The organism is Roseateles sp. P4_D2, assembly GCF_056401875.1.
Genome location: NZ_JBFUIM010000012.1, coordinates 171,049 through 228,719, shown reverse-complemented (window position 1 = coordinate 228,719; position 57,671 = coordinate 171,049). Strand labels below are relative to the sequence as shown.

The following is a 57,671-nucleotide window of genomic DNA, read 5'->3' as shown; positions in this document are numbered from 1 at the left end:
CAGGTCATTGAGCGCCTGGCGCACCGTGATGCGGCTGACGTCGAACGCGGCCATCATCTCGCTCTCCGATGGCATCTGCTGATGCGGCTGGTAGCTGCCGTCGAGGATGCGGGCGCGCAGGATCTCCTTGATCTGCGTGTACAGCGGCAGCGGTGACGACAGCTTGATGCGATGAGCGCCGTCCGCCTCGGGGGCGGGGACCAGCGTCAAGGATTTCCTAGCTGCAAGAGCGCCTTTGCTCATGGCCGTCCAACTCGTTATGACAAGTCATCATGAGCAGGAGCCGTGCCAGCTTTTCCAGGCTGGGTTTGCACGCGGCTGTTGCCGCTGGGCGGCTGGTGCTGCAGGGGCTGTTTCCAGTGCCTGACGCCCGGGACGGCGGCGTCAGGAAGGTCTCATCGAGACCGCTCGCTGCCCCTCACGCCACGTGTTCTGGCAATGCACCGAAGCGGGTCCATGCCCCAATTTGAATGCGCCAAATGTGTGAATGACCCGCCGCTGGCGGAGCCCTGAAAACCGGACATCGATCCGCCGTCAATGCTCCAGAGGCTGGCGTCGCATGGGCAGCGCGATCCTTTCGCCGGCCGCCCCCGTGCCAGGGGCGGCCGCGGTCATTGCCAACTGCCGGCCCTCCAGCAGCATGCGGGCGTATTCCTCGGCCGGCACCGGGCGGCTGAAGTGGTAGCCCTGGATCTGGTCGCAGCCGCTGGCCCGCAGGAACTCCAGCTGCGCGGGGGTCTCGACGCCTTCCGCAATGACGTGCATGCGCATGCTGTGAGCCATGGCGATGATGGCCAGCGAGATGGCGGCGTCTTCTGGGCTGCGTGTGATATCGGTGATGAAGGACCGGTCGATCTTCACCGAGTTGAAAGGAAAGAGCTTCAGGTAAGCGAGCGAGGAGTAGCCGGTGCCAAAGTCGTCCAGAGACAGGTGCAGGCCGAACTGGCGGAGGTCATGCATGGTGCGCTCGGCCGCGATGGGGTCCTGCATGACCAGGGTTTCGGTCAGCTCGAGTTCGATGGCGTCGGCGCCCAGCCCGTTGTCGCGCAGGGCCTGCTCGACGCACTGGCGTACCCGGCCCTCGCGGAACTGCAGGGTCGACAGGTTCACCGCGACCGGCCGCGTCGCGATGCCTCGCGACCGCCAGACCGCCTGCTGGGCGCAGACGGCCTGGATGACCCATTCGCCGATGGGCACGATGAGGCCAGTCTCTTCGGCGATTGGAATGAAATCGCCCGGCGGCACCAGGCCGCGCTTGGGATGCTGCCAGCGGATCAGGGCTTCGGCCGCGGTGATCTGGCCATCGGCCAGATTGACCTTGGGCTGGAAATGCAACACGAACTGCTGCTGGGCCAATGCTTCGCGCAGCTGCCCCTCCATCTCCAGCTTCTCGGCCATGCGGGCATTCATCTCTGGCGAATAGGTGGCATGCTTCTCGCCAGCCAAACGGGCCTGCTTGAGGGCGGACTCGGCATTGCGGAACAGCGATTCGGCACTGGCGCCGTCCTCCGGATACACGGACACGCCCAGGTGGGCGGACAGGCTGACGTCGCTGCCATCGACTGACGTGGGTCGGCCGATGACTTCGTCCAGCACGCGCAGCAGCGTCGCGACGTCCTCGTCGCCCTTGTAGCTGCCGGCGACGGCGAAGTTGTCGCCCGCCAGCCGGGCCACGTTGTGGCTGCGCGCGAATTCGGTGGCCAGGCGCTGCCCCAGTTGTCTCAGCAACTGGTCCCCCACGTGCCGGCCCAGGGTGTCGTTCAGCCGTTTGAACCGGTGGAGGTTGGCAATGACGGCCACCACGCCGGTGCCGGCCGCAGCCGCGGACTGGATTGCGAGGTCAAGGCGGTCCAGGAAGACAAGGTTGTTGGGCAGGCCGGTCAGTGCGTCATAGCGGGACAGGTAATGGACCTTTTCCTCCTGCTCGATGTGCCTGAGCGCAAACGAGATATCGCCAGCCAGCTCGCCGAGCAGCTTGAGCTCGTCCTCGTCGAAGAGATGGGCCTCCGTGGCGTACAGCGCGATGACGCCGACGAGCCGGTCACCGGAAGTCAACGGCAGCGCAATCGCGGAGCCGACCCCCTTCGCCGGCGCAACGGCGTGGACAGCCGCACCCATGTCCTCCTGCGAGAGGTCGTTGCAGTACACGACGCCGCCGCCATCGAGCGCCCGGTAGGGAAGTGAGCGGCGGCCTGGCCCACCGGTGGCGCCCAGAGCGCCGCGCAACTCGTCGAGCTGCCCGGCATCCAGGCCTCGCGCGGCAATGGGGTCGAGCCTCTTCAAAGGGCCGTGGGCGAGGCCGATCCAGGCACTCGCGAAGCCGCCATCCTCGGCGGCGATGCGGCAGGTTTCATCGAACAGCGCCTGCCGGTCGCGCAGCCTGACGATGGCCGAGTTGATGCCGCTCAGGACGCTCTTGATGCGGCTGAGCCGGCTGATCTTCAGCTGCTGGGCCTCGAGCTCCTTGACGTAGCGCTCCAGCATGGAGGTATGCACCAGCGACAGGTGGGTGCGCACCCGTGCCAGCACCAGGGCCGGCGACACGGGCTTGACGATGTAGTCGACCGCGCCGCAGTCGAATCCCGCGGCCTCGTCGCCGACGTCGGCCAGCGCCGTCACGAAGATGACGGCGATGTGCTGGGTCTGGGGGGCGGCCTTGAGCCGGCGGCAGACCTCATAGCCGTCCAGGTCGGGCATCTGGACGTCCAGCAGGATCAACGAAGGCTGGTGCTTCTGCGCGGCGGCGAGGCATTCACCGCCACTGCGCGCGAACGCCAGCGGATAGTGCGGCGCGAGGATCTGCTTCAAGGTTGCGAGGTTGATCGGCTCGTCGTCGACGATGAGGATGGGTCCGTTCGGCATGCCTACTTCCTTTGCTCTTCCAGTTCGGCGACGAGGTCCCGCGCCATCTGTTCCGCACGCCGGAAATCGAACTCCTCGACGCTGGCCAGCAAGGCGGCCAGCGTGGCCTGCGGCAGCAGCCCGTCCAGACGCTGGAGCACGGGTGCGGCCAGGTCCGGGTTGTCGCTGTCCAGCGCGTCCAGCAGCTCATGAAGCAGGGCCGCCACCCGTGCCCTGTCGACGGACGGGCTGGCCGGCGCCGGCCGCGGTTCATTCGCGGCGGCGTCAGCCGTGAACGCCGCAATCGATCGGAGGGCCTGGGCGAAGGCGGCCTCGAACGGTGCCCATTCGTCGAAGGGGTCCCTGCCTTCGATCAGCCGATGCTCCAGGCGGCCGGCAGCGCGTGCCAGCTGGGGAAGAGCCAGGTTGCCCGCAGAGCCCTTGAGCTTGTGCAGCAGGGCGGTGGCTTCCTTTTCTTGCCCCTGGTTGAGCAGCTTGCGCAGCTGCGCCGCGCTGTCGCCGTTGTCGCGGGCAAACTTGGCCAGGAACTTCCGGTAGACGGCGAGGTCCTGCCAGACCTTGCGCGCGTCGGCCACCGAGATGCCTTCAAAGGGCACGCCGTCCTCGGCCTGCGGGCCGACCGGCGCCACGGCCTCGACGGATGCGATGTCGGCCGGCTCGCGCTGCGCGGTCAGGCGCTGAATGGCCGCGATCAGCTCATCGACGGCAAAGGGCTTGGCCACGAAGGCATTCATGCCGGCTTCCCGAGCCTCTTCCTGCTGGACCTTGAACGCGCCGGCCGTCAGCGCGATGACCGGAAGGTCTGCCAGGCCTGGCGTGCCGCGCAGCACGCGCGTTGCCTGGTAGCCGTCCATCACCGGCATCTGGACGTCCATCAGCACGATGTCGACCTCGCCGACATGGGCCGTCAGCCAATCCAGGGCCTGCAGGCCGTTCTCGGCCAGCTGCACGGTGGCGCCCTCGGACTCGAGGATGCGCAGCGCGACCTCGCGGTTGATGTCGCTGTCGTCAACGACGAGGGCGCGCAGGCCTACAAGGCGCTGCGTCGCCTCGGTTTGCGGGCTGTCGGACAGGGCCGCCACCCCCCGGCGGCGCATGGCCTGGGCCACGCTGTTGTACAGCGAAGAGCTGGTCACGGGCTTGTTGAGCACGCCGTCGATCAGCTCACTGCCCTCGCTCTTGAGGAGCTCGTCCCGGGAATAGGCCGTCACCATCAGCACGATGGGCGCTTGCTGTCCCTCCATCGTGCTGCGGATGGCCCGCGCGGTCGCCAGCCCGTCCAGGCCGGGCATCTTCCAGTCCAGCAGGAGCACGTCATAGGCCTCGGTGCCCTGGAGTCGATTGCGCACCTTGCCGAGGGCGGCTTCGCCGGAATCGGTCAGCGTGGGTGCCCAGCCCATGGCCCGAGCGGTCAGCGCAAGGTTTTCGCGCGCCACGTCGCTGTCGTCCGCGACCAGGACTTCCAGCTTTGACAGTGCCGCGGGCTGGTAGTTCTGGATCGGGACCCATTTGAAAGGCAGGCTGAACCAGAACTCGCTGCCTTTGCCTGGTGTGCTGATGACGCCGATCTCTCCGCCCATCTTGGTGACGAGCTGGCGGCAGATCGCCAGTCCTAGCCCGGTGCCTCCGAAGCGGCGAGTCGTTGACATGTCCGCCTGGGCAAAGGCCGAGAAGATGTGGCTCTGCTTCTCCAGCGGAATGCCGATGCCCGTGTCGCTGACCGAAAAACGAAGGCGAGCCGAGCCGTCGGTGCGCTCCAGCAGCGCGATGCCGACCTTGACGACACCGCTGGAGGTGAACTTGATGGCGTTGCTGGTCAGGTTGATCAGGATCTGTTCGAGCCGCAGCGCATCGCCGTGCAGTTCGCCACCAACATCGGGCGCCGGCGAGATGACAAGCTCCAGATCCTTGTCGCCCGCATTGGCGCTCATGATGTTGGCCAGGTTGTCCAGCACGCCGTCCAGGTGCAGGGGGGCCTCTTCGATCTCCAACTGGCCGGCCTCGATCTTGGAGAAGTCCAGGATGTCGTTGATGATGGTCTGCAGCGACCGGCCGGCATTGCGGATCTTCTTGACCAGGTCCAGCGCATCGGGCTCCAGCGGCTTGTTCGCGAGCAGGTAGGCCAGCCCGAGCACGGCATTCATCGGCGTGCGGATCTCGTGGCTCATGTTGGCGAGGAAGTCGGCCTTGGCGCGGCTCGCCGCCTCGGCCTCCTGGGTGCGAACGACCAGCTCCGCGGTGCGCCGCTCGACGCGCTGCTCCAGCTCCGCGTTCAGCGTGCGTACGGCCACCTCGGCTGTGCTGCGCTCGGCGATCTCATGCTCGAGCGTCTGCAGCATGCCGTTGAAGGATTCGGCCAGCTCTCCGATCTCGTCCTCGGTCGTCTTGCGGGCACGCAGGCTGAAGTCGCGCTGCTGCATGACCTGCTGCGCCACTTCGCTGACAGCCAGCATGGGCCGGGTGATGCGGCGCTGCAGCCGAAAGGACACCAGCAGGCCCAGGGCGAGGCTGCCACCGAGCACGACGCCGAAGATCAGGAGATAGTCCCGCAGCCATTGGGCGACGTCGTAGCGGCCATCGATGTAGACCGCTCCCAGTCGGCCATTGGCGCCATTGACCGGCAGCATCACGATCAGATTGCTGCGCAGGACCTGCACCCCCGCGGATGGCGGCTCGGCAGGCAGGGCCGCGCCGGGAGTGGCTGCGTTCACATAGCGCGCAAACAGCTTGCCGCCTGCCGTATAGATTGCCGCGGCATTGATGTTGGGGTCACCGCGCAACTGGCCGAGGGTGTCGGTGGCAACCTTGGAATCATCGAACTCCAGGGCTGTCGCGCTGCCCTGGCCGAGGATGTCGGCAAGCGTTGTCAGTTCGCGCGCCGAGCGGTCGCGGTTCTCCACCATGTCGTGATAGAAGAAGGCGGCGCTGGCCCCAAGCAGTGTGCAAGCGTTGACGGCAAGCACCATCAGCAGCAGCTTGGTGCTTATCGAACGCAGCCGGATCCTCATTCAGAGGCCCCTGGGTTCCCGCGCTGTGCGACAGCCAACAGGCGCGAGCTGATCTTGAGCCCATGCCGCTCCGCGTTGCGGACCGAGATCTCGAAGCGCACCCGGTTGTCCACCAGCATGAAGTTGATGACGCAGCCTGCGTCGATGCCGCCTGGGATGTCCGAGACCGTCAGTGTCGGCAGGGCCTTGTAGGGCTCGAGCGTGCGCCTGAGTTGCGGGGTGTCGGCGCCGCTCACAAAGATGAGCTGGACACTACGGGGCAGTTCTCCGGCCTTGAGAAGGCGCACCTCGACGGGGTGGTCGCTCAGTGAACGGCCCGACGTGAGCTTGTTGAGCTCGGTGGCGATGTCCCCGGCGCCGACGATGCCGATGGTGAAAGGCATCGTGGCATCCACGAAGGCATTCGGCGGCCACTCCACATAGCCGGCGAACTTGTACAGATAGGCGGCCTTGATCTGGGCTTCCAGCGCACGGCTGTCGTTGTCGGCGGCGCCGCTTTGCGCGGCGGCGAAGAAGAGAAGACCTGCGATCGCCATGCGCCGCAGCACTGGCACATTGCCGCGCCATTGCAGGAGGCACCCGAGAAATAGGCTCAGGCGCGGCATCAGAATCTCGCCGTGGCGGTGATCTGGGCGGTGCGCCCGACCATGATCGGGTCGGCCCCGGTAGCGCCGCCCTGCGCGAACTCGCGGTGATTTGCATGCAGGAGATTGCGCGCCGAGACGGCGAAGGCCAGCCTGTCGGAGTACCGCCAGCCGACACGCGCATCGGCCTCGTTGTAGCCGGGCACGGTGGTGAAGCGCAGCTTGGCGACCCGCCGTAGCGTGACATCGATATCCACGCCCGCCGCCAGCGACCAAGAGGACTGCAGCCGAACCTGGTAGCGGGGATCGTTTCCGGGCGCGATGGCGGCCACGTTGGCGCCGCTGAAGCGCTCGTACATCGAGGTCAGTCCGGCATGAACAGCCCAGCTCCTGCTGACCTGGTAGCGGCCCCAGGCCTCGACGCCATAGACCTCCGCTTTGGATGCATTGATCAGTACGAAAGTGCGGTCGCTCAGGCGCCGGTAATTGCGCAGGCTCGAGTAGCGGCTGCCGAATACCGTGACCGAGTAGGACAGGTTCTCGCTGGGTTGAGCTCGCGCGCCAACCTCCAGCGTGTTGGCAATCTCCGAGCGGAAGTTGGGGCCGCCCGCCAGCTGGTAAGGTGGCTGCGCTGGCACGAAGAACTCGACATCGATGCGGGAGGGCGTGCGCACTGCACGGGACGCTGCGCTCCACAGCAGCAGTTGGGGCGACAGTTTCCAGCCCAGCCGCGCACTTGGCATCCATTCCGTGCCCGTGTAACTGTTGTGCTCGGCCTTGGTGCCCAGCGTCAGCGTCGCGGTCGGCGAAAGCTGGCGCTCATGCTGGACGAAGGCATTCGTCCAGTGCAGGCGCCGGGATGCGGGCAGAAAGGCCAGGCTGCCGTAGTTGCCGACTTCGTCCTCGGCCATGCGGTGGCCGCCGCCAAAGATCCACTGGCTGCCCTCGCTGGCAGCCAGCAGGTACTGCAGGTCGACATCGACGACCTGCAGGTTCTCGTTGTAGGAGCCAGGGACATCGCGCCAGGAGCGGTCGACGTAGGTCTGCAGATTCAGCGTGGCGCCGTCGTCCATCGGTCGTACCCAACGCGCCAGCAGGTTGCCACCATGGTGGCGCTGGTCGGCGGCATTGGGCTGGCTGATCGACTCCTTGTAGGCATCGCCCTGCAGCGTCAGCGCGCCGCCGCCGGCGTCGATACCCGCCCGAAAACCCAGCTGGAGCTTCTCGAAGCCATCGTCGGCATCGACGCCGCTGGCTCGCTCGCTGTCCTGGCGGCGGTTGTACTTGGCATAGGCGCGCACGGCGCCGCCGCCATCGAAGCGCCAGCCATGGCGCAGCGACAGGCCCTGGCTGAGATTGCCGGCCGCCGCCGACGCGAGCGTTCCCAGGCTGCCCTCGGCGGGCGTCGTGATGACATTGATGACGCCGTTGACGGCATTGGCGCCCCACAGCGTGCCGCCCGGGCCGCTGACGACCTCGATGCGCTCCACGTCACCCAAAGGCACGTCCTGGGATTCCCAGAACACGCCGGAATACAGCGGCGTGTAGACGCTGCGGCCATCGATCAGCACCAGCAGCTTGTTCGCCGTGGCCGAATTGAAGCCGCGCGCGCTGATGGCGTACTGGCTGGCATTGATGCGTGCAACCTGCAGGTTGGGTGCCAGGCGCAGAGCCTCGGCCAGCGTATTGACGCCGGCGCGCTGGATGGCCTCCTTGGTGATGACGTAGATTGAGGCCGGCGCGTCGGCCAGGCGCTGCTCCCGTTTCGACACCGAAGTGATCTCGATGTCGCCGAGCTGTTCCAGCGACAGGTCTGCCAGGTTCGTGTTGCCAGCCGCGCTGGCCACGCCCTGTGCCATCACCAGAAGCGAAAAGAGCAGGCCCAGGCCATGAACGCAGCGCGGCGCGCGCGGCCACCGTTCAACTCTCCCACCTGTCTCCTGTCTCGGCCGGCTGCGCAGCGTCTCAGACATGGCCGCCTCGTTCATTTGATTTGTAGGTCAGCTCATTCTGTGAGTCATGTGCTACAGAGGCAACGCAAACACAATGGCCGCACCGTCGTTATGGTTTTTCAGAAGTTGGCCGGGAGCCTGAAGTGGGGGTCCCGATGGCTGTCGCGCCGCAAGTTTGTCAGTTGATATGGTAAGTTAGCTTTAGCATCGGCCGGACGACTTCAGGCCGCTCTGTGGCGGATGGCGTCGTCGATCGCAGACAGCAGATCACCCTGGTCAAACGGTTTGGCAACCCGGCGGAACCAGAGGATCGGCTCGCCGTCACCCTCGGGCATGGCGTCGGCCCCCGCGCTGATGGCGATCACCGGAATGCTGGCGGTGCGCGGATCCTGCGACAGCAGTTGAAAGGCCTGGCGCCCGGTGAGTTCCGGCATCCGGTTGTCCATCAGGATGACGGCGGGCGCATGGGCAAGGGCCAGCGCCACACCCTCGCGGCCGTTGCTTGCCGTGATGAGGCGCAGGTCCGGCCGATGCAACAGCTGCGCGCGCACGAGGTCGTGGCTGGGCAGGTCGTCTTCAACCAGCAGTACGGTGAGCTGCGGCTGGATGTCGCTCACGCCGCCGGGGCGCTCCTGTGGGCCGACGCCGATCTCCGGCTTTCGCGACACGGCTTCACCGCCAGCCAGCTCGAACCAGAAGCAGCTGCCCGTTCCGGGCGTGCTGTCCACGCCGATTCGGCCGCCCATCAATTCGACCAGGTGCCGGGTCACGACCAAGCCGAGGCCCGTGCCTTCCACGGCGCCCGGGCCTTCGCCGGAATGCCCCAGCCGATTGAAGGCCTCGAAGAGCTGGGCCAGCTCCTGCGGGCGCAGTCCGGAGCCGCCGTCTTGTACTTCGATGCGCACACGCTCGGCGCCGGAGGGTCGCACCCGCAGTTCAAGCGCACCGCCCGGCCGGTTGTACTTGATGGCGTTGGACAGCAGGTTCAGCAGCACCTGCTTGAGTCGCGTTCGGTCCGCCACAACGGCCAGCGCGTCTGGCGGCGCCTCGAAATTCGTTTGCAGGCCGCGGGCCTGGGCTTGCGGCATGACCATGGCCTCGCACTCGGCCAGCAACCGGCGCAGCGGCAGTACCTGCATGTCGAGCTTCAGCTTGCCGGCTTCGATCTGCGACAAGTTGAGCAGTTCACCGATCAGCGTCAGCAGGTGCTCGCCGGCCTTCTGGATATGGGCGTTGAAGGCAGCTTGCCTTTCCGCGGGCAAGCCGTGGCCCGGGGAGGCAAGCATTTGCGAGAAGCCGATGATGGCGTTCAGCGGCGTCCGCAGTTCATGGCTCATGCGGCTCAGGAACTCGCTCTTGGCCTGGTTGGCATGCTCGGCGGCGCGGGTGGCAGCGACGAGCTCGCGGTTGGATGCTTCCAGCTGTTCGGTCCGCAGGGCCACCCGGTGCTCGAGCTGCTCGTTGAGGTCGCGCATGGTGGCTTCCACCGCCTTCTGGACCGTCACATCCTGCAGGGTGCTGAACCATCGCAGGCCGCCGACCTCGGCCACCTCCTCGAGGGGCTCGATCACCTGGGCCACCTGCACGACTTCGCCATCGGCGCGCACCAGGCGGTATTCGACCTCGACCTTGGCCCGCGTGCGCGCCGCTTCGAGGCTCGCACTGCGGTAGCTGGCCCGATCGTCGGCATGCACCCGTTGATTCATCCAGTCACGTGTCGTGCGCGGCATGTCCTGCGGCGCGCAGCCGACGAGCTGGGGCAGGGTGTCGGACCAGCGCTCGAAGGAGCCGTCCGGGCGGGTCACGACGTGGCTGAGCTTGGCCACCCCCTGGGCGCGCCGCAAGCCGGCCTCGCGCTCTCGCAGTGCCGCTTCCGCCTGCATGCGCAGGGTCACGTCAAGCGGTGCGACGAAGCGGGCAGGCCGGCCTTCATAGAGCAACTCATGCGAGGTGATTTCGACGTAGATCAGCCGCCCGTCCTTGAGCCGATGCCGCCAGATGCCGCTGTTGAACACCTCAGCCGGCGTCAGTCGCACCGACGTCTCCACGGCGCCCACGTCTTCCGGTGGGCGGATGTCGCGGATGGACATCGAAAGGAATTCCTCGCGCGTGTAGCCGTATTTCTGGCAGGCCACCTCGTTGACGTCGAGAAAGCGCAGCGTCTGCAGGTCATAGACCCACATGGGCAAGGGGTTGGCCGCGAAGAGCTGTTGATACCGGCGTGCGTGCGAACCGCTCATTTGCCTCGACTCAAGCGTTGACCGGCGCTTGCTGCGCAAAACCTTCCTGCCTCGGTGAGCTGATTTTCCGGATCTGGCGACCATTCGTTCGCTCCTGCAAGCGTGGCCATGGTTCCGCAGCGCAACGGCGCGCCGTTCTGACTCTAAGTCCAATCTGCCATGGCGCGCCGTAAGTAACACTTTGCTTGCCTGCATGGGCTTGAAAGCTCAGGCAGTTGTCCGACACGCGAACCGTCCCGACCGGTCTACCGTCGTCGCCAGAACCATTGGCTGGAGCGACCATGGCGTCGATGCCGTTGCTGCTGTTGCCTGGGCTTCTGAACGATGCCCGGGTGTGGGGGCCCATTCTTCAAGCGATCTCCCAGGAGCGCATCGTGGAAAAGGGGCAGACCCACATCGCCGACAACGTCGGCGCGCTCGCCGCTGCGTCGCTGGCGCGCATGCCTGCGGGGCGCTTTGCTGTCGCCGGGTTCTCGCTGGGCGGCTATGTCGCGCTGGAGCTCTGCCGCCAGGCGCGGGACCGGGTCGCGGGCATCGCACTGATCGACACCAGCGCGCGCGCCGACACGGCCGAGGCCAGGCTGAACCGCCAGCGCATCCTCGATCGCCTCAAGGCGGGCACCGCGACGTTCGAGCAGGTTGTTGCAGAGCTTTCCGCTCGTCTGCTGCATCCGGCGCATGCCGCCGATGAAAAACTGCTCGACCTGTTGCGCGACATGGCGCGTACCGTCGGGGTCGGCGGCTTCGTCCGTCAGCAGACGGCGGCGATGAATCGCGCCGACCGCCGCGACGTGCTGCAGACGCTGGAGTGTCCGGCGCTGGTGGTCTGTGGCCGCGAGGACCAGGTCACGCCGCCCGAGCGCAGTGAGCAGATGGCCCACTTGCTCAAGGGTGACGTCGAGTTGCTGCTGGTGCCGCAGGCGGGCCACCTGACGACGCTGGAGCAGCCGGAGGCGGTCGGCGAGGCCGTCCTGCGTTGGCTGGCGAAGGTGGATGCCTCGTCATCAACGCGTTCAACCGTGGGCTCCGGCGCCTGAGCCGAAGTGCAGCGGTGGTGAAACCGGTCAAACGGGCAGTGTTGTACCGGATGGTCATGCCGGAGCATGTCTGCCCGTTCGGGCTGAAGTCGTTGGATCTGCTGAAGCGCCACGGCTACGAGGTCGAGGACCACCCGCTCACCAGCCACGCCGAGACCGAGGCATTCAAGAAGGCGCAAGGCGTGCAGACCACGCCTCAGACCTTCATCGATGGCAGGCGCATAGGTGGGCACGATGACCTGCGCGCGTTCTTTGGCCACCCGGTGAAGGACGAGGGCGCTGCCACCTACCTGCCGGTCGTCATGTTGTTCGCAATGGCCGCGGCGATGTCGTTGGCCATCGGCTGGGACGACTACGGCGGCCTGCGCATCGTCCAGGCCATGGAGCGTTTCGTGGCCCTCTCGATGTGCCTGCTGGCCCTTCAGAAGCTGCGTGATGTCGAGGCCTTTTCCACCATGTTCCTCAACTACGACCTTCTGGCCAGGAGGTGGGTTCGCTACGCCTACATCTATCCGTTCGCAGAAGGACTGGCCGGCATCCTGATGCTGGCAGATGCGCTCAGGTGGCTGGCGATTGCCCTGGCGCTTTTCATAGGGGTGGTGGGTGCGGTGTCTGTCTTCAAGGCGGTGTATGTCGACAAGCGCGAGCTGAAGTGTGCCTGCGTGGGTGGTGACAGCCGCGTGCCGCTGGGCTTTGTCTCGCTGACCGAGAATCTGATGATGGTCGCCATGGCTTGCTGGATGGCGGTGAAGCCCGCCGGCCTTGGAGTCCCCTGACATGGCTCACACGTGCAGTGTTCCTCGCCCGCCGCTGTGGTGCTGAGGCCAGCGCCGCGCAGGCACGGGCGCTTCTTCCCATGGCGAGGCAGCGGCCCGCTATCCAGCAGCAGCGATCAAGCCTGACTTTCGGCCTGCAGGGCCGCCTGGACCGCAGGGCGCTGGCGCGTTCGCGCCTGGTGGGCCGCCAGGTTCTCCAGGCCCGCGATGTCCACACCGACGCGGCCGGCCCAGCCGGTGACCACGAACAGGTAGGCGTCGGCCACGGTGAAGGTCTCACCCATCAGGTAGGACTTCCCGGCCAGTTGCTGGTTCACCCAGCCAAAGCGATCGAGCAGCTTCTTCTTGAAGATCGGCTTGTCCTCTTCGGGCAGGGCCGGATTGAACAGCGGCGAGAAGCCTTTGTGCAGTTCGCTGCCGACGAAGGCCAGCCATTCCTGCACGCGCGTGCGTGCCAGGGTGCCGGCCGGTGGCAGCAGGCCTCGGTCGGGCGCGCGTTCGGCCAGGTACTGCACGATGGCTGCGTTCTCAGTGATGCGCTGGCCGTCGTCCAGCTCCAGCAGCGGCACGTAGCCGCGCGGGTTGATGGCGTAGTAGTCACTGCCATCGAGCAGTTGGTGGGCCTTCAAATTGACCTGCACGGTTTCAGCGGCCAGGCCCGCCTCCAGCACCACGATGTGTGGGCACAGCGAACAGGCACCAGGGGCGAAGTAGAGCTTCATGGAAAGGTCTCCTTGCGAGCGAGCGTGAGCCATGCAGGCTAATCCAATCGCTTCAGTCGTTCAAACCTCGAGGATTGCCGGGTGAGGGCAGGGCGCGCAACGCGCCCGCCCGGACCATGCCGCCGCTCAATCAGTCAGCGCCTGCCGTGGGCGGCCATTGCAGGCCGAGCTGCTCTCCGATATGGGCCCGCAGCGCTTCCAGGGACACAGGCTTGGTCAGGAACACGTTGACGCCGGCCTGCAGGCAGGCGGCACGGTGCTCGGCGGTGGCCGAGGCCGAGACCGCGATCACAGGCACGGTGGCCAGATCGGCCTCCCGCCGCAGTCGGCGCGTGGCTTCCACGCCGCCGACAGACGGCATCACGCTGTCCATCAAGATCAGGTCCGGCCGGAAGCTCCTCGCCGCTGCCAGCAGTTCGCTGCCATCGCTGGCCTGCGCCACTTCGAATCCGGCGTTGGTGAGGAAATCGCACATCAGCGTGCGGTTCGCCGCCACGTCGTCGACCACCAGCACGCGTCGCGGCGGCCCCGTGTAGCGCGCCACGCCGGGCATCCTGCGAGGCGCGGCCTCCGCCGGCTGCGCTATTGGCAACGGCAGCTCCACGCGGAATCGGGAGCCGCGCCCGAACTCACTGCTCACCTGCACTTGTCCGCCCATGTCGTTCACCAACGCGCGGGTGATCGCGAGCCCCAGCCCCGTGCCAGCACTGCGGTGCTGCACGTCGCCCACCTGCTCAAAGGGCTTGAAGATACGCTCCATGTCGTCGGGGCGCATGCCGACACCGGTGTCCTCGATATCCAGCCGCAGCAACACCTGCCCGGGGCCAGTCGGCTCAGCACGGGCGCGCAGCGCGACCGTGCCGTGGTCGGTGAACTTGATCGCGTTGCCCAGCAGGTTCAGCAGCACCTGGCGCAACCGGCGCTCGTCGGCCAGCACGGCCTCGGGCAAGCCCTCACCGGCCTCGAACACGAAGGCCAGACGCTTCTCGTCTGCCTTCACCCGCATGAGGTTCACGACCGTCTGCAGCAGGCCGGTCAGGTGTACCGGCTCCGGGTTCAGGTCCGTGCGGCCGGCCTCGATGCGCGCCAGGTCGAGGATGTCGTTGATCAGCGCCAGCAGGTGTTGCCCGCTCTGGTGGATGGTGTCCAGGCCGCGCGCCTGGCGCGCGCTCAGGCCGCCCTCCATGGTCAGCAGTTGCGCGTAGCCGAGGACGGCATTCAGCGGTGTGCGCAGCTCGTGGCTCATGCCGGCGAGGAACTCGCTCTTCGCGCGGTTGGCCGCTTCGGCTGCGTGCCGGGCGGCGCGCTCGGTCTGGAGCATCCCGCGCTCGAGTTCGATCGTCGCGGCATGCGCGCGATCCCGGGCATCCAGCTTCGACAGGGTGCTTCGCACCTGGCTTTCGACCGCCTCCTCGCTGAGCGCGAGCACCCTGGCGATCTCGGTGTAGGCGTTCCCCTGAGCGATGAATCGCAGGACGCTGATCTCCGCCGGCGTGAGGTTGTCGTCGATGATCTGCTCGGCCAGTTCAAATGACCCTTCCGACGGAAGCGCGTGGCGGCCGGCGTGCACGGCGCGGATGGCGTCGAGCAGCTCCTTGTGCAAGGCGTTCTTCAGAAGGTAGCCGCGCGCGCCGGCTTGCAAGGCGCGCTGCGCCTGAGCGTCGCCGGCATAGGTGGTGAGCACGATGATCCGGGCTTCGGGAAACTCGGCCCGGATCGCGCCGATCGCGTCAAGCCCGCTCATGCCGGGCATCTGCAAGTCCATCAGCGTGACGTCCGGGCGGTGCGCGCGGAATTGCTGAATCGCTTCGCGTCCGTTCGCTGCTTCCGCCACGAGGGCCATGTCCGGCTCCACGGAAAGCAGCATCGCGATGCCCTGCCGCACGATCGGGTGATCGTCGACGCAGAGAACCTGGATGCGGGTCAGATCTTCGGTCATTCGCCGACCTCGCTGGGTGCGAACTTCTTGTGGAGGAACCACGATCGAGCCGGTACTGGCCGACTGTACGCCTGCGAGCTGGGCGCACTGAATACCACTTCCGTTCCGGTCCCCGGGCCGCTGCGAACCGCCAGCTTGCCGCCGACGAGCTCGGCGCGCTCCCGCATGCCGCTCAACCCGAAGTGCCCTTGTTTTTCGCCCGCGTGCAGCACTTCCGGGTCGATCCCCTTGCCGTCGTCGCGAACCCGTACGCACAGCTGCCGCTCGTCGTAGCCAATCCCGACCTGGATCTGCTTTGCATCAGCGTGGTGGAAGGCGTTGCGCAGCGCCTCGCCGGCGATGCGGAAGGTCTCGTCGCGCACCAGCGGATGCAGAGCTTGCGGCGTTCCCTGCACTTCGACATGCGCCGATGCCGCGTGACCGCTCTCGTTCGCCAGATCCTCGGCGAGCGCCCGCAAGGCGTCCGCCAGGTTGTTGGTCTCCAGCGCCGAGGTCCGCAAGCCCTGCACGGTGTCGCGGCCCTCCGTGATCGCCTCGGCTGCATGGTCGATGGCGCCCGCAAGGATCTGCCTCGACTCGCGCGGGCGATCAGGCAGCAGGTTGAGCGCGGCCTGGAACTGCAGCAGCAGCCCGTGAAAACGCTGCAACAGGGTGTCGTGCAGGTCGCGAGCGATGCGCGTGCGTTCGGCAATACGCGCCTCCAGCGTCGCCTCCAACTGCCGATGCAGCCGCCGGATGCGCATGTGCAGCCGGAGTTGGAAAGCGCTCCATGCCAGGCCGATGAGCAGGACGGCGCCGGCCAGGCGGAACCAGGTGGTTTGGTAGAAGGCCGGCGGAATGGCGAACTCGAGCTGCGCGCCTTCCTCGTTCCACACGCCGCTGTTGTTGGACGCCTTCACGCGGAAGCGATAGTTGCCGGGCGGCAGATTGGTATAGGTGGCCTGGCGCCTGTCGATGGCCTCCTGCCAATCGTTGTCGTGCCCCTCCAGCCTGTAGCGAAAGCGCGTGCTCTTCGGGTCGACCAGGCTCAGCGCGGTGAACTCGATCGTCATGTCGCGGACCAGCGGGGGCAGACGAAGGCCGTTCTCGACCGCATAGGGCCTGTGGTCGGCGAGCAGAGCTTCGATGTGAACCGGCGGCGGCAGCGGGTTGAAGGGCAGGTGGTCGGGGGCGATCACCTGGACGTCTGCGCCCGACACGAACCAGAGCTTGCCGTCCGGCCCTTTCGCCACGGGAGGGTTGAAGTAGGCCGGCGTGAGCGCCAGCAGCGGCACGCCATCCGCGGCCCCCCAGACCTTCGTGGCGACCCGGCGGCTCGGGTCGGCGATCCAGGCAGCCAGGTCATCACGCAGAACCCGCACGAGTCCGCAGGACGCATACATCCACAGCGACCCATCGTCGTCCAGCGTCGACCAGTGCACTGTGTTGCAGGGCAGGCCGTTGCCGACCGCGAGCGTGGTGACGCGGCCATCCTTGATCCGGCTGAGGCCTCCCTCTTCGGTGGCGGCCCAGACCGCCCCGTCGGCATCGAGCCGGAGACCGGCGACGTGGCCCGCGCCCAGCCCTTCGGCGGGCGTGTAGGCGGCCTGGACCTTGCCGTCCTTGAAATACAACACCCCACCGTCCTGCCAGAAGGACAGCCACAAGCCACCTCGGTCGGCGACGACGACCTTGGCCTGTTGCCGGCGACCGAGCGCGGCCCACGGGATGTTCTCGGCGAATCGGCCCTTGTGCAGCCGTGCAAGGCCATCGTTGCCTGAAAGCCAGAGGTCGCCCGCCCCGTCCCCCGTGATGGAATAGATCTCTTTGCTGGGCACACCGCTGACGGCGACGAAGCGGTCGTTCGCAAAGTAGGCGAGGCCACGGCCCGTGCTCACCCAGAGTCGCCCCTCGGCGTCCTGGTGCAGGGACTGCACCCTGGCGTCGGGCAGGCCGTCGCGTTCCCTGTAGACGGTCGGTCTCGCGCCCTTCCATCGGGCCAGTCCATCGCCGGTTGCCACCCAGACGCTGCCGTCCGTCGTGGCCAGCACAGACTTCGTGCCGTCATTGGGCAGCCCTTGTTGCAAGGAGAGGGTGGTGACAGGCAGCTTTCGGAAGCGGTCTATTCCCTTCTCGCTGCCGAACCAGATGTTGCCCTCGCGGTCTTGGAAGAGACTGCAGGCGATGTTCCCGGAGAGGCCGTCTGCCCGGGTGAACGCGTCGGCCTGCCCCTCCTGCAAATGGAGGATCCCGTGGCCTTCGGTTCCGATCCAGAGCCCGCCATCGCGGTCCCGCAACAACTTGTTGGCCTTGACGTCGCGGTCAGCTAGCCATTCATCGGGCTTGGCAGCGCTTCGCATCGGAGCAGGCACCAACCTGTCGCCGTCGATGCGCTGGATTCCTGCGCCACGGATGCCAATCAGGAGCTGTCCATCGGCGGTCGTGCTCAGGTCGCCCACTCGCGCGCCTGGCGTCTCGAATCGTTGCGGCGTCCCGGGCTTCCATCGCCAGAGGCCCGAGTCCGCACCCACCCACAGCGCCCCGGATTTGTCTTCGGCCAGGCTCCAGACGAACTGGCCAAACCCGCCTTCGGGCATGGAACATTGGGCCTGACCTGCGCGGATGGCGCACAGCCGTCCCTGTTCGCCCAGCAGGCCGGCCCAGACCGTTCCGTCGCGGTCCTCGAACAACGACGTCACGAACCCGTTGGGGATCTGCGGATAACGGGTCAGCTCGATGCCATTCCAGCTGACCAGGCCATTGAAGGTGCCAATCCAGAGCGTGCCATCGCGGGAAACCAGCAGGGCGTAGGGATTGCTTGGCAGCGACTGGCCTCTCGGTGGTTGCCAGGGAACGAACCGAAGGCCGTCGAAGCGAAACATGCCAAATGACCCACCGACCCAGAGATAGCCGTCGGGGGTTTGTGCCATCGCAAAGACGAGGCCCAGCAAGGCGCCGTCCCGAGCAGTCCACGAGGTGTGCGCGTACTGGGATACCTGCAGGGGAGGATCGAGCGCGAGGGCAGGGGATGGCGAGGTGAGCAGAGCCGAAGCCAGGAGCAGACCCGGCAGGAGGTGTCTCTGACTCTGGCCTTCCAGTTGCCCCACTGAATTCCTTTGCCTTCGCTTGCCGCTGGCAGCAAGTGAGCAGCGTATCGCGAAAGGCCCGTTACCGGGAGCTTCAGAACTTCATTGCCTACTGGACGCAGGTTCGGCAAGGGCTTCGTGGGGCGTGGCCGGCGGCTCGGAGCCCTGGGACGGTGTGCCATCGTCCCGGTCGATCGGATGGCGGACGGGAGGGGCGCGGTGCCCGACAAGCGTTCAGTGGGCCTGCACTGCCTGAACCACGGGCGCGGGTTGAGCGACCGGAATCTCCCTTTCGGTTTCTTCTTCGAGCTCGACCTGAACAAAACCGATCGCCAATTCACGCGTCAGGACCTCGCGATCGCATGCCCTCTCCCAGATGGATACGACGACGCAGGCCACCGCATTGCTCATCGTGCTCGTCAGAGCCCGCGCTTCGGACATGAAGCGGTCGATCCCGACCAGCAGAGCCACGCCTGCAACGGGCAGGTCAGGCATGACGGTCAACGTGGCGACCAAGGCGACGAACCCACTGCCGGTCACGCCAGCCGCACCCTTCGATGTCAGCAACATCAGCCCCAACATCGCACCGATCTGTCCCCAGCTCAAATGGATGTCGCAGGCTTGCGCAATGAACATCGACGCCAGCGTCAGGTAGATGGCGGTGCCGTCCAGGTTGAAGGAATATCCCGTGGGCAGCACCAGACCGACCACGCCCTTCTTGCATCCCAGCCGCTCCAACTTCATCAGGAGCCGGGGAAGCACGGGTTCGCTGGATGAGGTGCCCAGAACGACCAGCAGTTCCTCCCGGATGTAGCGGAGCAGCTGCCAGAGCTTGAACCCGTGCGCACGGGCGAGCAGGCCCAACACAACCACGACGAAGAAGACGCAGGCGACGTAGAAGGTGCCAATCAGCATGCCGAGGGAGCCGATGGACTTGATGCCGTACCTGCCGACGGTGAACGACATCGCACCGAATGCACCCAGCGGGGCCAACCGCATGACGAAACCGAACGCAGCGAAGAGCATGTGCGAGAAGCTGTCGATGCTGTACAGCACGACGTGCCCCCCACGGCCGATGCGCGTGAGTCCGAAGCCGCACAGCACGGCCAGCAGCAGCACCGGCAGGACCTCGCCCTCGGCAAACGCACCGAAGAAAGAGGTGGGAATGATGTGGAGAACGAACTCGACAAATCCGCTCGGCGGCACCTTGCTCGTGTATTTGGCGACCACCGCTGCATCCAAGTGGGTGGGGTCGACGTGCATGCCCGCGCCAGGCTGCATGACGGATACCGCGACCAGGCCCGTGAACAGCGCGATGACCGTCAGCGCATAGAACAGGCCCATGGCCTTGATCAGCGTCTTGCCAATCTCCTTGGACTCTCCCAACGACGTGATGCCACTGACGATCGTGCAGAACACGATGGGGGCGATCATCATCTTGACGAGCTTGACGAACCCGTCGCCGAGGGGTTTGAGGGAAGCGCCGAATTCCGGCCAGTAGTGACCAACCGTGATGCCCACCACCAGCCCGATGAGGACTTGAACGTAGAGCATCTTGAGAAGCTTGGGAATTTGCATCGCTTGTCTCCGAATTTATGAAACGCGTACTGCGCCGTCGGTCTTGGCCGACTCTTCAGCGCAGGGTGGCCAGCACGCGGTCGACCATCACGCCGGACTGCCCGAGGTAGTTGTTGGGGTCGCACAAGACGGCCAACGCATCTCGATCAAGATGTTTGTTGATCTGCGGGTGCTCGCAGAGCAGGTCGAGCAGCGGCCGCTGCTGCCTCACAGCGTGACGGCAGATGTCGTAGACCAGGTCGTGCGCGAATTCGCGACCGATGTACGGGCCCAAACCCATCATGACGGCCTCGCTCATGACCAGGCCGTGCGTCATGTCGATGTTGCGGCGCATGGCGGCCGGGTCCACCTCCAGCCCTTCCAGCACGAAGCGCGACTGCTTCAGCGCGCCAGCCATCAGGCAAAAGGCTTCGGGCAGCACGATCCACTCGATCTCCCACGGCCCGGTGCTGCGTTCGTGATCCGCGACCATGGCGTCCATGAGTGCGGCGGCATGTTGGCGCACCACCGAAATCGCCGCATGGATGTAGCAGCTGGAGATGGGGTTGCGCTTCTGCGGCATCGTGCTGCTGGAGCCGCGGCCGTGGGCATAAGGCTCGAACACCTCGCCCACTTCGGTCTGCATCATCAGCTTCACGTCCATGCTGAGCTTGCCCAGCGTGCCGCCGACCAGGCCCAGGAAGGCGCCTACCTCGGCGATGTTGTCGCGGATGGTGTGCCAGGCGATCACGGGCTGGCCCAAGCCCAGCTCAGCGCACAGGCCGGCCTGGGTCTCCATCGCGTGGGTCTGTAGGGATGCCAAGGTGCCTGCCGCGCCGGCGAACTCACCGACCAGCACGCGCGGCCGCAGCTGGGCCAGTCGTTCACGGTGCCGCTCAATGGCCGACAGCAGGCCAGCCATCTTGTAGCCGAAGGTGACGGGAATCGCCTGCTGCAGGTTGCTGCGCCCGATCATCGGCGTCAGGCGATGTTCGCGGCACAGCTTGGCCAGCGCCGCCGAGATCGCCGTCAGCTCATCGTCGACGAGCTGAAGCGCCTCGCGGATCTGGAGCACGGTGGCGGTGTCCGTGATGTCTTGCGTCGTCGCGCCCCAGTGGCAGAACTCACCCAGCTTGTCGCGGCACAGCAGGTTCAGCTGGGAGACGACGCCCAGGATCGGATAGCCGATTCGTTCGGTCTGCAGGCGCAGCTTGGCCATGTCGATCTGGTCGAGGTGGCAGTGGCTGACGATCTCGTCGGCCGCCTCCTGCGGAATCAGGCCGAGCCGCCCTTGCACCTTGGCAAGTGCCGCTTCGATGTCGAGGTACTTCTGCGTTCGGTTCTCGTCGGACCACACGTGACGCATGGCTTCGGTGCCGAAGATGCCCTGGAAGATGACGGAGTCGATGAGGGTGGAAGCCATGGGGAGTGTCTCCAGTGGGGGTGAGGATCAGTGCCATGCGCGCTGCAGCAGCCGCTGCGCGCGCAGGACCACGGGGCGGTCGACCATGTGGCCGTCGAGCCGGGCGGCGCCGGGTGAAGCCGCGTCGGCCGCGAGCACCCGGCGAGCCCAATCGAGGTCCTGCGCACTTGGTGCGAGTGCGGCGTGAATGATGGCCACTTGCCTGGGATGGATGCAGAGCTTGGCTGTGAAGCCGAACCGACGCGCCCAGGCCAGCTCAGCCAGCAACCGCGCCTCGTCGTCGAGCTGTGTCGTGACGCCGGCCACCGGCCCGGCAATGCCGGCGCAACGGGATGCGAGCGCGAGACGGCTGGCGGAGAAAGCAAGGCCATCGGCCTGGTCGCTGATGTCGATGTCGAGGTCCAGCGCGAAGTCGAGCGTGCCGAACACAAGCCGTGAAACGCCGTCACAGCCGGCCAGCGCGTCTGCATTGGCCACGCCTCGCGCGGATTCGATCAGCGCCAGCACGTCGACGGCAGGCGCGTTGGCGCGCAGCTCCCGGACATGCTCGGGCGACTCGGCCTTGGCCAGCATGGCCCTGGGCAGCCTCGTGTCGCGCAGCAGCCGCAGGTCGTCGGCGAATTCGCCGCTCTCGGCGTCGTTGACGCGCAGGACGATCCTGTCCAGCTCGGCCGCCGTCCTCAGCCTTGTCCAGGTCGAGATTGCATCTCGCGCCGTCGGCTTGTCCTCCTGCGCCACGGCATCTTCCAGATCAAGCACGACGGCATCGGCGCCGCTGGCCAGGGCCTTGTCAAAGCGCTCGGGGCGATTGCCCGGAACGAAGAGGTAAGTGCGGGCCGGCATGTCAGACAGCCTCGGCCGCATGAAGCGCCCGGATCGCGTCGGTATCCATCCCCAGCTCCGTCAGGATGGCGTCGGTGTGCTCGCCTAAAGCGGGCACGGGGTCCATGCGAGGGCCCTCATCCCAGGAGCCGGGCGGCAACAGCGCGGGCACCGGCCCGGCGGACGTGCCGACCTCCCGCCAGCGCTTGCGCGCCTGCAACTGCGGATGCGCCCAGACGTCCGCCATCGTGTTGACGCGCGCATTGGCGATCTGAGCCTGCTCCAGGCGTTCAACCACCTGCGCCACCGTCAGCGCGCTGAAGGCGTCTACGATCAGGGCGCGCAAGGCGACCCGCTCTGCCACCCGTCTGGCGTTGCCGGTGAAGCGAGGGGCGGTCGCGAGGCCCGGCTGCAAAAGGACCTTCTCGCAGAAGTTGACCCACTCGCGCTCGTTCTGCAGACCCATCATCACCGTGCCTCCGTCGCCCGTGGGGAAGGGACCATAGGGATAGATGGTGGCGTGGCTGGCCCCCGTGCGCGGCGGTGGTGGTGCGCCTTCGAAGGCGTAGTAGAGCGGGTAGCTCGTCCACTCCGTCAGGCACTCCAGCATGGAGATGTCGATGTGCTGGCCTCGGCCGGTCTGGCTGCGTTGCATCAGCGCGGCGAGGATGTTGGTGTACGCGTACATGCCTGCCGCGATGTCTGCGATCGACGGGCCGGCCTTGCTGGGCTCGTCGGGCGTGCCGGTGACGGACACGAAGCCGGCTTCGCTCTGGATCAGCAGGTCGTAGGCCTTCTTGTCGCGATACGGGCCGTCGCCGCCATAGCCGGAGATGTCGCACACGATGATCCCGGGCTTGATGGCGGACAGGCGCTCATAACCCAGCCCGAGCCGCGCGGCGGCGCCGGGTGCGAGGTTCTGCACGACCACATCCGCCTTCTCAAGCACCAGTCGCTCCAGCACGCGCGCGGCCTCCGGATGCTTGACGTCGAGCGTCAGGCTTTCCTTGGAGCGGTTGGTCCAGACGAAGTGCGAGGCGAGGCCCCGCACACGGTTGTCGTAGCCACGCGCGAAATCGCCGCTGCCCGGGCGCTCGATCTTGATGATTCGCGCTCCGAGATCCGCAAGCTGGCGCGTCGCGAATGGCGCGGCGATGGCGTGCTCCAGCGTCACGACGGTCAGGCCTTTGAGGGGTTGCATGATTGGTGTCCTAACGCAGCGTTGCCGTGGCGTCCATCGTCAGCCAGCCGTCGTGGTCCATCGCCCAGAGGTGCACGGTCTTGCCGTCGTCCTGAAGCGCGCCATTGACGCGGAAGGCATTGAGGTCGAACGTCGGCCGCAAGGCCTTGAACTGGAAGGTCGCGACATCCGCGTCGGGAAGCTGGCGCCGCAGCAGATCCATCAGCAGCGTGGCGATGAGCGGGCCATGGACGATCAGGCCTGGATAGCCTTCGACCTCGGTGACGTACTTGCGGTCGTAGTGGATGCGATGCCCGTTGAAGGTCAGCGCCGAGTAGCGGAACAGCAGGACGTCGTCGGGCACGATCACGCGCTGCCAGGGCGCATCAACCTGAGCCGCCTGCGGGGGCGGCGCGACGTCATCGGCGCGTTGGGCCTCGCGGTAGACGATGTCGTGGAACTCGACCAGCGCCGGCTCGGCCGCGCCGTTGCAGCGCAGCTCGTGCCTCACCTTGACGAAGACCAGCGGGCCCGTGCGCCCATTCTTCGTCTTCACGTCGGCGATGGTCGAGGTGCGGCTGACGCGATCCCCCACGCGGACCGGCGAATGGAACTCGAACTGGCTGCCCGCCCACATCCGCCGCGGCAGCGGCACCGGCGGCATGAAGCCGCCTCGCCTGGCATGGCCGTCGGCGCCGATCTCAGACTGGCGATGCAGCGACAGGAAGTACAGCCAATGCCAGAGCGCAGGCAGGGCGGCACCCGGTTCGACCGGCGCCGAGGGGTAGTCCAGGGTGGCGGCCAAGGCCGCGACGGGTGTCGGGGTGATCGTGTCGTCGGCGGTCGCGGTGCGGCCGATCCATGCGGCGAGGTCGTCCATGTCGAATCCTCCGGTCAGAAGTTGTGGCGCAGGCCGACCTCGAGGCCCTTGGACGTGCCGCCGCCGGCCATGCCGGACGCGCCACCGGGGACCACATAGGTAGCTGCGCCCTTGTTGTTGATCACGGACAAGGTCGTGTAGGCGGCACTGCGCTTAGAGAGGTCGTACACATAGCCGACCGCCAACTGCTGGGCGTCGTTGGCGTCGATGGACACCGTGCCGACCTTTCCGGACAGGTTGGCGCGGTTCAGCGAAATCTTGACGGTGCCGCTACCGACCGGGATCCACGCACCCAGCAACAGGTTGGTCTGCTTGGCCGTTGCCTGCTTGAACTGGCGCAGGGCCGCGCTCAGCTGCACGGGGCCGAAGTCATAGCTGCCCGCAACGACCTGGTCACGGAACGCGTTGCCTCCGGTCAGGTTGTTCGTGCTGCGCGACGCGGCGGCCGAGACGGTGAAGCCTTTGCCGGTGTATCCCAATCGGCCCCCGGTGAACTTGTTCTTTCCGTCAGCGGTGGTCCCGCCCTCGCCGGCGGCGAGCATCACGCCGCCTTCCAGGCCGCCGAGGTCGCCTGGAAGGATGTACTGCACGGAGTCGCCCGACCGGACGGTGGTGTTGAGCCCCGACCCAAACGCTGACCGGATCGGCCCGTTCGGCGTGGCCGAGATGAAGTTGTTGGCGCCGCCCGCTCCCACATAGGCGAACGGGTCGAAGCGGTTCCAGTTGAGGTAGTTCGGCACGTAGTCGCGCCCCATCCGGAGCTCGCCCCAGTCCTTGCTGATGAGATGCACGGTGGCGCGCCTGTCCCAGAACTGCGTGCTGGCGACTTGGGTGCCCGAATCGAGCTGGAAGCCATGCTCCAGGTGGAACCCTGCGGAGAGGTTTCCGCCGAGGCTCTCGACACCGCGAACGATGAGCTTGCTGGTCGAGTTCGATCCGCTGACCAGCGAGCTCACTGACCCTCGCCCCTCGTTGGACACATAACGCGCGGCGGCGTCGGCGACACCGGCAAGCGTCACGCCTTGCGACCAAGCGGTCGATGCCGAGCAGGCGACGAGGCCTGCGATCACGATTCTTGAATGCTTCATTTTCTGTCTCCGGTTTGTTCTGGTTGATAGGGGCGAGGGCTCAGTCGGCTTTCAACTTGGCCCGCTGCACGACGCTTTTCCACTTGGCGACTTCGCTCTTCACCAACGCACCGAAAGCCTCGGGCGTGCTGGTCTGGACATCGGCACCGTGGTCCTCGATGCGCTTGACGATTTCCTTGTCGGCCAGCACCTGGTTGAGCGCCTTGTTGATCTTGTCGACGACGGCCTTTGGCGTCTTGGCCGGGGCGAAGATGCCGTACCACTGCATGACATCGACGCCGTCAACGCCGGCCTCCTTGAGCGTCGGCACATCCGGCAAGGCGGCGACGCGCTTGGGACCGGCCACCGCCATGGCGCGCAGCTTTCCGTTCTTGACGAAGGGCAGCGCGGTGAACAGGCTCGGGAACATGAACTGGGTCTGTCCGGCGATGGTGTCCGTGATGGCCGGAGCTGAGCCCTTGTACGGGATGCCCGTCATGTGCACGCCGGCATTCAGCAGGAACAGCTCGGCCGCGAAATGCGGCGCCGTGCCATTGCCGGCGGAGGCATACGCGAAGGCGTCGGGCTTGGCCTTCAGCTGCGTGACCAGGTCCTTCACATCCTTGACCGGCGCGTCGACGGTCGAAACCATCAGCGTGGGTGAGTAGCCGACCAGACCGATGGGCTCGTAGTCGGCAACGGGGTCGTAACGCAGCTTCTGCAGCGCCGGATTCATCCCATGCGTGCCGATGTACCCGAACAGCAGCGTGTAGCCGTCGGGCGTTGCACGGGCGACGTACTCGCTGGCGATGGAGCCGGTGGCGCCGGCACGGTTGTCGATGATCATCGTCTGGCCGAGCAGCGGGCCCAGCTTTTGAGCGATGGTGCGGGCCATTGCATCGTTGCCGCCGCCGGCGGCCGTGGGCACGACGATCGTGATGGTTTTGGCAGGGTAGGGCGCGGCCGTCTGCGCCTGGCTGGCCGGTGTTGCGGCGACGAGAGCGCCGGCGATGAAAGGGGTGAGAAGCAGTTGCACTTCGTCGTCTCCGTTGTTGGATTCCAAGGGCTTCGAGAACACATAGCCAGGCACATGGAGGTCGCCCTGCATGATCTTTCTGGCGGTGCGGACCAATGCGGCGCGCGTCACGCGCGCGTCCTCACCGCAGCCGTCGATCTCAACGGCGACATTGATGCGACCCTGCGGATGCAGGACCACGACGTCATGGATTCGCGGTCGCATGGCAACGCCGCTGGCGACGGTGCCTGGCAGTGCGAACGCCGTGGCAACGCCGATGGCGCCGGTGACGGCGTGCGATGCATGGCAGCGCTTGGGCGTGAAGTAGCGCGAGGTGATGCTGTCCGGGCCATCGCCTGGGCTCACCAGAACCGGCTTCGGGATGACGCTGTTCGTCACGTCTCCCAGGCCCATGATTTCGCCCGCATGGCGGCGCAGCCGCTCGATGCGTTCCAGCAGGCCGGGATGCTCGTCAAGTTGAACCGGCGTCTCACGGCCGCTGACGCCGAGATCGGACGCCCGGATGATCATCAGCGGCATGGCGGCATCGATGCATGTCGCCGCGATGCCGTCGATGAGGTCGATGCGGCGCCCGGTCGGAAAGACCGCGCCCGTCACGGCGCCCCAGGCGTCCAGGAAGTTGAGATAGATCGGCGCCGCTGTGCCTGCAACGCCGTCGATGCGGGTATCGCCGTCGTAGCGAACGCAGCGCTCAGGGGTCTGGACGGTGACCTCGATGCGGGAGCGGGTGTTGACGTTGAACACACGGACGGTGGTCAGGCCGTCGTTTGCCGGAATCAAGCCCTGCTCGATGGCGAACGGGCCGACGCCCGACAGCATGTTTCCGCAGTTGGGACGGGTATCGACGGATTGCTGCCCGACGCCAACCTGCGCGAAGAGGTAGTCGACATCGCAGTCCGGTTGGGACGACCGCGACACGATCGCCACCTTGCTGGTCAGCGTGCTGCCGCCGCCGACGCCATCCACCTGAAGAAGATCGGATGCACCGATGGCACCGATCAGCGCCTGGTCACGCGCCAGGTCATCTTGTGGAAGCCACTCACGAAGGAAGAACGGACCGCGGGAGGTGCCGGCGCGCATGAGGACGCAAGGGAGGCGGATGGAAGACATGGCTGAATGATCTTCAGCAACAGATCGTCTGTGAATTGCATTGTTAGAATCGATTGATCCACAGGGCGCATCAATCTAGGGTGCCCGTTTCGGCCCGCCGAGAAGGAATTCCATGGCGCTGAACTTCGATCTGAACGATCTGCAGGCGTTTCGCGCCGTGGCCGAACTGGCCAACTTCCGCCAGGCGGCGGAGGCCGTGAACATCTCCCAGCCCGCCTTCAGCCGACGCATCGAGAAGCTGGAAGAAGCGCTGGGCGTCAAGCTCCTGGAGCGAACGACCCGGCGCGTCAGCCTGACCGCTGTGGGCCGGGACTTCGCGCGAAAGGTCCAGGTCATGCTCGATGACCTGGATGCCACGTTGCTCGGCATCAAAGGCATTGCCGCCACCCGCATGGGTGAGGTCACCATCGCCTGCGTTCCCTCGACGGTCTACTACTACCTCTCGCAAGTGATCCGGCGATACCGCGACCGCTATCCGAAGATTCGTGTGAAGGTGTTTGATGCGAGTGCGAACGAGGTGCTCGCGGCCGTGTCCCGCAACGAGGCTGACTTCGGGCTCAACTTCATCGGCAGCCAGGAACCAGAGATTGAGTTCCAACCCCTGCTTGAGGAGCGCTTTGTGGCGGCTTGCCGAAGAGACCATCCGCTGGCGAACAAACGCCGTGTGAGTTGGCTGGATCTTGCCGCGCACGACTTCATCACGGTGGGAAAGTCCTCGGGCAACCGGCTGCTGATTGATCAGGCGCTGGCCGGGGTTGTGGGCAGGCCCCAGAGCCTGTACGAGGCGCAACACGTGACCACGTTGCTGGGGTTGGTGGAGGCCGGGCTTGGTGTTGCTGCAGTGCCCTCGTTGGCGATGCCCGCGCGTGACCATCCCTTGCTGGTCAGCATCCCTCTCGATGGTCCAGAAGTGAAGCGCGTCGTCGGTCTTATCAAACGTCGGGGGCGAGGGCTGGCGCCCGCAGCACAGCAACTCTTCGACTTCTTTGCGGAGATCTCGCCGTCGACATCAGCTCCGTTGCTCAAGCGCAGACGTGCCAGGATTTGATGATTCAGGATGTTCGGTTGGCTCAGCGATTGTTGGACAGGCAGGTGTGCTGCGGCGGAACGGCATACGCAAGAGGCACACAACGCACAGCAGAGAGAAAACCGTTCCTGCAAGCAGCGTGTAGCGATAGTCGTGTTCGGACAGGTCGAGCATCGGCCCTTGGACGCTGCTGACCAGGATCGTGCCGAAGATCACCATCAGATCTTTGGTCGAGTTGAACTGCACGAATCTGTCGCGCGGGAAAAGCGCCATCGGCATTGATGCGGCAGCCGTGAACCATGCGCCGGAAATCACCACGTGGGCAAAGTAGAAGACGCGGAAGCTGGCGGCGTCCGACACCAAGGCGAAGCCGGCCGCCGAGATGGCGCAATACACCGTCATGATGGCTACCGAGACCCGCACCGCACCCAAGCGATCAGCCATCGATCCAATGGCAAAGGCCGATACGATGGACACCGCATAGCCTGCTGCCGTCAACGCGCCCAGCGTGGCCTTCTGGATGCCGGCCGCGTGCGCGTAGTGCAGATAGAAGGTGTTGAAGGGGCTGAAGGTGACGCTCGCCAGCACGAAGGCGGCGACGGCCCACCCATAGGAGCGATGGCGAAAGCAGGCCAGCACGTGGTCGAGGGGAAATCTCAGCCGGGGCTCCGTCTTGTCAGCGGGCGCGGCGTCGGGCGGCAAGGGTGTCTCCTTCAGCATCAACGCCATCGCGAGGATAGGCAGGCAGAAGAAGAGGCCGACGCCCAACAGGACCTCGCGCAGATGGTGATCCGTGAGCGCGAAGATCCAGTTGTGATACGCGATGCCGATCGTCAGGCTGACGATGCGGAACACCGCAAAGAAGCGACCGAGCAGGCCCGCGGGCACGAGGTCATTGACGAGGCCGTTGAACAGCGAGAAAGCGCTGATGGCGGCACAGTCGAATGCGGCCCAGAACAGGCTGAACAGCGCGAGTCGGCAGTTGTGCAGGCCGGGTGACCAGCCGCCCAGTGCAGCATCAAGCCAGCCCGCCAGCGTGGGTGAGGCAGCCAGGCCCACCATGGCCACGAGGCCGGTGGGCGCTGCAACCATCAGAAAGGGCTTGCGCCTGCCAAGGCGGCTGCGGCAGCGGTCCGAGTGATAGCCGGCCAGGGGTACCAACAGCAAGCTCAAGGCGGCGGGCACCGTGGACAGCAGCAGCGAGATCGTCGTGTCAGACGCCGCGTGCCGGCGCAGCAGCTCCAGTGCGCTGGGCACGGCAGCGCGGTCGCGCATCGAGACGCCGAAATCGCCGCACAGCAGCCAGAGCAGCAGGGCGCCCAGCCCGACAAGGCTGAGCGGCACAGCCGCCCCAGCTCTCGCAGCCAGTGCGCGATTCATGTCAGCCGCGCTGCGCCACGGGGCCGGTCGATTTGCGGACGACCAGTTCCAGCGGCAGGGCGATCTTCTTCGCTGCGATGCCCTGGCCCTCGATCAGCGCCACGAGTTCCCGTACCGCGCAGGCGCTGAGTTCGACCAGCGGCTGGCGCATCGTCGTCAGGGGCGGGTGGATGTGGCTGGAGATGGCGATGTCGTCGAAACCCACGACCGAGATGTCTTCGGGAACGCGCAGCCCCTTGCTGTGGATGGCGTCGATGGCGCCGAACGCCATCTCGTCGTTGGCCGCGAAGATGGCGGTGGGCGGCTCCGGCAGGTCCAGCAGCTGCACGGTGGCCGCGTAGCCGCCGGTCTGGACGAAACGACCCGGAACGATCAGCGCAGGGTCGGCGGCGATGCCGGCTTCGTTCAGGGCTTCGACATAGGCCGCCTGCCGCTCGGTGCTCTGGCCCGTGTAGTGGGAGCCGGCAATGAACGCGATGCGACGGTGCCCCAGCGACAGCAGATGCTCGACTGCCGTGCGGGCGCCCTTGCGGTTCTCGACCACGACGACGGGCAGCCCCATGGCGCGCGCATCGAAGTTGACGAACACGCAGGGCAACTGGCGGTGTTCCAGTTCGCCGAGGTAGGCATCCTCGACGTTCGGCATGGGCAGGATGAGGCCGGCGCACAGGTTGGCCAGCATGTCGCGCGTGTCTGCGCGGCCTGGGGCGTCGAAACGGTCGGCGTTGAACAGCAGGATGTCGTAGCCGCGGGCACGCGCTTCGTTGCTGATCTCCTTGGTGATCTCGTGCAGCACCAGTGAGCCGAAGTTGTTCACGAAGATGCCGATGAGCCGGCTTTTCTCGCCGCGCATGCGTCGCGCCACCATGTCGGGCGAGTAGTTCAGCTTGGCCGCAGCCTCCATGACGCGTGCGCGTGCATCTTCCGAGACGTAGCCCGTGCCGCGGATTGCACGCGATGCGGTGATGGGCGCGACACCGGCCAACTTCGCTACTTCACTGAGCCTGCTGGGTTTTGGCATAGATCGACGCTGAGATGGAATACCAGAATGTGGTGACGATACCACATTCGTTGACGCAGTCGGAAAAGCTTGCCGGTCGTGCAAATTTCTTTGTGATTTCGGCTTGATATGCTAACGTAACCATACTCTATGGCCGCAGCAGCCAACCGGCGGGCTGCGCCGACCAAGTCGACGCATTGGAATTGCTCCGTGCGTTCAACGGATCGATGCTGATGAAACTGAAGAATTGCGTGAGCGGCTTGTTATTGACGCTGGGCATTGCTCTGGGTGGATGTGCGGGCGCGCCCGCTCAGAACGGCAGCAATCGCGGTGAAGTGATTGCGGCGATCGACAAGGTCAATTCCTACTGGCAAGCGCGCGCACCTGCTCAAGACAGCCCGTTCTGGAATGTGGCGGCCTATCACACCGGTAATATGGAAGCCTACCGGGTGACCGGCAATGAAGGTTATCGGCGCTATACCGAGACCTGGGCCGAATACAACCAATGGGCGGGCGCGCGGTCCAAGGATAAATCGACCTGGAAATACACCTACGGCGAAACGCCGGAGCACGTGCTATTCGGTGATTGGCAGATCTGCTTTCAGGTTTACGCGGATCTTTATCAACTGGAGAAGGACCCGCGCAAGATTGCCCGCGCCCGCGAGGTGATGGAATATCAGATGAGCACCCCCAACAAGGACTATTGGTGGTGGGTGGATGGGTTGTATATGGCCATGCCGGTCATGACAAAGATGTACAAGGCCACCGGCAATCGCCAGTATCTCGACAAGATGTTCGAGTACTACAGCCACGCCAACAGCATCATGTACGACGCGCAGGAGAAGCTCTATTACCGGGACGCGAGATACGTGTTCCCGCAGCACAAGAGCGTCAACGGCAAGAAGGACTTCTGGTCCCGCGGCGATGGGTGGGCATTTGCGGCGCTTGCCAGGGTCCTGTCGGAATTGCCGCAGGACGATCCGCACCGCGGTGAGTACGTGCAGCGCCTCCAGGACATGGCTGCGGCGCTGCTGCCGCTGCAGCAACCCGAGGGTTACTGGACGCGCAGCCTCATGGACCCGGCCCATGCGCCGGGCCCCGAGACCAGCGGGACGGCCTTCTTCACCTACGGGCTGCTGTGGGGCATCAACAATGGCCTGCTGCCGCGTGACCGGTATCTGCCTGCGGCGCAGCGCGGCTGGCATTACCTGACAACCGTGGCCCTGCAGCCCGACGGCAAGCTGGGGTATGTGCAGCCGATCGGCGACCGCGCGATTCCGGGGCAGGTGGTAGACCAGAATTCCACGTCGCACTTCGGCGTCGGCGCCTTCCTGCTGGCGGGGGCTGAAATGGTCCGTCTGCTCGACAAATAACGGCGCAGCCAGGAGACAAAGTGCAACGTCGAAATTTCATGCGCGCTGCGGCCTTGGGGCCGTCCGTGCCGGCCCTGTTGGCCACCAGCGAGGCGGCAGCTGCGGCGACTGCTGCGACTGCCGCTGCGCCTGGGCAGGAGCGTGCCTACATGCTCAACCTGCTGCGCCAGATGGCGGAGCCGGTGATGGGCCTGATGTCCAAAGGCGAGCTGAAAAAGAAGTTCGCGCTCGAACTGAGCCCCACCTGGGATGGCCGCGACCCTTCCGTCGCCTACCTCGAATGTTTCGGTCGCTTGATTTCGGGCATCTCGCCGTGGCTCGCGCTGCCGGCGGATGACAGTGCCGAGGGCAAGCTGCGCCAGCGCCTGCAACAACAGGCGCTGCAGAGCTACGCCAACGCGGTCGACCCCAAGAGCCCGGACTACCTGACCTGGAAGGGGCATGGCCAGGCGCTGGTGGATTCGGCCTATTTCACCAACGCCCTGATGCGCGCGCCCAAGGTGTTGTGGGAGCCGCTGGATGCGGCCACCAAGGGCCGCATCGTGGCCGAGATCAAGGGCCTGCGTCGCATCGAGGTGCCCTACATCAACTGGCTGCTGTTCGCGGCGATGAACGAGGCCTGGCTGCTGTCCATCGGCGAGGAATCCGACCCGATGCGCATGAACGGGGCCATCCGCAAGATCAACGAGTGGTATGTCGGCGACGGCTGGATCAAGGACGGCCAGGACTTCCATTTCGACTACTACTGCTCTTACGTCATGTACCCCATGCTGCTTGAGATCCTCGAGGTGCTGGTGGCCAGCAAGGGGCCGTTCTGGAACGCCAAGCCCGAGGATCTGCTGGCGCAGGCCACGAAGCGCGCGCAGCGCTATTGCGAGCACCTGGAGCGCTTCGTGGGCCCGCAAGGCAGCTACCCGCCGATCGGCCGCTCGCTGACCTACCGCACCGCGGTGTTCCAGCCGCTGGCCTTGCTGGCCTGGCGCAAGCAGCTGCCGGCATCGTTGCCCGAGGGGCAGGTGCGCTCGGCCTTGCACGCCGCGCACGTGGCGATCTGGGACGGCCCCGGAAACTTCACGAAGGACGGCTTCCTGACCATCGGCTTTCGCGGCCATCAGCCTGAACTGGGGGACTGGTACTCCAACAACGGCAGCATGTACATCGCCGCGGCGGGCCTGCTCGCGCTGGGCCTGCCCGCGACCGACTCCTACTGGACGGCGCCGGCGCAGGACTGGACGCAGAAGAAGGCGTTCAGCAGCAACCGCTTCCCCAAAGACTACGCCGTGGGCTACTGATGAAGCGGGCGATCCTCGCTGTTTGGCTGGCCTTGAACGCGCTGGGCGCCGGCGCGGCGGAGCGCCTGGTCGTCACTGTTCGGCACGAGCTGAAGGCCGCGCGGCCGGCCGAGACGATCGCGGTCCCCTGGTCCGAAGTGGCCCGGCGCCTGCCCGGGGCACTGCTGCATCAGCTCGCTGTGCGCGATGCCGGTGGCAACCTGCTGCCCTACCAAGTCACCAACGTGGCGCCGTTGGCGAAAGACCCGAAGAACGAAGGCATCGCCTACGGGGAGCTGATCTTCCAGCATGACTTCGCCGTTGACGAGCAGAGCGCACGCTTCACCGTCGAGAAGGCAACGACGGTCGCGCCGCCGTTTCCCGTCAAGGCATTCGCCCGTTATGTCCCCGAGCGCCTCGACGACTTCGCCTGGGAGAACGACAAGATCGGCCACCGCACCTACGGCCAGGCGCTGGCCGCGCCGGCGCCACCCGGCAGCGACAAGGAAGTCCTCGTCACGAGCGGCGTCGACATCTGGTTCAAGCGGCCGTCCTATCTCATCGTCGACCGTTGGTACAACAAGGGCCACGACCACTATCACAAGGACGAGGGCGAAGGGCTCGACATGTACGCCGTCGGCCGCACCCGCGGCGCGGGCGGCACGGGCATCTGGAATGGCAGCCGGCTGTTCGTCAGCCGCAACTATTCGGCGTGGCGCGTCGTCACGAACGGGCCCGTCCGTGCCGTTTTCGAGTTGACCTACGACAAGTGGGACGCGGGCGGTGTGGCGGTCAGCGAAGTCAAGCGGTTCACCGTCGACGCGGGCCATCTTTTCGACACGGTCGAAAGCACTTTCAGCACTGCCACGCCGCAGACGCTCACGGTCGCGCTGGGTCTCAACAAGAAGCCGGCCTATCCCGAGCAGGCGCCGACGGTCGCTGCTTACCGTGCCCCGGACACGCTGATGCAATGGGTGCGCCAGCGCAGTGCGGGTGACTTTGGTGTCGCCATCCTGCTGCCGGGTGCAGACGGCTACGCGGCCGATCCCGACAACGAACTGATCCTCGTCAAGGCCAAGACCGGCCAGCCGCTGCGCTACTACCTTGGCGCCGCGGTCGACTGGTCGGGTGAGATCCCCACGGCGCAAGCCTGGCAGGGCTATGTGGAGGCCTACCGCAAGCGCGTCGCATCGCCGATCCGGGTCGAATTCGGCGCGGAGTAGCCATGTTTTCCCGGTGGCATCCTGCGATGTGCTTTGACTCTGAAATTTTGTATATCTCGCGGCGCCTTATTCATAGCTCCTTTCGCGCCGTGGAGACTAAGCTGAACGGGGCGAGGCCGTGACACCCCTAGTTTGATAGTCACCAAGATTGCCAAGCATCCCTGACTGTCTTCGAGAACATTGGTGATGATCCTGCAATGTCGCACCAAAGCAACTTTCAAGATCGATGAGGCAACGTTACCATACCGTAACTAAGGGCCGAGGAAGCGTGATCACATGCTGCGCTGTAAGCGCCTTGGAGGGTTTCATGAGCCTATTTTTTTGGGGCTCGCATGGTAACGTTGTCACATATTGCTGTTATCGAAATGAATCTGCGATGAGCAAGCTGATCCAGCCATCGCCGATATAAAAACAACTTGTAGTCACATTGATGACAAAAGCCCTTGAGGCATGGAGAGAGACATGAAACAAACCCTGATTTGCTCGGCCGTGTCGATGGCGCTTGCCGCCGCCTACGGCCACGCCGCGGCTCAGGCTGCGGCGCCCGCCCAAGCGGCCGAAAAAGCGCCCGACGCCGCAGACGCCGCCGCCAAGCCCGACGGCCAGAAACTCGAGACCGTGGTCGTGACCGGTTTCCGCGCCAGTCTCGAGAAGTCGATGGCGTTGAAGCAGCAGGCCATCGGCGTGCGCGATTCCATCGTGGCCGAGGACATCGGCAAGTTCCCCGAGGCCAACGTGGCCGAATCGCTGCAGCGCGTGCCGGGCATCATCCTGAACCGTGACGAGAGTTCGGGTGAGGGGCAGCGCATCTCCATCCGCGGCCTGCCGACCGAGTACACCGTCACCACGCTGAATGGCGCGCTCGTCAATACCGTGTCCACTTCCACCATCGGCTCGGCGGTGCGCGGTTTCAACTACGACGTGTTCGCGTCCGAACTGTTCGGCCGTGTGGACTTCTACAAGTCGCCGCTGGCAGAGCTGAACGAAGGCGGCATGGGCGGCGTGGTGGACCTGCAGACGCCGCGCCCCTTCGACAACCCCAAGCGCACCATCCGCTATGGCGTGACGGCGTCGTACAACACCACGTCCGGCAAGACGGACCCGATGGGCTTCGCGCTGTACTCCAACACCTGGGGCGACTGGGGCGCGCTGATTGGCGTGTCGCACGCCGCCGCGGTGAACGACCGCTCAGGCTTTGAGGCGACCGGTGGCTACAACAGCTCGGCCCGCGCCAGCCAGAGTCCCGTGAAGGGCAACTTCGCCTTCGCGCTGGACTACGACAGCCCGCGCGCCAACCTCGGCAGCTACACCCGCGCCCAGGTCGACAACGCACTGCTGCCCCGCATCTACCGCTTCTACGGTTCGGCCAATGACCGCACCCGCGACGGCCTGGTGGGCTCGCTGCAGTTCAAGACCCCGACGCTGAACTTCAGCCTGGACACGCTCTATTCCAAGCTGAAGAACACCCGCGACGAGATCTACTTCGGCCTGCTGATCCGCAACAGCCGTACCACCGACCGCACCAAGCCGGCGGGCCAGAGCGGCAACAACGGCTTCATTCCGCTGAACGTCAAGATCGACCCCGCGTCCAACCTGCTGACCGGCACCTTCGGCAATACGTCCTACAGCAGCGGAGCGACCTACAGCGAAGACGAAACCAAGTTCGGCTACGTGGCCGCCAATGCCCGCTGGAGCGTCAGCGACAAACTGGTGCTGACTGGCCAGCTGAGCACCAACAACAGCAAGGCGCTGAGCTACCAGGACACCCTGTCCGGCCAGATCTTCGGTGTCGACTCCACCATCGACTACGGCAGCGACCACGTCTACCCGTCGCTGTCCTCGCCGACCAGCTACACCGACCCCGCCAACTTCCAGGGTTTCGGCATCGGTACCGGCTGGACTCGTGAGACAGACAAGAGCAACCAGGGCCGCGTCGTCGCCGACTGGGACTACGCCCTCGCCGGCGACTGGACCGGCCACCTGAAGGCCGGCCTGGCCTATTCTGAGACCTCCAAGGAGATCAACAAGCGCAACGGCACATCCGCCGCCACCGCCAAGCTCAACACGCTGGGCACGGCAGGCCTGCGATCGGGCATGACCTCCGTGCTGCCGATCGGCAACCTTGACATGGGTGCCGGCTGGCCGCACGCCTGGGGTACCTTCACCCGCGCCTACACCTACTCCACCTTCGACCCGCTGGCCCTCAACTCGGAGGCGACCTTCACGCCGGCGCAGAGCTTCAAGGCGCAGGAGAACGTGTCCACGGCTTTCGTGCAGTCCGACTTCCGGGGCCAGGTGTTCGACCGGGAACTGCGCCTGAACGCCGGCGTGCGCTTCGCGCGCACCGAGACGCTGATCGACAACTTCAAGCAGCAGGGTGCCAGCCTCACCTACGCGCCGAACCAGGAGAAGGGCTCCTACACCAGCGTGCTGCCGGCCTTCAGCTCGGCCCTGGACCTGACCGACAACCTGACCTGGCGTGCCTCCTGGGGCAAGACGCTGAGCCGCCAGGCGCTGTCCATCATCGCGGCGCAGACGGTCATCCCCAACCCGTTCGACAACACCGCAACGGCCGGCAATCCCAGCCTGCGTCCGCAAAAGTCCAAGAACTTCGACACCAGCCTGGAGTGGTATTTCCAGAAGGGCAGCATGCTGTCGGCGGCCCTGTTCCGCAAGGAACTGACCGACGCCACCACGAGCAACAGCGTGCAAACCACCTTCGGCGCGCTGGGCCTGCCTGACACGGCGCTGGGCGCCATCTTCCAGGACGCCAACGGCAAGGTGGATCCCAAGCTGCCGATGACGCTGAAGACCTACAGCAACGCCGGCAAGCAGACGCTCAAGGGCTTCGAGCTGGCCTACCAGCAGGCCTTCACCTTCCTGCCCGAACCCTTCAAGGGCCTGGGCGCGCTGGCCAGCTACACGCACATCAACCCGTTCAACAGCGCGGTGTGGACGACCAATGGGGGCAGCGTCATCGACGTGAACTCCGTGCCCAAGTACGCATACAGCACCACGCTGTACTACGAGAACGGCCCATTCGCTTTCCGCACGTCCTACAACTACAAGGGCCGCTCGCTGCACAGCGACAACCCGAAGAACAACGGCGACGACCTGATCCGCTGGCGCGCCGGCCGCGGCTACCTGGACGCCAACGTCAGCTACAAGATCAACGACTCGCTGGAGATCCGCGTGGAGGGGTTGAACCTGTCCAACACGCTGGCCTACGACTACTTCGAAGATGCCACCGGCCAATACGGCCTGGGCAACAAGACCCGCATGGACTATGCGAAGTACGACGGTCGCACCTTCAAGATCGGCCTGCGCGGCAGGTTCTGAACGCGGCGGTTGAACGAATGCGGAACTGGCTTGCAGTCCTGGTGGCGGCATGGGCCGCCGGCTGCGCGGCTCCGCCGCGCGATGGCGATATTCGCGACGGCGATGTCCGCGTGGTCGACGTCGGTGAGGGCTGGGCGCGCAACTCCGTCAACGCCGTGGTGTTCCGCAAGAACTCCCTCGTCACCCATGGCGACATGCAGTACATCGCCTTCTACGACCCGCAGGCCCGGGTGGTGCTGGGCAAGCGCCGGCTCGGCAGCGGCGCCTGGGAGCTGAAGGCCACGCCCTACCAAGGCAACGCGCTGGATGCCCACAACAGCATCAGCATCATGGTCGATGGCGCCGGCTTTCTGCATCTCGCCTGGGACCACCACAACAGTGCGCTGCGCTATGCGCGCAGCCTGCGGCCCGGTGCGCTGGAAATGACGGCCGAGATGCCGATGACGGGGCAGGGCGAGGCCTCCGTGTCCTATCCCGAGTTCCATCGCCAGCCGGACGGCAATCTGCTGTTCTTCTACCGGGACGGCGGTTCCGGCCGGGGCAACCTGGTGCTCAACCGCTACGACGTCGCCACGCAAAAGTGGACACGGCTGCACGGCAACCTGATCAGTGGGGAAGGCAAGCGCAACGCCTACTGGCAAGCCTTCCTCGACCACCGCGGCACCCTGCATCTGTCCTGGGTCTGGCGCGAATCGCCGGACGTCGCCAGCAACCACGACCTGGCCTATGCCCGCTCGCGCGACGGTGGCCGCAGCTGGGAGACCTCCGACGGCCGGCCCTGCGCGCTGCCCATCACGCTGTCCAGCGCCGAGGTCGCCGCGCACATCCCGCAGAACAGCGAACTGATCAACCAGACCTCGATGTCGGCCGACCAGGACGGCAACCCCTACATCGCCAGCTACTGGCGGCGCGCGGGCCGCACGGTGCCGCAGTACCAGGTGGTCTACCGCCGCGGTGGTGCCTGGCGGGAACTGGAGCTGGACTTTCGGCGCACGCCGTTCTCGCTCAGCGGCGTGGGGACCAAGGCGATCCCCGTGTCACGCCCGCAAATCATGGTGAGCCTGGGAGGTGGTGAGCCCACGGCGCTGCTGGTGTTTCGCGACGAGGAGCGGGGCAGTCGGGTGTCGGTCGCCCGCATAGCCGACTTCAGTACCCCGCGTTGGACCGTGCACGACCTGACCGCGGATTCCGCCGGCGCCTGGGAACCCAGCTTCGACACCGAGTTGTGGCGACAGCAGGGGGAATTGAACCTGTTTCTGCAGACCGTGCAGCAAGTGGACGGCGAGGGCGCCGCCAACGTCTCGACCAGCAAGGTGCGAGTGCTGCAGTGGCGCCGGAAACCCGGAGCGACGGGAAAGCCCGCGCCCTAAAAAGCGCCGCTCCGTAACTATATGTTTATTCCAGCTATACGAACTTTGGATGGGGCGAAGGCGAAACGGCATACGAATTGAATATTCAACGGTGCTAGCCTTTCGACATTACCTGTTCAGGTGTAATCCACTGCGAGCGGTGTAATGATTGGTATCAATAAAGCGGCAGACGAACGCATTTTATTTCGCCTGCCAAACATACCCACCTCACGGAGACAACCATGCGGTCAAAGAATTTCGCAAAAACCGTCATCGCCGGTTTGATCAGCCAATTTTGGCTGGCCTCCCCGCTGTATGCGCAAGAAGCGGCGAAGCAGGACCTCGAACGGGTCGTCGTCACTGGTATTCGGGCCTCGCTGGAATCGTCAGTTGCGACCAAGCGCATGCAGGACGGCGTCGTCGACGCGGTGTCCGCGGAAGACGCCGGTAAATTCCCCGACACGAATATCGCCGAATCGCTGCAGCGCGTCACCGGCGTGCAGATCCAGCGCAACAACGGCGAGGGCCGGTATATTTCTGTTCGCGGGTTGGGGCCGGAGTTCAACAATGTGCTCGTCAACGGCCGAACCATGACCAGCGATACCGGTGGCCGTGAGTTCTCGTTCGACCTGCTGTCGCCCGATCTCATCTCGAAGGCGCTGGTTTACAAGACGGCGCAGCCCTTCCTGCCCGAGGGCGGCATTGGCTCCACGGTCGATATTCAAACGGCGCGGCCGCTGTTGGGCCGCAAAGGCCACAGCGCGGTGGTGAACCTGTCCGGGTCCTACGATTCGAACTCCAAGAAAAAGACGCCCAACGCGAGCGCGATGTACTCGTTCGCGAACGACGACCGCAGCTTCGGCGTCAGCGGTTCCCTGTCGTACACCGACCGTGCCTCGAAGCAGACCAAGGCCGTCAACGACGCGTGGAACTACAAGGACGTGACGCTGATCAACGGCGACCTGAATTCCAAGAACCTGACGATGGCTGACGTGACGGTCAAGAAGCTCTACATCCCGCAGAGCTTCGGGTTCCAGGAGGAGAACGAGCGCCGCAAGCGCCTGGTGGCCGCGGGCACCGTCCAGTTCAACCCGAGCTCGGCGCTCAAGCTCACGGCCGATGCGCTGTACTCGCGGCTGGACCAGAAGAACGACGTCATCGCGGTCAGCGACTGGAACAACCCCACCCAGCTCGGCGTCAAGTTCAACGCTGACAACCAGATCACCAGCTTCCTGCGGCCGGGCTCCACGTTCTTTGCCAACAACCCGGAGATTGCCGGCCCCGGCAAGCTGCTCGGCGAAGCGAACTCCAACGACATGATCGTCAAGGCCGGCGACCGGCTGTCGACGACCAAGGCCTTCGGTGGCAATGCCAAGTGGGCGCTGGCGCCGGAGTGGAACCTGGAAGCCGACCTGTCCACGTCGCGCACGACCTCGGGGACGCCCGACATGTGGATCGTCGCCGGCATGGTGCCCAAGAACGGCGACACGCTGACCTTTGACGGCACGCCCACCATCCACTTCGGCGACAGCCTCTCCGACCCCGCCGCCGTGCGTGCCCACGCTGTTGCCTACGGCCAGATCCGCAACGGCGACGACCTGAAGGAAGGCCGCGTCAACCTGGGCTGGGATCACGAGATCGGCTACTTCAAGGGGCTGCAGTTCGGCCTCGCGGCCTCGCGCCGCAAGGTGGACCGCACCCAATGGAACAGCGATTCGTGGAACGCGTTCAGCGGCTATCACGTGTCGCTGCCGGCCTCGCTGTTCACGGTGAGCAAGCTCGACAACATCCTGGGCGCGGAAGGCGCGATGCCGTCGACCTTCCTGAGGTTCGACCCCTACGCCTACATGGCCTACCTGAACCAGCCGTCGCTGATCGCGCAGTCCAACGATCCGGCGCTCTACGGCGACAAGACCAAGTACCCCAACGGCCCGATGGCCATCGACTACACCAGGCCGTCGATGTGGGCCGTCAAGGAGAAGGTGTCCAGCCTGTTCGTGGACAGCAAGTGGGAGGGCGACGGCTGGTCGGGCAATGTGGGCGCGCGGTATGTGCACGTGAACTCCACGTCGATCGGCATCAGCCGGGTGCTGCTGTCGGCCGTCAAGAGCCCCAACGACACGACCTACATCCTGAACTACGGCCCCGACAGCGTGAACTCGGTCGAGAACAGCTACAACAACCTGCTGCCCTCTGCCAACCTCAAACTCGACCTGACTCGCGACCTCGTGCTGCGCCTGGCGGCCTCCAAGACACTGACGCGCCCGACGCTGAACCAGATGGGCGTGAGCAACTGGTACGGTGGCCGTTTTGGGGACGTGCAGACCGGCGGCGGCAACCCCTATCTCAAGCCGATGCGCTCGACCAACCTGGACGCGTCGCTGGAGTGGTATCTGTCCAAGACCAACTACCTCAGCGCGGCGGTCTTCCAAAAGAAGGTCACCGACTTTCTCGAATCCCGGCTGGTCGACATCCAATTGCCGCAGTTCCCCGAGATCGCGCACGACACCCGCATCCGCAACGGGCAGCAAGGCAAGATCAAGGGCCTGGAGCTGGCCGGTCAGTACGCGTTCGACGCCAACAACGGTCTGCTGCAGGGCTTCGGCATCGCGGCCAACTTCACCTATGTGGATGCGAATGCCACGCGGGAAGGCGGCGTCGCCAGTTGTGGCTATCCCGGCCTGTCCAAGCAGTCGTACAACGGCTCGGTGTTCTATGAGGACAGCCGCTTCCAGGCGCGGCTGAGCTACAACTGGCGCAACCACTTCTCCGTCGACTGCGGCGGCGGCAGCACCTTGCCGCGCACCCGCGCGGCCTATGGGCAGGCCGATGCCAGCGTGCGCTACAACGTCACGCCGACGGTTTCGCTGTATGCCGACGCGATCAATCTGAACAACGAACGCATGCACGAATACGCGAACAACGAGTCGCAGTTCCTGACCTTGGAGGACGTCGGCCGCCGCTTCAACGTGGGTGTGCGGGTGGCGTTCTAGCAAGCCAGCACAGTTCTCCAGGCGGCGCCCGTGCGCACGCCTTTCACCCTGTCTCCGTGAGGCAGGGTTTTTTTGTTCAGGCCAGCCGTACAAGAAATCAGGACCCCTCATGACTGTTCTTCTTCCCCGTCGTCGACTGCTCGGCGCTGCCGCCTCCGGCGCGACGCTGCTGCTGAACGCTTCGCCTGCCAGCGCGGCCAAGGCAGAAGCACCGCGCTTTGCCATCGGCGAGAGCGACTTCCTGCTCGACGGCAAGCCGCTGCAGATCCGCTGCGGCGAGATGCACTTCGCCCGTGTGCCGCGCGAGTACTGGAAGCACCGCCTGCAGGCCATCAAGGCCATGGGCATGAACACGGTGTGCGCCTACCTGTTCTGGAACTTCCACGAATGGCGCGAAGGCCAATACCAATGGGAAGGCCAGCGCGACGCGGCGGAGTTCTGCAGGCAGGCACAGGCCGAGGGCCTGTGGGTCATCCTGCGCCCCGGCCCCTACGCCTGCGCCGAATGGGAGATGGGCGGCCTGCCGTGGTGGCTGCTGAAGCACCCCGGTGATGCCTTCCTGCGCAGCCGCGACGACGCCTTCGTGCAACCGGTGCGGCGCTGGTTCAGGGAGGTCGGCCGGGTGCTGGCGCCGATGCAGGTCAGCCAGGGCGGCCCCATCCTGATGGTGCAGGTGGAGAACGAATACGGCTTCCTCAGCGACGACAAGGACTACATGCGCGTGATGCGCCAGGCCGTGCTGGACGGTGGCTTTGACGTGCCGCTGTTCCAGTGCAACCCGACCAACGCGCTCGGCAAGACGCACATCCCGGAGCTGTTCAACGTGGCCAACTTCGGCAGCGACCCAGCGACCGGCTTCAAGGCGCTGGCGGCGCTGCAGAAGGGGCCGCTGATGTGTGGCGAGTACTACTCCGGCTGGTTCGACACCTGGGGCTCGCCGCACAAGCGCGGCGACAACGCCCGCGCCATCCAGGACATCGACACCATGCTGAAGGCCAACGGCTCGTTCAGCCTCTACATGGCCCATGGCGGCACGACGTTCGGCCTCTGGGGAGGCTGTGACCGGCCCTTCCGCCCCGACACGACGAGCTACGACTACGACGCGCCTATCGGCGAGGCAGGCTGGGTGGGCGACAAGTTCCGCACCTACCGCGACTGCCTGGCCAAGCACCTGAAGCCGGGCGAGGTGCTGCCCGACCCGCCGGCCCGGCTGCCGGTGATGGCGATCCCTTCGTTCACCCTCACCGAGACGGCGCCGGTGTTCGCCAATCTGCCGGCGCAAGCGATTGCCGCCGAGTCGCCCAGGAACATCGAGCACTACGACATCAGCCGCGGGCTGGTTGCCTATCGCGTCACGCTGCCGGCCGGCCCCGCCGGCAAGCTGGAGGCCGCGAACGCGCGCGACCTGGCCTGGGTCTTCGTCGGCGGCCGCCTGGCCGGCACGATGGACACGCGCTACCGCCGCTTCAGCGTCGACATCCCCGCGCGCAGCCGCGACACCATGGTCGAGATCCTGCTGTACACGATTGCCCGCGTGAACTTCGGCATGGAGGTCCACGACCGCAAGGGCCTGCAGGGCCCGGTCATGTTGCGCACGTCGAAGACCGAGACGCAGGAACTCAAGGGCTGGGAGATCCGCGCCATCGACTTTGGCGCCGACGGCGACCTGCCGCCGCTGCGTTGGCAGTCCAAGAAAACTGCCGGACCGGCCTTCTGGCGCGGCAGCTTCGACGCGGCGGCGCCGGCCGACACATTCCTGGACATGTCGGCCTGGGGCCAGGGCATCGTCTGGATCAACGGCCGCTGCCTGGGGCGCTACTGGAGCATCGGCCCGACGCAGACGATGTATCTGCCGGGCCCGTGGATCAAGGCCGGCCGCAACGAGGTCGTGGTGCTGGACCTGACCGAGCCGCGCGCCAATCGCATCGAAGGCAAGACCGCGCCCGTGCTCGACCAACTGCGGCCGGAGCTCGACCTGGCGCGGCCGCCCAGCAAGGCGCGCCCACGTCTGGCGGGGTTGACGCCGGTGCATGCCGGGCAGTTCGCCAGCGGCCCGGCCACGCAGGACGTGCGCTTTGCCGAGCCCGCACGCGGCCGCCAGCTCTGCATCGAGGTGCTCGACAGCTTCGACGGCAAGCCCCATGCGGCAATAGCCGAACTCGCGCTGCTCGACGCGCAGGGCAAGCCGCTGAACCAGACGGCCTGGACCATCGCCTACGCCAGCAGCGAGGAGGCGCGCAAGGAAGACGGCGGCGCGCTGAATGCCATCAACGGTCAGGCGACTGACTATTGGCACACGGCCTACAGCGGTACCGTTCGCCCCTCCGGTCCGCCGCGCCTCATCATCGACCTCGGCGCGCCGGCCGACATCGCCGGCCTGCGCTACACACCTCGCCAGGGGCCGGACGGCGTCACCGGCCGAATCCGCCGCTACCGCGTGTTCGTCGGTGACAAACTGGTTGCTGAGTGAACAGAGGACTGAACATGAACCCGCAAGTCATCGGCAAGTACAGATGGACCATCTGTGCGCTGCTGTTCTTCGCCACCACCGTCAACTATCTGGACCGCCAGGTCCTGAGCCTGCTGGCGCCGGCGCTGTCCAAAGAGTTCGGCTGGTCCAACACGGACTACGCCAACATCACCGCGGTGTTCCAGTTCGGCTACGCGATCTCGATGCTTTTCGCGGGCCGGTTCATCGACGCGATCGGCACCCAGCGCGCCTTCGCCATCGCCGTGGTCGTCTGGTCGCTCGGCGCCATGATGCATGCCCTCTCCGTGCCCATTGGCGGCATGCTGGTGGCCCTTGGTGTCGGGCTGCCGGTGTCGGTGGCGGGCTTCATGGTGTCGCGCGCCGTGCTGGCCCTTGGCGAGGCCGGGAACTTCCCCGCGGCCATCAAGGCCACCGCCGAATACTTCCCCAAGAAGGAGCGGTCATTCGCCACCGGCATCTTCAATTCGGGAGCCAACGTCGGCGCCATCCTGGCGCCGCTGACCGTGCCGTGGATCGCCGTCACCTGGGGCTGGCAGATGGCCTTCATCGCCATCGGCGCCATCGGCTTCCTGTGGGTCGCGCTGTGGCTCACCTTCTACGATGCACCGTCCCGGCAGCGCCGACTGGGTGCGGCGGAGCTGGCCTACATCAACAGCGACCGCGAGGCCACCGCGCCTGCCGTAGAGGGCGCCAAGGTGCCGTGGTTCCGGCTGCTCGCGCATCGCCAGACCTGGGCCTTTGTCGTCGGCAAATTCCTGACCGACGGCGTCTGGTGGTTCTACCTGTTCTGGCTGCCCAAATACCTCACCGGCCAGTACGGCATGAGCACGACGGACATCGCGCTGCCGCTGACGGTGCTGTACAGCATGACCATGATCGGCAGCATCGGCGGCGGCTGGTTTCCGACCTACTTCATGGAGCGCGGCTACAAGCCTTATGACGGCCGCATGCGCGCCATGCTCGTGATCGCCTTCTTCCCGCTGGTGGTGCTGCTGGCCCAGCCGCTGGGCTCCATCAGCTACTGGCTTCCCGTGCTGCTGATCGGCATCGGCGCGTCGGCCCACCAGGCCTGGTCGGCCAACCTCTTCACCACCGTCTCGGACATGTTCCCCAAGCGGGCCATCGGCTCGGTCGTCGGCATCGGCGGTATGGCCGGCGGGCTGGGCGGCGTGGCCGTGTCCAAGCTCGGCGGCTGGATCTTCGACGCCTACGGCGCGCGCGGCGACCTGTCCACCGGCTACATGATCATGTTCTCCATCTGCGCGCTGGCCTACCTGGCCGCCTGGGCCGCCATGAAGGCGCTGGTGCCGCGCCACAAGGAAATCAACGAGCTTTGATGATGGAAATACACATGCAACTGAGATTGATCGCCGGCGTGAGCGTGGCGTTGCTGGGCGTCACGTTGGGCGACGCGGCGCGCGCCCAGGCACCGCAGGTGCAGGCAGTGCAGGTCGACGCGTCGCGGCCGGACTGGGAGAATCCGGCGGTCTACGCGCGCGGCAAGCTGCCGGCCGCGGCGACCCACTTCCCGTTCGAGAGCCGCGAAGCGGCGCTGGCCGGCAACCCCGCGCGGTCGACCCGCTACCAGACGCTGGACGGCCTCTGGTCGTTCAGCTTCTCGCCGTCGTCCGACGACGTGCCCAGCGGCTTCGAGAAGCCCGGCTACGACATCTCGGGCTGGAAGACCATCAAGGTGCCGGCCATGTGGCAGGCCGAGGGCTACGACCAGGCCCGCTACAACAACATCACCTATCCCTTCCCGGCCAACCGGCCGCTGATCCCGCACGCCACCAACCCGGTGGGCTCGTATCGGCGCAGCTTCGAGGTGCCGGCGAACTGGTCGGCGCAGGACGTCATCCTGCATATCGGTGCGGCCGGCTCGGCCTACCGGGTCTGGGTGAACGGCGTCGAGGCGGGGTACTCGGAGGATTCCAAGCTGCCCAGCGAGTTCGACATCACGGCGCTGCTGAAGCCGGGGCAGAAGAACGTTGTCGCCATGCAGATCCATCGCTGGTCCGACGGGTCCTACCTGGAAGACCAGGACTTCTGGCGGGTCTCGGGCATCGAGCGCTCGGTCTACCTGAAGGCCGTGCCGAGGACACGGCTGACCGACCTGTTCGTCCATGCCGGCCTGGACAAGGACTACCGCGACGGCGCGCTGTCGGTCGACGTGGCGCTGACCGCGCGCACCCACCCGCTGACGCTGCGCATGAGTTTGCTGGAGGGCGACAAGGTCGTGCTGACGCGGACCGCTGCCGTCGCGGCCGGTGCGGCCCGCACCGAGACGCTGTCCGCCCCCGTGCCGGGCGTTCGCCCCTGGACGGCCGAGACGCCCAACCTCTACACGCTGCTGGTCGAGGTGCTCGACGCCGACGGCCGGCTCATCCAGGCGACGCCGCAGCGCATCGGCTTTCGCACGGTCGAGATCAGGAAGGGCCTGGTCATGGTCAACGGCCGGCCCATCGTCATCCGCGGCGTCAATCGCCACGAGCACGATCCCGAGACCTTCCACGTGATGTCGGAAGCGTCGATGCGCCGCGACATCGAGCTGATGAAGCGCAACAACATCAACGCGGTGCGGACGTCGCACTACCCGAATGCCGAGCTCTGGTACGCGCTGGCCGACGAATACGGCCTCTACGTGATGGACGAGGCCAACATCGAGAGCCATGCCTACATGGGCTACGGGCACCAGCATCCGGAACTGCGGGCCAAGATCCAGCTCGGCTTCGACCCGGCCTGGGAAGGCGCGCACGTCAGCCGCGTGCTGAACATGGTGGAACGCGACAAGAACCACCCGTCGGTGATCTTCTGGTCCCTCGGCAACGAGGCAGGCCTCGGCCCCAACTTCGAGAAGGCGGCGGCGCAGGCGCGCCAGCGTGACCCCTCGCGGCTGATCTCCTACCTGGGTTGGGGCACGGTGGACTGGCGCCATGAGCCCAACGCCTATGTCGACATCTACGCGCCGATGTACGACGACATCGAGAAGATGGTTGACTGGGCCACCGACCCGACCCGCACCCAGCCCATGATCCAGTGCGAGTACGCCCACATGCAAGGCAACTCGGGCGGCAATTTCAAGGACTACTGGGACACGATCTACAAGTACGAGAAGCTGCAGGGCGGCTTCATCTGGGACTGGGTGGACCAGTCGATGTATCGCACCACGAAGGATGGACGGCGCTACTGGGGCGATGGCGGCGAGTACGGCCCCAACCCGGGCGGCGACATCGAGTTCGGCGACGGCCTGATCCAGCCCGACCGCACGCCCAACCCGCATGTCTACGAAGTGCAGAAGGTCTACTCGCCCGTCCAGTTCGAGGCCTTCGATGCCAAGGCAGGCACGGTCGTCGTGCGCAACCGCCACGACTTCCGCGATCTGTCGGGCTTTGCCTTCGAATGGGCGCTGCTGGAGAACGGCGTGGCCGTCGCCTCGGGGCCGCTGCCCGGGCTGTCGACCGCGGCGCGGGCCACGCAGAAGTTGCAGTTGCCGCTGTCCAACGTCCGGCGCAAGCCGGGCGCGGAATACCTCGTCACGGTGCGCGCGAGGGCCAGGGCGGGTGCCGTGCCGCTGACGCCGGAAGGTTACGTCGTCGGCTGGGAGCAGTTCGCGCTGACACCATACCTGGCCGCATCGGCACCAGCGGCGACAGCGGCAAAAGGCACGGTCGAGCTGAAGGAGAGTGCCGACGCCGTGGTCCTGTCGGCCGCGGGTGCGACCCTGACGCTCGACCGCAAGACCGGCCTGCTGACCGGCTACGGCAAGGCAGGAGCGCCGCTGCTGAGCGGCGGCCAGCCCAACTTCGTTCGTGCCGAGACCGACAACGACACGCTGACGGGCACGGTCGCGCAGCAGGCGCCGTGGAAGGTGATGACCCGTGAACGCCAGGTCCGGGGCATCGCCAGCCGCCACCTGCCCGGCGGCGGGGCGGAGGTCGTCGTCGACCATCGCCTGGGCGCCGGCGCGGCGCGCTTCGTCACCACCTACACCATGCGCGGCGACGGCTCCGTTGACGTGGCGGGCGTGTTGACGCCGCTCAAGAGCGACCTGCCGCCGCCCGTGCGCGTCGGGCTGTGGTTCGACATGCCGCAGGACCTGACCATGGTGGCCTGGTACGGCCGCGGCCCGCATGAAAGCTATGTCGACCGCAAGACGGGCGCTGCGGTCGGCCTCTGGCGCGGCGCCATCGCCGAGCAGAACCACGACTACATGCGGCCGCAGGACACCGGCAACAAGGTCGACGTGCGCTGGCTCGAAGTCTCCGGCGGTGGCCGCGGCCTGCGCGTGGAGGGCCAGCAGCTGCTGATGGCCAACGCGCTCGCGTTTCCCTACACCGACCTCTACCGCCGCGCCCCCGGCACCTGGAAGAGCAGCGACATCGTTCCCCACGACCACGGCACGCTGCTGATCGACGGGGCGCAGTGGGGCGTGGGCGGCGACAACTCCTGGAGCTTCGTCGGCCAGCCTCACGCGGAGTACCGCACCCGGCTGGAGCCGGTTCGCGTGGCCTTTCGCCTTCGGCCATTCGAAGGGGAGGGCAGCACGCCTGGGAAGGCCATGTCCGCGCAGGCGACGATGCCGCAATAGGGCGGCTCGCGCGCAAGGGACTTCGCTCAACAGCTTGCTCGTTGTGCGCCAGGGCCGACATTCTCTGGGCAAGAACGGATAGCCTGCGGCAGCCTTCGAGCCCTCTTTCCAGGAATGCGCCATGACCCTTAGCCGCCGCACGCTGACACTCGCCGTTTCCGCAGCCGCCTTCTGCCTTGCCGCACAGGGCGCGCTGGCCGCCGACAAGATTGCCCTCGTCGCGAAAAGCTCGGGCAACGGCTTCTTCATTGCCGCCCATCAGGGTGCGCAGGAAGCCGCCAAGGCGCTCGGCGGCGTGGAGATCGTGCTCGCCAGCCCCGCCAAGGCCACGGCCGAGGGGCAAATCGAGGTCATCAACACGCTGATCGCGCAGAACGTCAAGGCCATCGTGGTGTCTGCCAACGACCCCGACGCGCTGGTGCCGGTGCTCAAGAAGGCCATGGCGCGCGGCATCAAGGTCGTGTCTTTCGATTCGGCGGTGCGCAAGGATGGGCGGCTCGTGCATCTCGCGCCCTCGTCCAACGCGCTGATCGGCCAGAAGCTCGTGAGCCTCACGACCGACGCCATCGGTAGCAGCGGCGAGATCGCGGTGCTGTCGGCCACCGCTCAGGCCACCAACCAGAACCTCTGGATCGGCGAGATGAAGAAGGCGCTGGCACAGCCGGCGGCCAAGGGCCTGAAGCTGGTCAGCGTGGTTTACGGCGACGACCAGACCGACAAGAGCTACCGCGAGGCGCAGGGCCTGCTGAAGAGCTACCCCAACCTGAAGGCCATCGTCGCGCCGACGACCGTCGGCGTCGCGGCCGCCGCCAAGGCTGTGCAGGACGAGAAGAAGGTGGGCCAGGTCTTCGTCACCGGCCTGGGCCTGCCGTCCGAAATGGCCGGCCACGTTCGCAGCGGCGCGGTGAAGAGCTTCGCCATCTGGAACCCCATCGACCTGGGCTACTCGGCCGTCTACATCGCCCATGGCCTGGTCAGCGGCAAGGCAACGGCGGCAGCGGGCGCCAAGATCAGCGTCGGCCGTGTCGGCACGGTCACGCTCGATGCGGACGGCGAGGCGGTGATGGCCGAGCCCTTCACCTACGACGCCGGCAATGTCGACAAGTTCGCCAAGTTCTTCTGACCCGGCCGCGGTGCTCTGCCTGCGGGGCATCCACAAGCGTTTCGGGCCGACGCATGCGCTGCGCGGCGTGGATCTTGAACTGCGGCCGGGCCAGGCCCTGGCCGTGATCGGCGAGAACGGCGCGGGCAAGTCGACGCTGGTCAAGATCCTCACCGGCGTCCACCAGCCCGACGACGGCGAACTGTGGCTGGACGGCCAGCCGCTGCGCCTGCACGACACGCACGCGGCCCAGGCCGCCGGCATCGTCGCCGTGCACCAGGAAACGGTGATGTTCGACGAACTCACTGCGGCTGAGAACATCTTCATCGGCCGTCAGCCCATGCGCGGGCCAGCGGCCTTGCGCGTCGTGGACTGGGCGACGATGAACCGCCTGGCCCAGCAGGTGCTGGACGAGGTGGGCGCGGGCTTTGACGCCACGACGCCGGTCCGGCAACTGAGCCTGGCGCAGCGGCACCTGATCGAGGTCGCGCGGGCCTTGTCGCACCAGGCCCGCGTCGTCATCCTGGACGAACCCACCGCCGCGCTGTCGCAGGCCGAGATCCGCGATTTCTACGGCCTCGTGCGCGGGCTGCTGGCTCGCGGCGTGGCGGTGCTGTTCATCTCGCACAAGTTCGATGAGCTGTTCGCGGTCTGCGACAACTACGTGGTGCTGCGGGATGGCGCCTCGGTCGGCAGTGGCCGCATGAAAGAGGCCAGCGAGCCGGAGCTGCTGCGCCTGATGGCCGGCCGCAGCATCGAGCAGGTGTACCCGCGCGTGGACACGCAACCCGGTGCGGTCGTGCTGGAGGCGCGCGATCTCAGCCACCCGACCGAATTCGACGGCATCAGCTTTGCGCTGCGGCGTGGCGAGATTTTGGGCTTCTACGGCCTGGTCGGCGCAGGGCGCAGCGAGATCATGATGGCGCTGATGGGCCTCAAGCCGCTCGCTCGCGGCAGCATCTTGATTGACAGCAAGGAGCAGCGCATCCGTGACGCGGCCGATGCCATCTCGCTGGGCCTGGCCTATGTGCCCGAGGAGCGCCAGCGCCAGGGCGGCATTCTCGATTTCTCGGTGCGGCACAACCTCAGCCTGGCCGCCTTGGCCGGGCCTCGTCACGCCGTGAAGGGCCAGGTCTCGCGCGGGCCCTGGCTGTCCGCCTTGCGCGAAAGCGCCTGGGCGCAGCGGCTGATCGAACGGCTGAACATCAAGACCGCCAGCCAGGACACGCCGCTGTCCGGCCTCTCCGGTGGCAACCAGCAGAAGGTCGTCATCGGCAAGTGGTTGGGGCTGGCCCCGCGCATCGTCATCCTGGACGAACCCACCAAGGGCATCGACGTCGGCGCCAAGCAGGCGGTTTATCAACTGGTCGCGGAGATGGTGGCGCAGGGGCTGGCGGTCATCCTGGTGTCGTCCGAACTGCCCGAGGTGATGCACCTGGCCCACCGCGTGGTCGTCATGAAGCGTGGCCGGCAAGTCGCCGAGTTCCGGCGTGGCGAGGTGGATGCAGAAACTGTCGTGGCTGCGGCTTCGGGCCTGAGCAGGAACGCCGCATGACGCGTCGCATGAATTGGCGCGATTTGGCGCTGGCCGCCGTCATCGTGGCCATCACCCTGGCGGTTGGCCTGCGATCTCCCGTGTTTCTCACGCCGCGCAATGCACTGGATATCGCCAACGATTCGGCCCTGCTGGCCATCCTCGTCATCGGCCAAATGCCGGTTCTGCTCACGCGCGGCATCGACTTGTCCGTGGCGTCCAACCTGGCCTTGACGGGCATGCTGGTGGCGCTGTTCGGCAAGCTCTTTCCGGGTGCCGGCGCGCCGGTGTTGATCCTGCTTGCGCTGGCGCTGGGCGCGGCGCAGGGCGCCCTCAATGGCTGGCTGATCACGCGCTTCGAGCTGCCGCCCATCGTCGTCACCTTGGGCACCATGTCGGTCTATCGCGGCGCCATCTTCCTGGTCAGCGGCGGCGCCTGGGTCAACGACCAGGACATCCATGCGTCCATCAAGGCCCTGCCTCGTTCGGAGCTGCTGGGCCTGCCGCTGCTGGTGTGGATTGCAGCCGCCGTCGCAGCGCTGGGATGGTGGTTGCTGCGCTGGCGACGGGAAGGCCGTGATCTCTACGCCTGCGGCGGCAACCCCGCTGCGGCGCGGATCGTGGGCATCCCGGTGTCGCAGCGCATTCGCATGGCCTACACCTTGTCGGGCGCTTGTGCCGGGCTTGCCGGCCTGCTCTGGGTCGGCCGCTATGCCATTGCTTTCACCGAACTGGCCGCCGGCTTCGAGCTGACCGTGATTGCGGCCTGCGTCATCGGCGGTGTCAGCATCGCGGGTGGCGTCGGCACGGTTGGCGGCGCGTTGCTGGGCGTGCTGTTCATCGGCGTCATCAATGCGGCCCTGCCGGTCATCCACGTCTCGCCGTTCTGGCAGCAGGCGATTGCCGGCGCTGTCATCCTGGTTTCGGTGATGCTGAACTCGCGAGCACAGCGCCGGTCGGGGCAGCAGATCCTGGAAAGGCGAGCGGCATGAAGGCCTGGGGTTCCTGGGAATGGGTGCTGACGGCGCTGATCGTCGCCGTCTACGTCGGCTTCGGCCTGTGCATCGACGGTTTTGCCTCGCCCTATGCGATCGCCGACAGCACGACCAATATGTCGGAAAAGGCCTTGATCGCGATGGCCATGGCTCTGCTGATCATTGCGGGCGAGATCGATCTCTCCATCGCCGCGACGATGGCGCTGTGCTCCCTGGCCATGGGCTACGCGATGCAGGCCGGCGCAGGCCCGGCCGGCATGATCGCCGCCGCTCTGGGTTGCGGCATCGTGTGTGGCGCATTCAACGGCTGGCTGGTCACGCGCTGGCAGCTGCCCTCCATCGTCGTCACCATCGGCACGCTGTCGCTCTACCGCGGCCTGGCCCTGGTGCTGCTGGGCGACCAGGCCATCACGGGCTACCCGGAATGGTTGAGCCAGTGGGGCAACGGTACGCTGGGGGATCTTGCGGGTTGGCCGTGGCTGATCGTGCCGATCGAGTTCGGCGTCATGCTGGCCGTGGCGGTGGTGTTCATCCTGCTGCAACACCGCACGGTCTATGGCCGCCGCATCTACGCCATTGGCGCCAACCCCGTGGCTGCGCGCTTCTCGGGCATCGCGGTGCAGCGCTACCGGCTGCTGCTGTTCACCGCTGCGGGACTGATGGCGGCGCTGGCGGCCGTGCAGCTGACCGGCCGCATTGGCAGCACGCGGCCCAACCTCGCGCTGGGCTGGGAGCTCGACGCCGTCACCATCGTCATCCTTGGCGGCGTGGCGATCCAAGGTGGCCGCGGCAGCATCGTGGGCGTGCTGCTGGCTGCGGTGCTGCTGGGCGGCTTCACCTTCGCACTCGGCATGCTGAACGTCTCCGGGATGGTGATGACGACAGTCGTTGGCGGATTGCTCATCTGCGTCATGGTGCTACCGCACGGCTATCGATACGAAAGCACCAGCCCGTGAATCAAGCGGGCCCACCCGTCGAGCATGACGAACAGCAGCAATTTGAACGGCAGCGAAATGGTGGTCGGCGAGATCATCGACATGCCCAGCGCCAGCAGCACCGTCGCCACGATCAGATCGACCACGACGAACACCAGGTAGAGCACAAAACCGATCTGGAATGCCCGGGTCAGCTCGCTGAGCGTGAAGCTGGGAACCATCACCAGAAAGTCGTCGGCCTGCAGCCTGTCGGCCTGCTCCTTGGGCCAGATGGCGGCGGCCGACTTCAGGAAGAACTGGCGTTCGCGCTCATGGGTGTGCTTTTGCAGGAAGGCCTTGAGCGGCGCCTTGCCGGCGTCCAGCACCATCACGACGTCAGTCCAGCCCTCGCTCCTGGCACCGGCCTGGCGGTGACGCAGCGCGTCGGCCACCTCCATGCCGACCGGCGCCATGATGTAGACCGACAGGATGATGGCGATGCCGTTGAGCACCATGTTCGGCGGCGTCTGCTGCAGGCCGAGCGCGGTGCGCAGCAGGCCAAAGACGATGACCAGCTTGGTGTAGCTGGTCACCATCATCGCGACGAAGGGCGCCACCCCGAAGGCGAGGATCAGCGCCACGAGCGTCATGGGCTCGGGCATGCCGGTGGTGTTCATCGTCAGGTCTTCAGCTCGGTCGGCGCGAATTCCGAGACGCGCACGCCCAGGCGTTCACCGACCGCCACCAGGAAGCCTTTGCCCAGCACGTTGCCATGGGCCAGGATGCGCACCGGGCTGCGGTTCAGCGGCTGTGTCAGATCGAACACGTGGCCGGGGCCGATATTCCGCAACTCGCCGAGTGACAGGCTCAGATGACCCACCTCGAAGCGCAGCGCCACTTCCAGCGCATCGAGTCGGTCCAGCGGCAGGCCCGTCGCGTCGTCGCCCTCAGTGGCGGGGGCAAGCTCATCTCGTTTCATCGAAGGGTTTCTCCATTGCGTGACGGTGATGCGCGAGCCCTCGGCACGCGCGATGAGTTGCCGGCCCGTAGGGCCACCCAGCTCGGCCTGCACGACCAGGCCCGTGCCGGCGGCGGTCCAGTGTTCGACGCTGACGATGTCGCCCGGCCGGATGCCGCGCACCTCGGCCAGGCTCAGCACGCTGTCGCCGATGCGGAATGCCAATGGCACACGCAGTCCGTCGAAGCTTTTGCTCATGGGGCCAGCTGAGGCAGCGGGCGGGGCGGGGACCAGCTTGTCGAGCGCCGAGGGGTCCTGGAACAGCACGAAGCCCTGCCAGGGCCAGGCCTGGCCATCGGTCGCCACGGTGAAGCAGGCGGCGGCCTCCAGTGGCGCCGGTGAGTCGGCCTCCTCATCAGGCTCACCCGGCGACCATTCGAAATGCAGGCGCAGGGCCGCCTCCAGTGCAGCGATGACGGGCTGCAGTGCATCTGCCAGCAGCACATAGCGCAATTCGGCCGGCAGCAGGGCGTGGCTGCGCTCTTGCAACAGTGCTGCCTGCGCGGCGAGGTCCAGCGCCAGCCAGCCCGTGTGAGGGCCGAGACGAAATCGATAACGGCCAAACTCAGTGAAATCCTGGTGGCTGCCTGAGCGCCACTGCAGGCGATGCTTCTCGCCCCGAAGCATGAGGTCGATGGCAGGTGAGCGGCGGTCGTAGAGGCGGTTGAGAGCCAGGCAGGCGGGCGCCGGCAAGCGCATCAACGCGCTCACTTCGCTCAGATCGATCACGGCGGTAGGCATCAGCACGCGGCGAGCGTAGCCATCCGCAGGGCTTGGAGGAACTACGTGAATTCGTAGCACCGCGCGTTGCGGCGGGGCGCTACGGGGACTCGTAGTGGTGCGTAAAAAAGTCACGCCATAGAGTGCTTCGCATGGCCGACCCCGCACCGAACGCACTGCAAAGACACCTGCCGCCGCGCAGCGGGTTGAAGGACCTGATCGCCAGCGCGGGCCGCCACAACGACCTGCTGCTGGCCGGCATGCTGGTGGCCATCGTCGCGCTGTTCGTGCTGCCGCTGCCCACGCCGTTGCTGGACTTCCTGATCGCCGCCAACTTGTCGATGAGCCTGACCCTGCTCATCGTGGCGATGTATGTGCCGTCGGCGCTGTCGCTGTCCACCTTCCCGTCGCTGCTGCTGTTCACGACGCTGTTCCGGCTGGCGCTGAACATCGCATCGACCAAGCTCATCCTGCTGCACGCCAATGCGGGTCACATCATCGACACCTTTGGCAAGCTGATCGTCGGCAACAACGTCGTGGTCGGCGGCGTGGTGTTCCTGATCATCGCCATCGTGCAGTTCATCGTCGTCGCCAAGGGCTCGGAGCGGGTGGCCGAGGTGGCGGCGCGCTTCGCGCTGGACGCCATGCCGGGCAAGCAGATGAGCATCGACGCCGATGTGCGCGCCGGCGTGCTGTCGTCGGTGCAGGCCCAGAAGCGCCGCCAGCAGCTGGAGCAGGAGTGCTCGTTGCACGGCGCGATGGACGGCGCGATGAAGTTCGTCAAGGGCGACGCCATCGCCGGCATCGTCATCGCGCTGGTCAACATCCTTGCGGGCCTGGCCATCGGCACGCTGATGCACGACATGAGCATCGGCGGCGCGTTGCAGCGCTACGCCATCCTCACGGTGGGCGACGGCATGGTGTCGCAGATCCCGTCGCTGCTGGTGTCCATCGCCTCCGGCGTGGTCATCACCCGCGTGTCGGCCGACGGCGAGCCGCACGGGGGCCAGCTGGCCAACCAGATCACTCGCCAGTTGATGGCCCATCCCCGCGCGCTGGTGATCGCGGGCCTGGCCACCGCCAGCTTCCTGCTGGTGCCCGGTTTTCCAAAGTGGGTCTTCGGCACGCTGGCGTTGGTGGTGCTGGGGGCCGGCCTGATGACGCGCCGGCTGCTCGACAGCCGCCGCACGCCGGCCTGGATGTCCTATAGCGACGCGGACGACGACGGTGGGGAAGTGGTGCAGGGCGCCATCGCCGCACCGCTGGAGCTGCGCCTGTCCACCGGCCTGCGTGGGCGCCTGGACCGCCCCGCGCTGGACCTGCGCATGGCTGCGGCCAAGGCCCGCGTCGAGAGCGACCTGGGGCCGGTGTTCCCGCGCGTGCAGGTCGGCTGGGGCAGCGGCCTGGGCGAGAACCAGTACCAGGTGCTGGTGCAGGACGTCGTGGTCTCCCAGGGCGCGCTGCGGCCGGGACACTGGCTGCTCGACGCGGCCGAAGCCGTCACGCCGCCGGCGGGCGCTGAGGTGGCGGAGCCCTTTGGGCCGTTTCCCCGCGTCGTATGGGTCGATACCGCCCCGGCGACGATCCGGAGCTGGACTTGCGAAGACGTGCTGGGCCTGCATGTGGACCATGCGGTGCGCCGCCACATCGCCCAGCTGATTGGCCTGCAGGAGGTGCAGCGCCTGCTGCACGCGGCGCAGCGCGAGGTGCCCGAACTGGCTGCGGAGGTGGCTCGCGCCGTCCCGCTGCAGCGCCTGGCCGAGGTGCTGCGCCGGCTGCTGCAGGAGAACGTGCCCATCCGCAACCTGCATGCCATCTTCGAGAGCCTGGCGATCTGGGCGCCCACCGAGCCCGACGTCGTGGCGCTGACCGAGCTGGTGCGCATCGATCTTGGCCGCTTCATCACCAGCCGCCACGTCGGCGCGCGGCGCGAGTTGCACGCCATCCTGTTCGAGTCCAGCCTGATCGACCGCGTGCAGGCCGCCATCGAGCGCTCGCCGCGCGGCAACCTGCTGCTCCTCGACCCCGCGGTGGCGCAGGACGTGCGCGAACAGGTGCGCCGCATCCTCGGTGGCGCCCAGCAGCGCGTGGTGG

General features: G+C 66.2%; 37 protein-coding genes (2 of these 37 only partly in view). 17 read left to right on the top strand and 20 right to left on the bottom strand.

Annotated elements, in window-relative coordinates:
• The 6 genes from AC1DW0_RS21480 to AC1DW0_RS21455 all read right to left on the bottom strand — a co-directional run.
• Nucleotides 1–210: the 5' end (the start) of a GntR family transcriptional regulator gene (locus AC1DW0_RS21480; RefSeq protein WP_457392887.1), read on the bottom strand. The gene continues 579 nt to the left of window position 1, outside the view; only the first 210 of its 789 coding nucleotides appear in the window; its start codon is at nt 208–210; the stop codon falls past the left edge of the window.
• 324 nt (nt 211–534) lie between these two features.
• Nucleotides 535–2,862, bottom strand: coding sequence for a GGDEF/EAL domain-containing response regulator (locus AC1DW0_RS21475; RefSeq protein ID WP_457355559.1), 2,328 nt, complete (start codon nt 2,860–2,862; stop codon nt 535–537).
• 2 nt (nt 2,863–2,864) lie between these two features.
• Nucleotides 2,865–5,870 (bottom strand): sensor histidine kinase, YfiR-like protein-associated, encoded by a 3,006-nt coding sequence (locus tag AC1DW0_RS21470; protein WP_477947878.1) that lies wholly within the window; start codon nt 5,868–5,870, stop codon nt 2,865–2,867.
• The gene (locus AC1DW0_RS21465; RefSeq protein ID WP_056193206.1) at nt 5,867–6,475 is read right to left on the bottom strand and encodes a TOL_0243 family YfiR-like periplasmic protein; all 609 of its coding nucleotides are present in this window, start codon (nt 6,473–6,475) and stop codon (nt 5,867–5,869) included. Before AC1DW0_RS21465 ends, AC1DW0_RS21470 begins: the two co-directional genes overlap by 4 nt.
• Nucleotides 6,475–8,313 (bottom strand): TOL_0244 family TonB-dependent receptor, encoded by a 1,839-nt coding sequence (locus AC1DW0_RS21460; protein WP_477947875.1) that lies wholly within the window; start codon nt 8,311–8,313, stop codon nt 6,475–6,477. The genes AC1DW0_RS21465 and AC1DW0_RS21460 overlap by 1 nt, the downstream gene beginning before the upstream one ends.
• Before the next feature lie 314 nt (nt 8,314–8,627).
• The gene (locus AC1DW0_RS21455; protein ID WP_477947873.1) at nt 8,628–10,646 is read right to left on the bottom strand and encodes a PAS domain-containing hybrid sensor histidine kinase/response regulator; all 2,019 of its coding nucleotides are present in this window, start codon (nt 10,644–10,646) and stop codon (nt 8,628–8,630) included.
• A 281-nt stretch (nt 10,647–10,927) separates the two neighbouring features.
• On the opposite strand from AC1DW0_RS21455, the gene AC1DW0_RS21450 reads away from it, so the two are divergent.
• Both AC1DW0_RS21450 and AC1DW0_RS21445 read left to right on the top strand, forming a co-directional pair.
• Nucleotides 10,928–11,683, top strand: coding sequence for an alpha/beta fold hydrolase (locus tag AC1DW0_RS21450; RefSeq protein ID WP_477947871.1), 756 nt, complete (start codon nt 10,928–10,930; stop codon nt 11,681–11,683).
• A gap of 17 nt (nt 11,684–11,700) precedes the next feature.
• The gene (locus AC1DW0_RS21445; protein ID WP_477947869.1) at nt 11,701–12,459 is read left to right on the top strand and encodes a MauE/DoxX family redox-associated membrane protein; all 759 of its coding nucleotides are present in this window, start codon (nt 11,701–11,703) and stop codon (nt 12,457–12,459) included.
• Nucleotides 12,460–12,575: 116 nt separating this feature from the next.
• Here the strand turns inward: AC1DW0_RS21445 and gstA are convergent, their stop codons facing one another.
• The 10 genes from gstA to AC1DW0_RS21395 form a co-directional block, all read right to left on the bottom strand.
• On the bottom strand, nt 12,576–13,181 hold the full coding sequence (gene gstA / locus AC1DW0_RS21440; RefSeq protein WP_477947867.1) for a glutathione transferase GstA: 606 nt from the start codon (nt 13,179–13,181) through the stop codon (nt 12,576–12,578).
• Between the two features lie 130 nt (nt 13,182–13,311).
• Complete coding sequence (locus tag AC1DW0_RS21435; RefSeq protein WP_457355543.1) at nt 13,312–15,120, bottom strand: response regulator; 1,809 nt, start codon at nt 15,118–15,120, stop codon at nt 13,312–13,314.
• A complete protein-coding gene (locus AC1DW0_RS21430; RefSeq protein WP_477947864.1) occupies nt 15,117–18,050 on the bottom strand; it encodes a sensor histidine kinase in 2,934 nt (977 codons plus the stop codon). The genes AC1DW0_RS21435 and AC1DW0_RS21430 overlap by 4 nt, the downstream gene beginning before the upstream one ends.
• 369 nt (nt 18,051–18,419) lie before the next feature.
• On the bottom strand, nt 18,420–19,763 hold the full coding sequence (gene dctA / locus AC1DW0_RS21425; protein WP_477947862.1) for a C4-dicarboxylate transporter DctA: 1,344 nt from the start codon (nt 19,761–19,763) through the stop codon (nt 18,420–18,422).
• Nucleotides 19,764–19,818: 55 nt separating this feature from the next.
• Entirely contained in the window at nt 19,819–21,165 is a 1,347-nt protein-coding gene (locus tag AC1DW0_RS21420) for a class-II fumarase/aspartase family protein (protein WP_477947860.1), read from the bottom strand.
• A 27-nt stretch (nt 21,166–21,192) separates the two neighbouring features.
• Nucleotides 21,193–22,008 (bottom strand): HpcH/HpaI aldolase/citrate lyase family protein, encoded by an 816-nt coding sequence (locus AC1DW0_RS21415; protein ID WP_457355535.1) that lies wholly within the window; start codon nt 22,006–22,008, stop codon nt 21,193–21,195.
• Between the two features lies 1 nt (nt 22,009).
• A complete protein-coding gene (locus tag AC1DW0_RS21410; RefSeq protein WP_457355533.1) occupies nt 22,010–23,188 on the bottom strand; it encodes a CaiB/BaiF CoA transferase family protein in 1,179 nt (392 codons plus the stop codon).
• A gap of 10 nt (nt 23,189–23,198) precedes the next feature.
• The gene (locus AC1DW0_RS21405; protein WP_457355531.1) at nt 23,199–24,047 is read right to left on the bottom strand and encodes an HTD2 family dehydratase; all 849 of its coding nucleotides are present in this window, start codon (nt 24,045–24,047) and stop codon (nt 23,199–23,201) included.
• 14 nt (nt 24,048–24,061) lie between these two features.
• Entirely contained in the window at nt 24,062–25,117 is a 1,056-nt protein-coding gene (locus AC1DW0_RS21400; RefSeq protein WP_477947857.1) for a porin, read from the bottom strand.
• Nucleotides 25,118–25,175: 58 nt separating this feature from the next.
• Nucleotides 25,176–27,260, bottom strand: a complete 2,085-nt coding sequence (locus AC1DW0_RS21395) for a 4-oxalomesaconate tautomerase (protein ID WP_477947855.1) — start codon at nt 27,258–27,260, stop codon at nt 25,176–25,178.
• Nucleotides 27,261–27,372: 112 nt separating this feature from the next.
• Here AC1DW0_RS21395 and AC1DW0_RS21390 point away from each other — a divergent pair, with 112 nt between their 5' ends.
• Nucleotides 27,373–28,308, top strand: coding sequence for a LysR family transcriptional regulator (locus AC1DW0_RS21390; RefSeq protein ID WP_457355527.1), 936 nt, complete (start codon nt 27,373–27,375; stop codon nt 28,306–28,308).
• On the opposite strand, the gene AC1DW0_RS21385 is transcribed toward AC1DW0_RS21390, so the two are convergent.
• On the bottom strand, nt 28,270–29,667 hold the full coding sequence (locus AC1DW0_RS21385; RefSeq protein ID WP_477947853.1) for an MFS transporter: 1,398 nt from the start codon (nt 29,665–29,667) through the stop codon (nt 28,270–28,272). The genes AC1DW0_RS21390 and AC1DW0_RS21385 overlap by 39 nt on opposite strands.
• A gap of 1 nt (nt 29,668) precedes the next feature.
• Complete coding sequence (locus tag AC1DW0_RS21380) at nt 29,669–30,688, bottom strand: LacI family DNA-binding transcriptional regulator (protein ID WP_477947851.1); 1,020 nt, start codon at nt 30,686–30,688, stop codon at nt 29,669–29,671.
• Between the two features lie 212 nt (nt 30,689–30,900).
• Here AC1DW0_RS21380 and AC1DW0_RS21375 point away from each other — a divergent pair, with 212 nt between their 5' ends.
• From AC1DW0_RS21375 to AC1DW0_RS21315, 13 genes are all read left to right on the top strand, one after another.
• The gene (locus tag AC1DW0_RS21375; RefSeq protein ID WP_477947849.1) at nt 30,901–32,040 is read left to right on the top strand and encodes a glycoside hydrolase family 88/105 protein; all 1,140 of its coding nucleotides are present in this window, start codon (nt 30,901–30,903) and stop codon (nt 32,038–32,040) included.
• A 20-nt stretch (nt 32,041–32,060) separates the two neighbouring features.
• Nucleotides 32,061–33,332 carry a DUF2264 domain-containing protein gene (locus AC1DW0_RS21370; protein WP_477947847.1) on the top strand — a complete coding sequence of 424 codons (1,272 nt, stop codon included), beginning with the start codon at nt 32,061–32,063 and terminating at the stop codon, nt 33,330–33,332.
• Nucleotides 33,332–34,534 (top strand): DUF4861 family protein, encoded by a 1,203-nt coding sequence (locus AC1DW0_RS21365; RefSeq protein ID WP_477947845.1) that lies wholly within the window; start codon nt 33,332–33,334, stop codon nt 34,532–34,534. Before AC1DW0_RS21370 ends, AC1DW0_RS21365 begins: the two co-directional genes overlap by 1 nt.
• 462 nt (nt 34,535–34,996) lie before the next feature.
• Complete coding sequence (locus AC1DW0_RS21360; RefSeq protein ID WP_477947843.1) at nt 34,997–37,873, top strand: TonB-dependent receptor; 2,877 nt, start codon at nt 34,997–34,999, stop codon at nt 37,871–37,873.
• Nucleotides 37,874–37,890: 17 nt separating this feature from the next.
• A complete protein-coding gene (locus AC1DW0_RS21355; RefSeq protein WP_477947841.1) occupies nt 37,891–39,243 on the top strand; it encodes a BNR repeat-containing protein in 1,353 nt (450 codons plus the stop codon).
• Nucleotides 39,244–39,464: 221 nt separating this feature from the next.
• Nucleotides 39,465–42,215 carry a TonB-dependent receptor gene (locus tag AC1DW0_RS21350; protein ID WP_477947839.1) on the top strand — a complete coding sequence of 917 codons (2,751 nt, stop codon included), beginning with the start codon at nt 39,465–39,467 and terminating at the stop codon, nt 42,213–42,215.
• Nucleotides 42,216–42,324: 109 nt separating this feature from the next.
• A complete protein-coding gene (locus AC1DW0_RS21345) occupies nt 42,325–44,685 on the top strand; it encodes a beta-galactosidase (RefSeq protein ID WP_477947837.1) in 2,361 nt (786 codons plus the stop codon).
• 14 nt (nt 44,686–44,699) lie between these two features.
• Nucleotides 44,700–46,043 (top strand): MFS transporter, encoded by a 1,344-nt coding sequence (locus tag AC1DW0_RS21340; protein ID WP_457355507.1) that lies wholly within the window; start codon nt 44,700–44,702, stop codon nt 46,041–46,043.
• Nucleotides 46,044–46,057: 14 nt separating this feature from the next.
• Nucleotides 46,058–49,294, top strand: a complete 3,237-nt coding sequence (locus tag AC1DW0_RS21335; RefSeq protein WP_477947834.1) for a glycoside hydrolase family 2 TIM barrel-domain containing protein — start codon at nt 46,058–46,060, stop codon at nt 49,292–49,294.
• 121 nt (nt 49,295–49,415) lie between these two features.
• Entirely contained in the window at nt 49,416–50,417 is a 1,002-nt protein-coding gene (rhaS, locus tag AC1DW0_RS21330) for a rhamnose ABC transporter substrate-binding protein (RefSeq protein ID WP_477947832.1), read from the top strand.
• The gene (locus AC1DW0_RS21325) at nt 50,389–51,951 is read left to right on the top strand and encodes a sugar ABC transporter ATP-binding protein (protein WP_477947830.1); all 1,563 of its coding nucleotides are present in this window, start codon (nt 50,389–50,391) and stop codon (nt 51,949–51,951) included. The genes rhaS and AC1DW0_RS21325 overlap by 29 nt, the downstream gene beginning before the upstream one ends.
• A complete protein-coding gene (locus AC1DW0_RS21320) occupies nt 51,948–52,922 on the top strand; it encodes an ABC transporter permease (protein ID WP_477947828.1) in 975 nt (324 codons plus the stop codon). Before AC1DW0_RS21325 ends, AC1DW0_RS21320 begins: the two co-directional genes overlap by 4 nt.
• Nucleotides 52,919–53,881 (top strand): ABC transporter permease, encoded by a 963-nt coding sequence (locus tag AC1DW0_RS21315; RefSeq protein WP_457355498.1) that lies wholly within the window; start codon nt 52,919–52,921, stop codon nt 53,879–53,881. The genes AC1DW0_RS21320 and AC1DW0_RS21315 overlap by 4 nt, the downstream gene beginning before the upstream one ends.
• Here AC1DW0_RS21315 and sctR read toward each other — a convergent pair.
• Nucleotides 53,854–54,516, bottom strand: a complete 663-nt coding sequence (sctR, locus tag AC1DW0_RS21310) for a type III secretion system export apparatus subunit SctR (RefSeq protein ID WP_457355496.1) — start codon at nt 54,514–54,516, stop codon at nt 53,854–53,856. The two genes, AC1DW0_RS21315 and sctR, sit on opposite strands and share 28 nt — an antisense overlap.
• Before the next feature lie 2 nt (nt 54,517–54,518).
• The gene (gene sctQ / locus AC1DW0_RS21305) at nt 54,519–55,598 is read right to left on the bottom strand and encodes a type III secretion system cytoplasmic ring protein SctQ (RefSeq protein WP_477947904.1); all 1,080 of its coding nucleotides are present in this window, start codon (nt 55,596–55,598) and stop codon (nt 54,519–54,521) included.
• Between the two features lie 131 nt (nt 55,599–55,729).
• Here sctQ and sctV point away from each other — a divergent pair, with 131 nt between their 5' ends.
• Nucleotides 55,730–57,671, top strand: partial view of a type III secretion system export apparatus subunit SctV gene (sctV, locus tag AC1DW0_RS21300; RefSeq protein ID WP_477947825.1) — the 5' portion only. The gene runs 173 nt beyond the window's last position; 1,942 of the gene's 2,115 nt are visible here — the first part of the coding sequence; the start codon lies at nt 55,730–55,732; its stop codon lies off the right edge, out of view.

Excerpts from the sequence above, each read along its gene's own strand:
- AC1DW0_RS21475 (WP_457355559.1), bottom strand. The coding sequence starts at position 2,862 with ATGCCGAACGGACCCATCCTCATCGTCGACGACGAGCCGATCAACCTC.
- AC1DW0_RS21470 (WP_477947878.1), bottom strand. The coding sequence starts at position 5,870 with ATGAGGATCCGGCTGCGTTCGATAAGCACCAAGCTGCTGCTGATGGTG.
- AC1DW0_RS21465 (WP_056193206.1), bottom strand. The coding sequence starts at position 6,475 with ATGCCGCGCCTGAGCCTATTTCTCGGGTGCCTCCTGCAATGGCGCGGC.
- AC1DW0_RS21460 (WP_477947875.1), bottom strand. The coding sequence starts at position 8,313 with ATGGCACAGGGCGTGGCCAGCGCGGCTGGCAACACGAACCTGGCAGAC.
- AC1DW0_RS21455 (WP_477947873.1), bottom strand. The coding sequence starts at position 10,646 with ATGAGCGGTTCGCACGCACGCCGGTATCAACAGCTCTTCGCGGCCAAC.
- AC1DW0_RS21450 (WP_477947871.1), top strand. The coding sequence starts at position 10,928 with ATGGCGTCGATGCCGTTGCTGCTGTTGCCTGGGCTTCTGAACGATGCC.
- gstA (WP_477947867.1), bottom strand. The coding sequence starts at position 13,181 with ATGAAGCTCTACTTCGCCCCTGGTGCCTGTTCGCTGTGCCCACACATC.
- AC1DW0_RS21435 (WP_457355543.1), bottom strand. The coding sequence starts at position 15,120 with ATGACCGAAGATCTGACCCGCATCCAGGTTCTCTGCGTCGACGATCAC.
- dctA (WP_477947862.1), bottom strand. The coding sequence starts at position 19,763 with ATGCAAATTCCCAAGCTTCTCAAGATGCTCTACGTTCAAGTCCTCATC.
- AC1DW0_RS21420 (WP_477947860.1), bottom strand. The coding sequence starts at position 21,165 with ATGGCTTCCACCCTCATCGACTCCGTCATCTTCCAGGGCATCTTCGGC.
- AC1DW0_RS21415 (WP_457355535.1), bottom strand. The coding sequence starts at position 22,008 with ATGCCGGCCCGCACTTACCTCTTCGTTCCGGGCAATCGCCCCGAGCGC.
- AC1DW0_RS21410 (WP_457355533.1), bottom strand. The coding sequence starts at position 23,188 with ATGCAACCCCTCAAAGGCCTGACCGTCGTGACGCTGGAGCACGCCATC.
- AC1DW0_RS21405 (WP_457355531.1), bottom strand. The coding sequence starts at position 24,047 with ATGGACGACCTCGCCGCATGGATCGGCCGCACCGCGACCGCCGACGAC.
- AC1DW0_RS21395 (WP_477947855.1), bottom strand. The coding sequence starts at position 27,260 with ATGTCTTCCATCCGCCTCCCTTGCGTCCTCATGCGCGCCGGCACCTCC.
- AC1DW0_RS21390 (WP_457355527.1), top strand. The coding sequence starts at position 27,373 with ATGGCGCTGAACTTCGATCTGAACGATCTGCAGGCGTTTCGCGCCGTG.
- AC1DW0_RS21385 (WP_477947853.1), bottom strand. The coding sequence starts at position 29,667 with ATGAATCGCGCACTGGCTGCGAGAGCTGGGGCGGCTGTGCCGCTCAGC.
- AC1DW0_RS21380 (WP_477947851.1), bottom strand. The coding sequence starts at position 30,688 with ATGCCAAAACCCAGCAGGCTCAGTGAAGTAGCGAAGTTGGCCGGTGTC.
- AC1DW0_RS21375 (WP_477947849.1), top strand. The coding sequence starts at position 30,901 with ATGAAACTGAAGAATTGCGTGAGCGGCTTGTTATTGACGCTGGGCATT.
- AC1DW0_RS21365 (WP_477947845.1), top strand. The coding sequence starts at position 33,332 with ATGAAGCGGGCGATCCTCGCTGTTTGGCTGGCCTTGAACGCGCTGGGC.
- AC1DW0_RS21360 (WP_477947843.1), top strand. The coding sequence starts at position 34,997 with ATGAAACAAACCCTGATTTGCTCGGCCGTGTCGATGGCGCTTGCCGCC.
- AC1DW0_RS21355 (WP_477947841.1), top strand. The coding sequence starts at position 37,891 with ATGCGGAACTGGCTTGCAGTCCTGGTGGCGGCATGGGCCGCCGGCTGC.
- AC1DW0_RS21350 (WP_477947839.1), top strand. The coding sequence starts at position 39,465 with ATGCGGTCAAAGAATTTCGCAAAAACCGTCATCGCCGGTTTGATCAGC.
- AC1DW0_RS21345 (WP_477947837.1), top strand. The coding sequence starts at position 42,325 with ATGACTGTTCTTCTTCCCCGTCGTCGACTGCTCGGCGCTGCCGCCTCC.
- AC1DW0_RS21340 (WP_457355507.1), top strand. The coding sequence starts at position 44,700 with ATGAACCCGCAAGTCATCGGCAAGTACAGATGGACCATCTGTGCGCTG.
- AC1DW0_RS21335 (WP_477947834.1), top strand. The coding sequence starts at position 46,058 with ATGCAACTGAGATTGATCGCCGGCGTGAGCGTGGCGTTGCTGGGCGTC.
- rhaS (WP_477947832.1), top strand. The coding sequence starts at position 49,416 with ATGACCCTTAGCCGCCGCACGCTGACACTCGCCGTTTCCGCAGCCGCC.
- AC1DW0_RS21325 (WP_477947830.1), top strand. The coding sequence starts at position 50,389 with ATGTCGACAAGTTCGCCAAGTTCTTCTGACCCGGCCGCGGTGCTCTGC.
- AC1DW0_RS21320 (WP_477947828.1), top strand. The coding sequence starts at position 51,948 with ATGACGCGTCGCATGAATTGGCGCGATTTGGCGCTGGCCGCCGTCATC.
- AC1DW0_RS21315 (WP_457355498.1), top strand. The coding sequence starts at position 52,919 with ATGAAGGCCTGGGGTTCCTGGGAATGGGTGCTGACGGCGCTGATCGTC.
- sctR (WP_457355496.1), bottom strand. The coding sequence starts at position 54,516 with ATGAACACCACCGGCATGCCCGAGCCCATGACGCTCGTGGCGCTGATC.
- sctQ (WP_477947904.1), bottom strand. The coding sequence starts at position 55,598 with ATGCCTACCGCCGTGATCGATCTGAGCGAAGTGAGCGCGTTGATGCGC.